The organism is Acidovorax sp. SRI_002, assembly GCF_057586455.1.
Map to the genome: position 1 here is coordinate 567,856 of NZ_JBYCZW010000004.1, position 44,368 is coordinate 612,223.

Consider the following 44,368-nt stretch of genomic DNA (forward strand, 5'->3'; position numbering starts at 1 on the left):
AGCATGGCCTGCATATGCCTATCCACGCCGCGCTCCACCACGTCACGCACTACCAATACGACCGGCTGGTCGGCCTCGGGCCACAGACTATCCGATTGCGGCCCGCGCCCCACTGCCGCAGCAATGTGATTTCGTACTCGCTCAAGGTCGAGCCCGCGCAGCACTTTATCAACTGGCAGCAGGACCCGTTTGCCAACTACCAGGCGCGGCTGGTCTTCCCCGAGAAGACGCGCGAGTTCAAGGTCACGGTGGACCTGGTGGTGGAAATGGCGGTGTACAACCCCTTCGACTTCTTCCTGGAGCCCGAGGCCGAGAACATCCCGTTCAACTACAGCAGCGATGTGCAGCAGGAGCTGGCACCGTACCTGGCCACCGACCCGATGACACCGCTGGTGCAGGCCTATCTGGACAAGGTGGACCGCAGCAAGCAGCGCACCATCGATTTCCTTGTCAAGCTCAACCAGCAGGTCTCGCAAGACATCCGCTACCTGATCCGCATGGAACCCGGCGTGCAGACGCCCGAGGAGACGCTGCAAAAGGCCAGCGGCTCGTGCCGCGACTCGGGCTGGCTGCTGGTGCAGCTGCTGCGCCACCTGGGGCTGGCGGCGCGGTTTGTGTCGGGCTACCTGATCCAGCTCACGCCCGACGTGAAGGCGCTCGATGGCCCCAGCGGCACCGACCACGACTTCACCGACCTGCACGCCTGGTGCGAGGTCTACCTGCCCGGCGCGGGCTGGATCGGCCTGGATGCCACCAGCGGCCTGATGGCGGGCGAGGGCCATATCCCGCTGGCCTGCACACCCCAGCCCTCGGGGGCCGCGCCGATTGAAGGCGGCGTGGACAAGGCCGAGGTGGAGTTCAGCCACGAGATGCGCGTGACGCGCATCTTTGAATCGCCCCGCGTGACCAAGCCCTACACCGAAGCCCAGTGGCGGGCCGTGCTGGCGCTGGGCGAGCGGGTGGACGCCGACCTTGTGGCGGGCGATGTGCGCCTGACCATGGGCGGCGAGCCCACCTTTGTGGCCGTGGGCGACCGCGACGCGCCGGAGTGGAACACCGACGCCCTGGGCCCCACCAAGCGCGGTTTTGCCACCGAGCTGGTGCACAAGCTGCGCGCCGAATACGGCCAGGGCGGCTTCCTGCACTTTGGCCAGGGCAAGTGGTACCCGGGTGAGCAGTTGCCGCGCTGGGCACTGTCGATCTGCTGGCGCGCCGACGGCCAGCCCGCGTGGCAGAACCCCGCGCTGTTTGCTGACGAACGCAACCCCTCGCACTACACCAGCGCCGACGCCGAACGTTTTGTGCGCCACCTCACGCGCAAGCTGGGCATCACCGACCGCTACATCCAGCCCGGTTATGAAGACACCTTCTACTACCTGTGGCGCGAGCGGCGCCTGCCGGTCAACGTGGACCCGTTTGACGCGCGCCTGGACGATGAGCTGGAGCGCGCACGCCTTCGCCGCGTGTTCGAGCAAAAACTCGACAGCGTGGTGGGCTACGTGCTGCCGCTGCAGGCAGGCGAAGGCGCTGGCACGCTGGTGGGCAGCGTGTGGAGCACCGGGCCGTGGTTCTTCCGCGATGACCGCATGCTGCTCATCCCCGGCGATTCGCCCATGGGCTACCGCCTGCCGCTGGACGCCCTGCCCTGGGTGAAGGCGTCGGACACCGATCACCTGATCGCGCAAGACCCGACTGCACCCCAGGGCCCGCTGGCCGCTGCCGCCACGCTGCGTGCGCGGTATTCCGTTCCAGCGGGCCCTGTCACCGGCGACCGCGACCTGCCCTACCTGGCGGGCGCCACCGCACCGGGCGAGGCACGCCGCATGGCGCAAGGCACTGCGGGCGGCGACCACGCGCGCCAGGCAGGGCAGCCCGACCCCCATGCGGGCGTGCAGCCCCCGGGCAAGTTCCAGTCGGCCGCAGGCCTGTCACGCACCGCCCTGTGCGTGGAGGTGCGCGACCCGCGCCGCGCCAGCGGCCCCAAGGCGGAGAAGGTGGGCGAGAAGTACGGCGTTTTGTACGTGTTCATGCCGCCCCTGGCACGCCTGGACGACTACCTGGACCTGCTGGCCGCCATCGAAGCCACGGCCGAAGAGCTGGGCATGAAGATCGTGCTCGAAGGCTACCCGCCCCCGCGCGACGCACGCCTGAAGGTGCTGGCAGTCACGCCCGACCCGGGCGTGATCGAAGTGAACATCCACCCCTCCAGCCATTGGAAGGAGCTGGTGCAGCACACCGAGTTTCTGTACCAGGCCGCGTGGGAGACGCGCCTGTCGGCCGAGAAGTTCATGACCGATGGCCGTCACACCGGCACCGGCGGCGGCAACCATTTTGTGATGGGCGGCGCCACACCGGCCGACTCGCCGTTCTTGCGCAAGCCCGAGCTGCTGGCCAGCCTGCTGCTGTACTGGCACAACCACCCCAGCCTGAGCTACCTGTTCAGCGGCCTGTTCATCGGCCCCACCAGCCAGTCGCCGCGCGTGGACGAGGCGCGCAACGACCAGCTGTATGAGCTGGAGATCGCACTGCGCGAGATCGAATCCAACCGCGCCCTGTACGGCCAGGACATGCCGCCCTGGCTGGTGGACCGCACGCTGCGCAACATCCTGGTGGACGTGACGGGCAATACCCACCGCAGCGAGTTTTCCATCGACAAGATGTTCTCGCCCGACAGCAGCACCGGTCGCCTGGGCCTGCTGGAGCTGCGCGCGTTCGAGATGCCGCCCCACGCCCACATGAGCGTGGTGCAGCAGCTGCTGCTGCGCGCCCTGATCGCCCGCTTCTGGAAGGCGCCCTACCGCGCGCCCGCCGCCCGCTGGGGCACCGAGCTGCACGACCGCTGGATGCTGCCCACCTTCATCCAGCAGGACATGCACGACGTGATGGCCGAGATGAACACTGCAGGCTACGCGTTCGACCCCGCCTGGTTTGCGCCACAGTTCGAATTCCGCTTCCCCATGGTCGGCACCGTCCAATCGATGGGCGTGGAGCTGACCCTGCGCAACGCGCTGGAGCCCTGGCATGTGATGGGCGAGGAAGGCTCTGCGGGCGGCACCGTGCGCTATGTGGACTCGTCGCTGGAGCGCATCGAGGTGCGCGTGACGGGCATGAACGAAAGCCGCCATGTGGTCACCGTCAACGGCCAGCCGCTGCCGCTGCAAAGCACGGGCACGACCGGCGAATTTGTGGCCGGTGTGCGCTACAAGGCCTGGAACCCGCCCTCGGCCTTGCACCCGACCATTGGCGCCCATGCGCCGCTCACGTTCGACATCGTGGACACCTGGATGAACCGCTCGCTCGGCGGCTGCCAGTACCACGTGGCGCACCCGGGCGGGCGCAACTACGACACCTTCCCGGTCAACGCGTATGAGGCCGAAAGCCGCCGCCTGGCGCGCTTCTCGCGCATGGGCCACACGCCGGGCAGGCTGGCGGTGCCGCCCGCGACCATTGAACTGCCGGGCAGCCGGGAGTTTCCGTTCACGCTGGATCTGCGGCGAAAGATGCGGAGGTAGAGAAGCCCCCCTGAGTCGCTGCGCGCCTTCCCCCCAGGGGGACGACGCCCTTGCTGCGGGGCGGCCCTTGCTTGGCGTCTCTGGCATCGGCCCCGCCAGTTTCGACGGTGCGGGTTACCCGCAGAGTGTTGTCGACCAAATGCCCGAAAATCGAGCGCAGTGAACCACCTCAACGACAGCCTCCCCACCCCCGACCCTTCTGACAGCGCAGCCCAGTTGGCGGCTGCACTGGCGCCCGCTGCGGCGGCCGGGCATTTTGACGAGCTGCGGGGTGCCAGCGTGGCGGACGCCCCCGGCGCTGTCACTGCATCGGCCACTCCCAAATCAATAGCAAACAAGCCAGATATCACTGGCGCCTGGGCCCAATTCTTTGATCAATTGGGGCCCGAGGGCTTCCAGGACCTGGACCGGCGCATGCAAAGCCTGCAGCGCCAGGTGCGCGACAACGGCATCACCTACAACGTCTATGCCGACGCCGACGGCCCGCAGCGGCCCTGGTCGGTGGATCTGTTCCCGCTGATCCTCTCGCAGGGCGACTGGGCACACATCGAGCGCGGTGTGCTGCAACGCGCGCGCCTGCTCAACCGCGTGATGGCCGACGTGTATGGCCCGCAGGAGCTGCTGCGCAAAGGCCTGCTGCCCAGCGCGCTGGTGCAGGGCCACCCGGGCTACCTGCGCGCCATGCATGGCGTGCAGCCCGTGGGCGGCACCCATTTGCACATCGCGGCGTTCGACATGGCGCGCGACGCGCAGGGCGACTGGTGGGTGGTGACGCAGCGCACGCAGGCGCCCTCAGGCCTGGGATATTTGCTGGAGAACCGGCTGCTCATCTCGCGCCTGTTCCCCGAGGCGTTCAGCCAGATGCATGTGCAGCGCCTGGCCGCCACCTACCGCGCACTGCTCGACGGACTGCGGCAGATGAGCCCGGCGGGGGCGGATGCGCGCATCGTGCTGCTCACGCCCGGCCCGTACAACGAGACCTACTTTGAGCACGCGTACCTGGCGCGCTACCTGGGTCTGACGCTGGTCGAGGGCAACGACCTCACCGTGCGCGACGCGCGCCTGTACCTCAAGACGCTGCATGGCCTGCAGCCGGTGCACGGCATCCTCAAGCGCCTGGACGACGAGTTTCTGGACCCGCTGGAGCTGCGCAGCGACTCGCGCCTGGGCGTGCCCGGCCTGCTGCAGGCCATCCGTGCGGGCAACGTGCTGGTGGCCAATGCGCCGGGCTCGGCGTTCCTCGAATCGTCGGCGCTGCTGGGCTTCATGCCTGCGCTGTCGCGCCACCTGCTGGGCGAAGAGCTGGCCCTGCCGTCGCTGCCCACCTGGTGGTGTGGCGAGCGCTCGGCCATGCAGGCGGTGCTGCCGCAGCTCGCGCACAGCGTGATCCGCCCCACCTGGCCCATGGCGCAGCGCGTGCCCGTGCTGGGCGGTGCGCTGTCGGCGCAAGACCTGGCGCAGTGGTCCGCACGCATCGAAGCCCAGGGCGACGAATACACCGTGCAGGCCCACCTGCCGCTGTCGCAAATGCCCACCTGGCGCAGTGAAGCCGCAGAAGGTGCGGGCCAGGGCGGCAGCCCCATCGCCCCCCGCTCGGTGATGCTGCGCGTGTTTGCGGTGTGCGACGGCCCCGGCTCGTGGCGCGTGTTGCCGGGCGGGCTGGCCCGCCTGGCCCAGGGCGACAGCGGCATTACATCCATGCAGCGCGGCGGCAGCAGCGCCGATGTATGGGTGCAGACAGATGGCCCCGTGGACACCACCACGCTGCTGGCCCACAACCAGGCCGCGCCCGCCGTGGTGCACCGCAGCCGCCAGGTGACCAGCCGCGCGGCCGAAAACCTGTTCTGGCTGGGTCGCTACACCGAACGCACCGAGAACGTCACGCGCCTGGCGCGCATCACGCTGCAATGCCTCAATGGGGAGGACCAGACCTCGCAGCCGCTGCTGACCTGGCTGAGCGCCATGGGCGTGAGCCAGGGGCTGGTGCTACCGACCGTGCCTGCGGCCGGGCAGGCACGGCGCGTGTTCGAGCGCTCGCTGATCGCCGGGCTGACGCAGCCCGCGCAGGTGACCAGCGTGGGCTACAACCTGCGCGGCATCCTGGGTGCGGCCTCGGCCGTGCGCGACCGTTTGTCGCAGGAACACTGGAACCTCATCGTGCGCGCCGAGGCGGAGTTTTTTGCGCCCCGCACAGGAGCCGAAGACGACGGCGACTATTCGCCGCTGGACGCGCTGCGCCAGCTGGAAGGCCTGAGCGGCCACACCGCAGCCATGACGGGCCAGCAGACCGACCGCATGACCCGCGACGACGGCTGGCGCCTGCTGTCCATCGGGCGCCACCTGGAGCGCCTGGGCTTTCTGGCCTCGGCGCTGGAAAGTGGCCTGCAGACCGGCGCCGTGCACGATGAGGGCGGCTTCGAGGCCATGGTGGCGCTGTTTGACAGCACCATCACCTTCCACGCGCAGTACCAGCAGCGGCGCGACATGCCCGCCCTGCTGGACCTGCTGGTGATCGACCGCGACAACCCCCGCTCGCTGGCCTGGGTCGCACAGACGCTGCGCGGGCGCATTGCCAAGATCGAAGCGACCGCCGGTACGCCCTGCGAATCCGCCGCCACGGGCATCCCCGAAGCGTCCGACCTGTCGCTGGTGGCCCTGTGCGCACAGGACGCCGAAGGCCGCCATGCCACTCTGGAGGAATATCTGGGCCGGTGTGTGCGGGGTGTGATGGGCTTGTCGGATGTGCTGGCCACGCGCTACTTCACGCATTCGGCGGATGCACTTCGGCACAGCGTAGGAGCTTGACCATGAAGCTGCGCGTCATCCACGAAACGGTGTACCACTACAGCCCGGCGGTGCAGAACGCCCAGCACATGGCCCATCTGCGTCCGCGCACCGGTGTGGTGCAGCGTGTGCTGACCCACAGCCTGCAGGTGGACCCCGCCCCAACACAGTGCAACATGGTGCAGGACGTGTTTGGCAACACCCGCGCGTTCTTCAGCCTGCCGTTCACCCACGAGCAACTGCGGGTGCGCGCCGAAAGCCTGCTGGAGACCCTGCCCGTGCCCGCCGCACCGCCCGGCGAGCCCTGGGAGGCCGTGCGCGAGCGCCTGGGTTATCGGCGCGGCCAGCCCTACCACGCGGCCACCGAGTTCAGCTTTGCGTCGCCCTATATTCCCCGGCATGCCGACTTCGTGGCCTATGCCGCCGAGAGCTTTGCACCCGGCCGCCCGCTGATGCAGGCCGCCCGCCACCTGATGTCGCGCATCCATGCCGACTTTGCCTACACCGCCAACGCCACCGACGCGGGCACGCCCGCGCTCGAATCGTTGCGGCTGCGCCGGGGCGTGTGCCAGGACTTTGCCCACGTGATGATCGGCTGCCTGCGCAGCCTGGGCCTGGCGGCGCGGTATGTGAGCGGCTACCTGCTGACCGAGCCCCCGCCCGGACAACCCCGGCTGGTGGGGGCCGATGCCTCGCACGCCTGGGTGTCGGTGTGGTCACCGGCAGCCGACGAAAGTAATGGCGCATCAGGCGACAACACCTGGTTTGACCTGGACCCCACCAACGACCGCGCGGCGGGCGAGGACTACGTGACCCTGGCCATCGGCCGCGATTTTTCGGATGTGTCGCCGCTGCGCGGCGTGATCCACGGCGGCGACCACCATGTGCTGCAGGTGGGCGTGACGGTGGAGCCGGTGCCGGCCGCTATGGCCGCTGCGCCAGACGCACCAGATACACCCCTCACACCGCCGCAGGCACCAGAAAGTCCCGGCTGATCCTGGCACCCAGGTCGTTCACCCTCTCCAGGAACTGGGTGAGGTAAGCATGCAGTCCATGGGTCAGGATTTCATCGATGCGTGCGAACTTCAGGTGCGCCAGCAGCCGCCCCGCGTGCCGCTGGGTCTCGGCCGACTGGCCGCTGCCCAGCATGTCGAGGTTGCCCAGCACCTCTTTCATGCAAGCGTGCAGTGAGCGGGGCATGTCGGCCCGCAGGATCAGCAGTTCGGCCACACGTTCGGGCGTGATCACGTCGCGGTACACCTTGCGGTAGGTCTCGAAGCCCGACACGCTGAGCAAGATGGCGCTCCAGTGGTAGAAGTCGTAGTCTTGGTCCTGCGCCGTGGCCGCGCCCATGAAGTCGCTCTGCACCGCGTGAAACTTCACATCCAGCAGCCGCGCCGTGTTGTCGGCCCGCTCCAGAAAGGTGCCCAGGCGCATGAAGTGCAGCGCCTCGTCCTGCAGCATGGTGCCCACTGTCACACCCCGCGAGAGGTGCGAGCGGAACTTCACCCATTCGAAGAATCGCGCCGGGTCCTGCTCCAGTGCACCGCTGGCGATCAAGCGGTTCACTTCGAGCCAGGTCTGGTTCTGGATCTCCCAGGCCTCGGTGTTGAGCGCACCGCGTACGGCCCGCGCGTTCTCGCGCGCGGCCTGAAGACAGGCCAGAATGGACGAGGGGTTGGAAGGGTCCTTGACCATGAAGTCCAGCACCTTGGCAGGGGTCACTTCGCCATGCTGGGCGGTGTAGGCGGGCAGCAGCTCGCTGATGGACAGCAGCCCTTGCCAGCCCTGCTTGGCGACCTCGGTCGATTGCGGCAGCAGCGCGCTCTGGTAATTCACATCCAGCATGCGCGCCGTATTTTCGGCGCGCTCGGTATAGCGTGCCATCCAGAAAAGATGGTCAGCGGTGCGGCTCAGCATGGTCGCGCCCTCCCTTGGCGTCGTGTGTGGCTCGGTACTGGCTGCTCAAGGGGTTTCAATAACCCCATGGCAGACACCTAGCAAGTTCCAGGCCGCCACCCTTGTCGCTCTTTGATGCAGGCAAAAAACCAAGGAAAAAATGGCGCTATCGCACGTCCTTGCTGGTTGTTTTGCTACTTTTTTTGACATTTTGTTTGGGAGCCGGTGCGGGCTGCGGAGCCGGAGCAGCGACTGGGGCGGGCCGCCGGGCGGCTTCGCGCACCACGTCATGCACAAACCGCAGTTTGGCCAGCACCTCGCCTGCCAGCGCAAACGGATAGGCATCTGGCTGCCCCAAGCTGCGGGTGAGGCTGTTGAGTAGCAGTGTCAGCGGCACCAGGTGCTGCACCATCGACTGGAAATCAGGCGCCGGGCTGGCAAACGGGTCGATGGCGCTGCTGCGCTGCGCCCCATAAATGCCCGGGATCGTGACCTCGGTCGCGTAGCTGGCCGACGTCTCCAGCAGATCGATCATGTGCAGGTAATGGGCCCATGTTTCGGCCCAGTCTTCCCAGGGGTGGGCAGCGGCATAGGCGCTGACATGGTGGTCGGCCCAGTCGCCCAGGTCGTTGCCCTTGGCGTAGTGAGCCTCCAGCGCGGCAGCGTAGTCCTGGCGCTCATCGCCAAACATCTGGCGAAAATCTTCCAGGCGGCCACCGTCGCGCACCAGCTGGTCCCAATAAAAATGGCCGGACTCATGCCGCAGGTGGCCAATCAGCGTGCGGTAGGGCTCACCCAGCGCGATGCGGCGGCGTGCGCGCTCATCGTCATCGGCCTCGGCCACATTCAGCGTAATCGTTCCGCTGTGGTGGCCCGTCAACACCGGCGGACCACCGGGCACCTCGGCCAGAAATTCAAAAACGGGTCCGGTGCGCCCGGGGGCGGGCTCCAGGCCCAGGCGGGCCAGGCTGTAGAACAGGCGCCGCTTGGCGGCCTCGATCTGCATCCAGCGGCCCATGTTCGCGGGCTCCGACAGATCGGGCAACACCCGGGTCTGGCGGCACGATACACACAGTTCCGCATAGTCGTTGGCAGGCACGGCAAAGTTGCAGGCCTGGTGTTCGGTATGGTTGCGGCACATACGGTACAAGCGACCGCTGTAATCCGAGCCACCGCGCCCGCCCCGGCGGCGCCACAGGTCGGCGCCATCCTGCGGCGCAGGCGCCAGGGCCGCGATGGTCAACACATCGGGCAAAAATGCCAGCGCGCTGCCACAGTGCAGACACTGCACGCTGTCGAAAAAAACCAGATGACCGCAATGGTCGCAATTGAATACCCGCATGGTGTGGAGCTTATACCCGGTGGGGTGTGGCAAACGAGCAAGACCCAGGGGTATGCCTGCTGGCGCCCCATGAAAAAAGCAGGCTCCAGGAGGTACCCGGAGCCTGCTCAGCGGTCAGTGCCTATGCGCTACCGGCAGGAAGCCCGCAGCGCAATGTTCAGGCATCCGGTCAGGGACGAACCACGATGCTGTTGCGCACTTCACGCACATTCTTGGTGTTGCGTGCGATGGCTTCAGCCTGGTTCTTTTCAGCTTGCGACTTGGCAAAGCCCGAGAGCTGCACCGTGCCGTTGAGCGTTTCCACGCTGATCGACGTGGCGGAGACGGATTTGTCTTCAGCCATTTTTGCCTTGACGGCGGTGGTGATGCCGGCGTCATCTACATAGGCGCCAACGGTCTGTTGTTCACGGGCCACCGAGCAGCCCGTGGCCGTGATGATGGTGATGCCAGCGACAGCGGCAAAGGCGAGTGCACGTGCGTATTTCATGGTGTTGTCCTTGTTTGAAAATGGTTGGGAACGCGGGTGCTGGAAGATTGCAATCTGCCGGTCTGTTGCACCCTCCGCGACCGGCGGACTGTAGGGATAGAGACAGGCTTCAGTAGGCGTGCTTGCGGCGCGACATCCAGAGCACCAGGGTTGCGAGCACGGCACCCGATGCTGCGGCGATCACCATCGATTTGCCGGGTTGCTCCGCCACATACTTGGTGGTGGCGTCTGCTGCATGCTGCATCTGGCGACGGGCACGGGCACTGGTTTCTGCGCAATAGCCGATGCTGCGGGCTGCCAGATCCTGGGCACGCGCTGCCAAGTCGTCAATGACGGGGTCGGTCTGGCTGCGGAGGGCACGTACGCCTTCTTCGGCTTTTTCCAGCGAGGTGTTGGCGGCCGTGCGGGTGGACTGCACGGCGTCTTGGGCGCTTTGCAGCACATCATCTGCGAGATGGCGTGCGCCGTTGGCAACTTTGTCGGTAGCGGTCTGGATACTCATGCGGAAACTCCTTGAAGGGGTGGATGCGGAATGCTTGGTTTCACGGCCGGGGCGTCAGCCCTTTTTGAGCAGACCCAGTACAAAGGTCACAACCGCCATGATGACGAACACGAAGAACAGAATCTTGGCGATGCCCACGGCACCGGCAGCAATACCGCCAAAGCCGAACAGGGCTGCGATCAGCGCGATCACCAGAAAAACAACTGCGTAGTGCAACATTTCTTTCTCCTTCTCCTCTTGAGGGGGCCGGTTGCCGGCGGGTGGGTTGGCACATGAATTTCAGCGCCTGGAATCCACTGTAAGGAGCATGGAGAGTCAAAGATGCCGGTGCCCGGCGCGCAAGCCTGTCGGCGGTGCAGCGGGCCGCCTGTAGGACGGCGCGCTGCGGCTCGCTATCCCTGGCCCAAGGCCGCCAGGTCAAGCGGCCAGAGAGGGCGGCTGCGACGACGCCTCGGCGCCATGGCGCTGCAGCGGGAGCACGGCAGAGACCAGGGTGCCGTTGCCCGGGCGCGAGGTGATGGACAGCCTGCCGCCCGCAGACTCCACGCGGTGGCGCATTCCCGACAGCCCGTGCGAGGTAGGACGCACCGTGGCGGGATCGAACCCCTCGCCATCGTCGCGCACCTGAACTGCCACATGCGTGGGGTAACCGTGTACCGACACCAGCACCTTGCTGGCTTTGGCGTATTTGCCGATGTTGGTCAACGCCTCCTGCACCATGCGGTACACCGTGAGTTGCGAGGCATCAGGCAACTGCACGGATTCCAGGCTCGTTTCCACTTCGATACCTGCGCGTTCGGCATATTCGCGGGTGAGGATCTCGATCGCGGCCGTCAGTCCGAGGTTGGAGAGCGATGAGGGCCGCAGGTCTTCAATGATGCGGCGCTTGAGCGCAATACCGCTGTTGAGCGTTTCGGTCAGGTGCTTGAGCCGCTCTGCCACCTCGGGGGCGTTGGCGTCGATCCTGGACTTGAGCCGCGCAACATCCAGCTTGGCCGCAGTGAGCAGTGCACCCAGCTCATCGTGCAGCTCGCGCGCAAGGTGCCCACGCTCATCTTCACGTACTTGCTGCAGATGGTTTGCCAGCTCGGAAAGAGTTGCGGTACGGGCCTTTACAAGGCCTTCCAGGCGGTCCCGTTCGCGCTCCAGCAGGGCCTGTTCGCGCTGGTTGACGACCTGCAGCGCCTGCGCCTGGCGCAGATACATGTAGAACGCCAGCAAGCCAATGACCGTCACCGTGGCAATGCCAATGCGCGACAGCATGAGCGACTGCTCGATCTGGTCCTGGCCTTGTTTCACGTGCATGTCGCTGCGGGCAATCAACTCCAGCGCGTGCTTGCGGATGGCCTCCATATGCTCCTTGCCCACATCGGTATGCAGGATGAACTTCCAGGCATCTTCATTGCCCTGCCGGCGCAAACGCAGGCTCAGTTCCATCTCCGCGAGCTTGCGGGATATCTGCCGCGACAGCAGCGCAAATTCCTGCATGTCTTCGGGGGCATCCATGAACAGCCCGCGCAAGCCGTCCAGGTTGGTCTGCACGGTAGCCACCGCCTTGTCGTATGGCTCCAGATAAGTCTCGTTGCCGGTGAGCAGATAGCCACGCTGCCCGGTTTCTGCGTCCAGCATGCTCTGCAGCAACAGGTTGACGGCCTTGCGCGTGTTCTGACCGTGGCTCATCTGCTCCACCGCATCTTGTGAGCGCATGTGACCCGTTTCGTTGATACCCACCAGCACCATGGCCGCCAGCAACGCCATGGGCAGGCTCAAGGCCATCTTGCGGACCTTGGGCAGCCAGATGCGGGTGTTTTCTTTAAGACTCATACGCGGTATTCTGGATAATGTGTGAAGACCCGGGTACCACCCTGCCAACAGGGATGACGTGCCGGATAAGCTTTCCAACCAACAAACATCAGGAGCGGCATCACCGCCCTGCGAAAGAAAGATCGATGATCAAGATTGGCATTGTGGATGACCACGCGATAGTTCGTTCCGGGCTGCGGCAGTTCCTGTCCGAGCATGTGGATCTGCGGGTGGAGGGTGAGGCCTCCAACGGCCGTGAAGCCATCGACCTGGTGCGCAACAAGGAAATTGATGTCCTGCTCATGGACCTGTCGATGCCCGGACAGAGCGGGCTGGATGCGCTGGCCATGCTGCGGGCCAAGGCCCCGGACATGGGCATCCTGATTCTGAGCGGCTACCCCGAAGAGCACTATGCGATCAACCTGATCCGCCAGGGCGCGAGCGGCTACCTGAACAAGGAGTGCGAACCCTCTGAAATCGTGGAGGCGATCCGTACCATTGCGCTGGGCCGCCGCTACCTGACGCCTGCCGTGGCCGAACTGCTGGCCCAGCAACTCAATCGCAAGGACGACGCACCGCCCCACGAGCAGTTGTCGGAACGCGAGTTCCAGGTGTTCCTCAAGCTGGCCAAGGGAGAGACGGCAGGCGATATCGCCAAGGCCTTGTCGCTCAGCGTCAAGACGGTGAGCACCTACCGCACGCGATTGATGGAGAAGATGAGCCTGTCGTCCAACAGCGATCTGACCTACTACGCGCTCAAGAATCGCTTGATTGACTGACATGGAGCAGTGGCCTCAGTCCGGGGTCATTGGGCCTGACTCAGCCCGCTGGCGAGAAGAGTAGAAAATAAAAAACCCCGCCGCGCGCACCCGCGCTGCAGGGCGCAGCATCACAGCGAATGGCCAGGCGACGACAGGGACTGGCCAGCTTCCATCCCCGCAGGACTGCTGCTGTGCTGGATGCAGTAGTCCACCAGCGCATCAATTTCGTTGGATTTGTCGAAGACCGCATCCACCCCAAGCTGTGCACAACGCATGCGCACATCGGGTGTCGCGTAGTTGCTCAGCACCACCATCTTCTGGCCAGGGCGGCGCGAGCGGCATGCTGCCAGGACCCCCAGCCCACTGCCTTGGCGCAGAAAAAGATCCACTATTGCCAGATCCCACTGCTCACCATGGGTGGCGAGCCAGTTCTTGCCCTCGTCCTCGGTCTCAGCGACCCCTACCGCCTCTACGGACGCCAACTCTTCGAGCGTCCCGATCAGGTTCTCTCGAATGGTGGCGTTGTCTTCAACGATATAGGTGCGGAGTTTCACAGAAGGGTCCCGTTTCACTACCAACGCACATTTACGCTGGTCGAGCCTCAAATTTAGTGGCTCAGCTGAGCGGATTCTGCCAGCCGCTGCACGCGGACGCTGTAGGAGTAATCCTACCGAGCAACACACACCGTGCAGTGCGGCGCACGCGCCACGTTCATCATGCTCCATTCCATGGACCGTCCATCCAGCATCAACAGACGCCCAGCCAGTGACGTCCCGATGCCTGCAAGCAGCTTGAGCGCCTCGGCCGCCTGCAGGGCACCCACCACGCCCACCAGCGGGGCAAACACGCCCATGGTGGAGCAACGCACCTCTTCAAAATCCGCCTCAGGCGGAAAAATACAGGCGTAACAGGGCGACGCAGCCTGGCGCGGGTCCACCACCGTGATCTGGGCATCAAAGCGGATGACGGCCCCCGCAACAAGGGGCTTGCGATGGCGCACACAGGCCGCATTGACGGCGTGGCGTGTTGCGTAGTTGTCGCTGCAATCGAGCACCACGCAGGCGTCTTGCACCAGGGTATCGAGCACAGCGGCATCTGCGCGCGCCTGGAGCACGGTTACCTGCACTTCGGGGTTGATAGCTGCCATGGCGCTGGCTGCAGACGCCACCTTGGGCTGGCCGACGCGCGCGGTGGTGTGTGCGATTTGGCGTTGCAGGTTGGTCAGGTCCACCACATCGTCGTCCACCAGGGTGATGTGCCCCACACCGGCAGACGCCAGGTACAGCGCGGCAGGCGAGCCCAGGCCACCCGCACCGATGATGAGGGCATGGGACGCCAGCACCTGCTCCTGCCCCTCGATGCCCATCTCATCGAGCAGGATGTGGCGGGAGTACCGCAGGAGCTGGTCATCGGTCATGGCGATAGTCTCAAGAAAAGAAGAGCAAGAAGGACAAGAAAAAAGGCCGGACTTCGCTGGAAATCCGGCCTTCAGCACAGGGAGCGAAAGCTCAATTTTCTTTCTTTTCGTCCTTGCGTTCCGTCAGTGTCTTGCTGACCAGCACGGGGCGGCCCTTGAGCTGGTTGAGCGCCTGCACGAGCTGGAAGTCCTTGTCCGAACCGAACTCTGGAGCCTTGCGTTCTGCTGCAGGCTTTTTGGCTTCTTCTTCCATGCGCTTGAGGGCGCTTTCGCGGGCCTTTTCACGGGCCTCATCCTTCTTTTCCTCGCCTTGGCCGCTACCCAGGTGCTTGTCCAGATCGGCCTCGCGCATGCGCAAAGCAGCGAAGATGTTGCCTTCTTCCGATTCGTCGATCATCACGTCGGGCACGATGCCCTTGGCCTGGATCGACTTGCCGCTGGGGGTGTAATAGCGCGCGGTGGTCAGCTTGATGCCGGTATCAGGCCCCAGCGGACGTACGGTCTGCACCGAGCCCTTGCCAAAGGTCTGGCTGCCCATGATGGTGGCGCGCTTGTGGTCCTGCAGAGCGCCCGCCACGATCTCGCTGGCCGACGCAGAGCCTTCATTCACCAACACCACGAGTGGCACGGACTTGAGGGCTGCGGGCAGGCGGCGCAGCGGGTCACCCCCGCCACGGCGCTGATAGAAGTCGGGCGAGGCCTTGTAAGTGGCCTTGCTGTCCGCCAGTTGCCCGTTGGTCGTGACCACCGTGACGTTTTCTGGCAGGAACGCGGCCGACACGGCCACAGCCGCATCCAGCAGGCCGCCGGGATCGTTGCGCAGGTCGAGCACCAGGCCCTTGAGGTTGGGTTCCTGCTTGTAGACCTCTTCCACCTTGCGCACAAAATCATCGACCGTGCGCTCCTGGAACTGCGACAGGCGGATCCAGGCGTAGCCGGGCTCCACCACCTTGCCCTTGACGGACTGGGTCTTGATCTCTTCGCGCGTAATGGTGACCGGGAAGGTGCGGCTCTCGTCCTTGCGGAAGATGGTGAGCGTGACCTTGGTGTTGGGCTCGCCACGCATGCGCTTGACGGCATCGTTCAGGGACAGGCCCTTGACCGCCGTTTCGTCGATCTTGGTGATCAGGTCATTGGTCTTGAGGCCAGCGCGGAAGGCGGGAGACCCTTCGATGGGCGACACCACCTTGATCAAGCCGTCTTCCTGGGTGATTTCGATACCAACCCCCACAAAACGGCCGGAAGTGCCTTCGCGAAATTCCTTGAAGGACTTCTTGTCGAAATACTGGGAGTGTGGGTCCAGGCTGGCGACCATGCCGGAGATGGCGTCGGTGATGAGCTTTTTGTCATCCACCGGTTCGACATAGTCGGTCTTTACGAGGCCAAACACCGCCGATAGCTGCTGGATTTCCTCCAGCGGCAGCGGAGTCATCGCACCACGCGCGACCGTCTGCAACGAAACCGTCGTCAGAGCCCCAGCCACGACACCAACCGATACCCATCCCGCAATTTTGAGTTTGTGGCCCATACAACACCTTTACCGCTTCAAAACCAATATACACCTTGGAAGGACCAAACCCGCTGCAGTTCCGCGCAGGCACTCACTTTAGACAGGGTATCGGCGGGTTTTCCCCGTCTTTACCCAGGCTTTACGCCTTGCCTTGCGATGCCACTGCCTCAGCTGCCTTGGCAGCCGCTTCTGCATCGCCCAGATAGTAGTGGCGGATGGGCTTGAGGTCGGCGTCCAGTTCATATACCAACGGGATTCCGTTGGGAATGTTCAGGCCCACGATGTCCGACTCGGAGATGTTGTCCAAGTACTTCACCAGGGCGCGGATGGAATTGCCGTGCGCGGCGACCACCACGCGCTTGCCTGAGCGGATGGCCGGTGCCATGGCATCGTTCCAGAACGGCAGCACGCGGGCCACGGTGTCCTTCAGGCATTCCGTGAGCGGCACGCTGCCTTCGGCCAGAGCGGCGTAGCGGCGGTCGCTGCGCTCGCTGCGGGGGTCGGTGGCTTCCAGCGCTGGCGGCGGGGTGTCATAGCTGCGGCGCCACACCAGCACCTGCTCGTCGCCGTACTGCTTGGCCATGTCGGCCTTGTTCAGGCCCTGCAGGGCACCGTAGTGGCGCTCGTTCAGGCGCCAGTCCTTGACCACGGGCAGCCAGGTGCAATCCATTTCGTCCAGCGTGTACCACAGGGTGTGGATGGCGCGCTTGAGCACGCTGGTGAACGCCAGGTCGAACTCGTAGCCCTCGGCCTTGAGCAGCTTGCCGGCCGACATGGCCTGGGAAACACCGGTGGGCGTGAGATCCACGTCGGTCCAGCCGGTAAAGCGGTTTTCAAGGTTCCAGGTGGATTCGCCGTGGCGAATCAGAACGAGCTTGTACATGGTTTCCCCAGGAAAGGCAGGTCAAAAAAATGCGGGCCAAAACCCAGCATTCTAGAATTACGCTGTTCGCCAACCCAAGGAAGCTTCGTGAAATTCATTATTGATAACTGGTATCTGTTCCTCGTTGCACTGGCTTCGGGCAGCATGTTGCTGTGGCCGGTCCTCAAGAACGCCAGTGGCGGCTCGCTGACGCCAGCGCGCGCCGTGCAGCTCATCAACCGCGAAAAAGCGGTGGTCATCGACGTCTGCGAAACCGAGGAATTCGCCGCCGGCCACGTGAACGGAGCCAAGAACGTGCCCCTGGGCCAGCTCGAAGAGCGCCTGCCCACCGTGGTCAAGAACAAGGCCCTGCCCGTGGTGCTGGTGTGTGCCAGTGGCGCCCGCTCCAACCGCGCCGTCGCCATTGCCAAAAAACTGGGCTACGAAAACGCCCAGTCGCTCGCTGGTGGCCTGAAGGCCTGGCGAGAAGCCAGCCTGCCTGTGGAAAAAGCCTGATCCGCCCCCAGTTATTGGGTCCGCGATAGTCTTGCCACTGATTTTTAGCCCCACAGGAAGAAAGAGGAAGGTCCGCCATGCAACCCGTGAAGATGTACACCACCGCCGTCTGCCCCTACTGCATCCGGGCCAAGCAGATCCTCAAGTCCAAGGGTGTGGAGCAGATCGAGGAGATCCGCATCGACACCGACCCCGCCGCGCGCAGCCACATGATGGAGATCACCGGCCGCCGCACGGTGCCGCAGATCTACATCGGTGACACCCATGTGGGCGGCCACGACGATCTGGTGGCGCTGGACAGCCGTGGCGAGCTCATGCCCTTGTTGGGCGCCTGACCCCCTCCCCGGGCGCTGCATAATGCAGCCCCATGTGCCCGCTGCGGGAGCTGCTCCCCGGCGGGTTTTGTTTTGCTAGCAATTTTGTAAGCTCAAAGAGACTTCACCATGGCCGATCAAGAAAACCCCGTGTTCCAGATCCAACGCGTCTACCTCAAGGACCTGTCGCTGGAGCAACCCAATTCCCCCGGCATCCTGCTCGAACAAGAGCAACCCAGCGTGGACATCCAGCTGGGTGTGGAAGCCACTCCCGTGGCCGAAGGCATTTTTGAAGTGGCCGTGACGGCTACCGTGCAGACCAAGATCAAGGACAAGACCGTGTTCCTGGTCGAAGCCAAGCAGGCCGGCATCTTTGAAATCCGCAACGTGCCCGAAGACCAGATGGGCCCCATCATGGGCATCGCCTGCCCACAGATCGTGTACCCCTACCTGCGCGGCAACGTGGCCGACGTGATCAACCGAGCTGGCTTCCCGCCCGTCCACCTGGCCGAAATCAACTTCCAGGCCATGTACGAGCAGCAGCAAGCGCAGGCCGCCGGTCAAGCCTCGCCCATCATCACGCAGTGATGTAAAACGCCCCCTGAGTCGCTTCGCGCCTTCCCCTCTCTCTACGCGCTGCGCGCTACGGGAGGGGGACGCAGCCAGCGGCCTGGCAAAGCCAGTTCCGCGGCTACCGCGCTTGGGCCACGCCGATTCCACGGACGGCCGACGAAGCACAGCGCAGTGGGCCCTTGAAATCAATGCTATTTTTGGCCTCTACCGCCCGATAGATAAGCGCAAGCAGCTATGAAAATCATAGTATTGGGCGCTGGTGCCTGGGGCTCTGCGGTCGCCATGAGCGCAGCCCAGCACCCTGCCGGGCACGCGGTCACCCTGTGGGCCCGCGATGCAGCCCAGGCGCAAAGCATGCGCGCCCAGGCACAAAACGCCCGCTACCTGCCGAGCATTGCCCTCCCCCCGTCCCTCTCAGTGGTCGATGGCGACTTCCGCGCGCTGTTGCCCGGTGCCGACCTGGTCATCGTGGCCACGCCCATGGCGGCCCTGCGCGGCATGCTGCTGGCGCTGCGCGGGTGCACGGCACCTGTGGCCTGGCTGTGCAAGGGCTTCGAGGCGGTGCCTGCCGGTGCCAATTCAGCATCTTTTGGGCTGCTGGCGCACGAAGTACAAGCCCAAGTAGCTCCTGATTTAATAGCAGGTGTGTTCAGCGGCCCGAGCTTTGCGCAGGAAGTCGCCCTGGGGCAGCCCACAGCCCTGGTGGCCGCCAGCGCCCATGCGGCCGTGCGCGATGCGCTGGTCAAAGCCTTTCACAGCCCGAGCGTGCGCGTGTATGCCAACGAAGACATCGTGGGCGTGGAAGTGGGCGGCGCGGTGAAGAACGTGCTGGCCATTGCCACCGGCCTGTGTGACGGGCTGGCGCTGGGTCTCAACGCCCGCGCCGCACTCATCACGCGCGGCTTGGCTGAGATGACGCGGCTGGGCCTGGCGCTGGGCGCGCGGCCCGACACCTTCATGGGCCTGTCCGGCCTGGGCGACCTGGTGCTGACCGCCACCGGCGACCTGTCGCGCAACCGGCGCGTGGGCATTCTGCTGGCACAGGGCCAGACCCTGGCGCAGGCGGTGGAATCCCTGGGCCATGTGGCGGAAGGCGTCTACAGCGCCCGCACCGTGGTGCAGCGTGCGCAGACACTGGGTGTGGACATGCCCATCGCCGAGGCCGCCGTGGCGCTGCTTGACGGCCGCCTGCAACCTGCCGAGGCCGTGGCGCAGCTCATGGGCCGCGGCCCCCGGGGCGAGCTCTGACGGTAGAGGCCCCGCGCAAGACCTGACGGCTACCCCACCGACAGGCGCCGCAGCAGCCCCTCTTCATCGTCGGGGTGGAAGAAATAGGGGTAGAAGCTGCGCTCCACGCTGGCCAGCTTGGGCTGGCCGCCAAATTGGTCGATGAGGCGGCGCCCCTTGTCAGCGCCGATGTGCAGCAGCACGGCGGGCGCACCCACACGCTCGCACATGCGTTCGGGGCCGATCTGGTCAAAACACAGCATGCGCCGGTAGAACGGGGCGTGGCGCGGGTTCACCTCGATGACGATGTCGGTGGCGCGCCGGGCGCGGAAGGCCACGATCCACGCAATGTGGAAGATGGCACCCAGCACATGCTTGGAACGCACCCCGGGGTCCATTGCAAGCTTGCCCATCTCGCAGATGCGCGCGCCGCGCTGGCGCAGTTCGGCGATGAACTCGGGGTACTGCTCCTCGGCCGCCAGTTGCCCGTCGTCCATGCGGACCGAAATCGTCCCCTGCGACTGCCCATCAATCTGCACCACCAGGCTGCTCAGGTCGCAGTCGTGCGACAAGGTGGCCTGCATGCTGTAGCCCTTGCGGGCGTACATGCGGGCCAGCAGCCCCTGGCCCTTGCGGGACAGGCGGATCTTGCAGGTCTTGGTTTCGGCACAGCCCAGGCGGCTCAGGTACTCGCCGGGGTAGGCCAGCTCGACAATGGTCTGTTCTTCGGCGTCCATGGCGGCTCCAGGGGTGGGCAAAGTGGCCTCTACCCGCCCGCGCGCCGTGCGTGGCGCGAGGCAGCCGGGGCCTCGTCGCTCCGTTGAAACAGGGCGAAAGGTCAGCTTAGCGGCTTCTCTCGTTCCCTGGAGCCCGGGTTGGCATGGCAAGCGGACGAACGGACGCACGACCTTGGCGAAAGGCATGCCCAGCAAAAAAGCCGCAGGGCACCATGGATAGGCGCCCTGCGGCTTTTTTGGCAATCCCCTTGCGGGGCAGGATCAGAACACGCCGAACAGCATGAGCAACAGAACAACGGACAGTGGGACGCCGAGCAGCCAGGCAATGATGGGCATAGTGATCTCCTGAAAAGGGTTGAAGGGGATAAGTGATTTCACTGTATGGCCCTCCTTTTCCCGCCCGTGTGCGCCAGCACGGCGCGTGGCCGTAGGCGCGCGCCTACCGGCTGTGGGAGCGGCACCCGCCCCACAGCACGATCAAAGCCCCTGTTCCAGCTCCAGCAGTTCGTCCACCGTCTGACGGCGGCGGATCAGGCGCGCCTGGCCACCGTCAACGAGCACCTCGGCAATCAGCGGACGCGTGTTGTAGTTGGAGGACATCGATGCGCCATACGCCCCGGTGTCGTGGATCACCAGCAGGTCGCCCACCTGGGCGGCGGGCAGGTCCCGTGGCAGCACCACGCCGCCGTCGCCCTGGGTAAATACGTCGCCCGATTCGCACAACGGGCCTGCCACCACCGTGGGCTGCTCTGCCGCCGTGGAGCCATCGCGGCGCAGCACGCTCATGGCGTGGTAGCTGCCGTACATCGATGGGCGCATGAGTTCGTTGAAGCCGGTATCGACCAGCACGAAGTGGTTGTTGCCCGCGTTCTTGGTGGCGCGCACCTGGCCCAGCAGCACGCCGGATTCAGCCACCAGATAGCGGCCGGGCTCAATCTCCAGCCCGAGCTTGTGGCCCACGATGGCTTCGGCCTGCTGGCGCGCGGCGTCCCACAGGCCGTGGTAGTGCTGGGTGTCGACCACCGGGTCGCCACCGCGGTAGGGGATGGACAGGCCACCACCGGCCGAGATGGCGTGCAGGTCATGCCCGGCCGCATGCGCCGTGCGCACCAGGTTGACCATCGCACCACACACCTCCTGCAGGTGGCTGTAGTCCACGCCCGAGCCGATGTGCATGTGCAGGCCCACCAGCTTCAGGCCGTGCTGCTTGATCGCATCCAGTGCGACAGGCAGGTCGGTGTGCCAGATGCCGTGCTTGCTGTGCTCGCCGCCGGTGTTGGTCTTGTTGCTGTGGCCATGGCCAAAGCCGGGGTTGATGCGCAGCCACACCGCATGGCCCGGCGAGCTCGCGCCCAGCTGGTGCAGCATGTCGATCGAGCCAGCGTTGACCGGCACGCCGTGTTCCACCACGCAGTCGAGCGTGGCGGCGTCGAACAGGTCGGCGGTAAAGACGATCTCCGACGGCCCTTCCCCGCCTTTGCCGGCCGTGTAGCCGGCCGCCAGCGCACGCAGGATCTCGCCGCGCGAGACCGCATCCACCTTCACGCCCTGCTCGCGCATGAGCTTCAGGATGTGGATGTTGGAGCAGGCCTTCTGCGCGAACCGGATGGTCTCGAAATTGGACACCTGCGCAATGCGCTGGCGGATGGTGGCCGCGTCATACACCCACAAGGGGGTGCCGAACTGGTCGGCCAGGGACCACAGCTGGGCGGGCGAGAAAGGGTTGGACATGGGGACTCCGAAGGCACAAAGACTGATAGGACTTACGCAAATCGGGATGCAACAACCGCCTCGCCCTGGGGTGAACCGCTTGCCTGAACCCTGTTTTGCGTAAGTCATGACTGAATGGAAGCGCGGATGATGCCCCTTCCAAGGTATTTGGTCGAATGCTTTGATTTACATCCTCTATTCAATATGGATATGCTTTGCCCATGACCGACCCCGCACTGGCCCACCGCATCACCCACCGGCACATCGAGGTGTTCCGCGCCGTGATGACTGCTGGCAGCGCCACCGGCGCCGCCGACCTGCTGCACAGCTCGCAGCCCACGGTGAGCCGCGAGCTGGCCCGGCTTGAATCGTTATTGGGCTATGCGCTGTTCGAGCGCATACAGGGCCGCCTGCGCGCCAATGCGCGGGCACTGGCCCTGTGGGACGAGGTACAGCGCTCGTGGCAGGGGCTGGAGCGCGTGGTGGACCGCGCCGTGGCGCTGGGCCGGCCCGACGCCGTGCAACTGGCAGTACTGTGCCTGCCCGCGCTGGCGCACGCGCTGCTGCCCGGCGCGGCGGCGCGGCTGATGCAGGGGCAGCCCCACGCGCGCCTGTCGGTCACGCCGCAGGATTCGCCGCTGCTCGAAGAATGGATGAGTGCCCAGCGTTTTGACCTGGGCCTGTGCGAGCAGACCGCCGCCCCGCCCGGCACCCGCGCCGAGGTGCTGCTCACCCTGGACGAAGTGGCCGTGCTGCCCGCAAGCCACGCCCTGGCCCGCCAACCCGTGCTGCAGCTGGCGGACTTTGCCGACCAGCCCTTTGTGAGCCTGTCGGCCGACGACCCCTATCGCCGCATCATCGACGCGCGCTTTGCCGAAGCCGCCGTGCCACGCACGCTGCGCATGGAAACCCACAGCGCGGCTGCCGTGTGCGCGATGGTGGAGCATGGCCTGGGGCTGGCCATCGTCAACCCGCTGACGGCCCTGACCGCCGCAGCCAATGGCCGGCTGGTGGTGCGTCGGCTCGCGTTGTCGATCCCGTTCAGCGTGGCGGCCGTACTGCCGCTGTACCGCCCACCGCTGCCCGAGGTGGCGCCCATGCTGGAGGCCCTGCGGGCCGAGGCGGCGGAGGTGGCGCGCCGCCTGGAGGCCGTGGCGTGACCACTGCCGCTGCAGAGAATTTGCTACTATTTATATAGCATATTGCGCTTACCAGATAAGCGCCAGAGGCTGTTTTTGCCAAAAATCAGGGCGGCGTGAGCGTGCGCACCTTCTCGGCCAGCCGCTGCTCCACCGAGGGCGACACAAACTTGGTCACCTCGCCGCCGAGCACGGCGATCTCGCGCACAAAGGTGCTGCTGATGAACTGGTACTTGTCGCTGGGGGTGAGGAACACGGTTTCCACCTGCGGCATCAGGCTGCGGTTCATGCCCGCCAGCTGGAATTCGTAGTCAAAGTCGGTCACGGCGCGCAGGCCACGCACCATGGCCTTGCCGCCACGCTCCACGACAAAGTCGCGCAGCAGGCCCGAGAAGGCTTCGACCTGCACTTGTGGGTAGTTCTTGACCGCCTCGCGGACCATGTCGATGCGTTCTTCCAGGGTGAACAGCGTCTTCTTGTGGTGGCCCGCAGCCACGGCCACGATCACGCGTTCGAACAACTGGGTGGCCCTGCGCACCACGTCTTCATGGCCCAGCGTGATGGGGTCAAAGGTTCCGGGGTACACGGCGAGCACGTTCTGGGCCATGGCTGGTTGCCTCCTGTCTGGCTGTATAGACGTTGGCCCGGGCCCTGGGAGCGGATGAACCACCCGTGCCGCAGGGCCTGCGGGCCGCGTGCGCGCATTATGCAGTGCACTGCAACATGAACCGGCGGGCCGCCCTCTCCCCACGAGATCACACCACCGCAATCCCCTGCAGTGCCACGTTGCCCGGTGCCAGCAGCATCAGCCGGGCCACCAGCGCCACCAGATCCTGCTGGCGCTGGGTGCGCGTCTTGGCCAGCAGCGCGCTCATCTGCGTGCGCACGGTCGAGATGCGCGAGCCGCGCGCGTCCGCAAAATCCTGCGGGGTCTGGCCGCGCATCAGCGCCAGCAGCAGGTCGGCCTCGGACGGGCTCAGGCGGTAGGCCTGGCGGGCCAGGGCGACGGCGGCCTCGCCGCACAGGCTGCGCTCCAGCACCACCCAGGCGATGCCTGGCGCGCGGTGGCACAGGCCCAGCGCGGCCAGGTCGCTCAGGGGCAGCGTCACCAGCAGCAAGCCGCCCTCGGTGCCGGGCAGCTCCACACAGCCGCTGCGGCCCTGCAGCGATTGCTGGAACAGCGCGCGCAGCGCGGCATCGGCCGTGCTGGCCAGCACCGGGCGGCGCAGCAGCGTGCGCAGGGCCACGCTTTCGGGCCGGGCGCTCAGCAGCCGGGCGCGTGCATTGGCGTGCAGCAGGCGGCCGGCAGTGTCAAAAAACAGCAGGCCCATGGGCATCTGCTCCATCAGCGACTCCAGGCCCTGGGTGCGCGCGCGCAGCGCCACCATCTCGCGGTGCAGAAAGGCCGCGCGCTGCACGCCGCCAAACTCTGCGCGAAAACGCGCGACTTCCTCCGGTGTGAAGCCCTCGTCGTCCCCCTGGCGGTACACCGACATGAACAAATTGCCCACCGGGTGCGACGCGCCCTGGCTGCCGCCAAACATGCGGGTGCCGATGCCGTACTCGCGCAGGAAGTCGCTGTAGATCTCGCTGCGGCGAAAGCCGCGCGTGGCGTGCACGGGCGCGTCCGTGGCCACCCAGGTGCCCGACGGGCCCGTGCGCGCACGCTGCGCCATGGCGTCGTCCCACAGCGGGTCTTGCAGGCGAAAGTGCGTGGCGTAGCGCTGCGCCGCCTCGGGCGTCACGCCCATCGCCAGCAGCGCGGGCGCGCCGTCGCTCGATGGCGACTGCAGCCAGTATTCCACCTCGGGGTGCGCGGCAAACTCCGCGCCCCACTGCGCCAGCTGGTCCAGATCGCTGGCCAGGAAGGCTCCGCCGAGCAGGTCCGCGCGAAAGCTGGCGGCGTAGCGGGCCAGCGTGTCGCCAAACCGGGTGCCGTCCGACACCGATGCCAGCAGATCGCAAAAAGCAGGATGCAAACCCATTCCCTTTATGCAGAGCCTGCGCCCGCCGGAATGCTGCCCCAGCGTTTGCCCCCTGCCCGTTACCTTTTGCAAAAGGCAGGCAGGCGGGCCGGACGCAGGCACCCGGCTTCGCACAGGCCATGTGTTTCATAGAAAGCGGCGGATCGTAGGAGCCGCCCCTGGCTGCCGTCATCATCTACCCGAATGAGAACATAGCGAGCGAGGCTCCTCCAGGTAGCGGATGGGCAAGGGCGCCGGGGCTTTCTACAGTCCCTGCGTGTCGCCGCTCGCGCCAGCGGGCGGCATGGTCCATTTTTTTCCAAGCCTCGCACCCATGAAACTCCGCCGCCGCATTTTCCGCGTTGCCCTGTTCCGCTCCGTGTCTGTCAGCGCCTGCCTAGCCGCAGGAAGCGCCCAGGCCCAGTGGGCCACCATCAACACCATCAGCAACCCGCCCGGCGCGTTCACCATTACCTGCACCGATTTCCCGGTGCCCGGCCCCCAACAGGTCTGCGCCGTTTCGCCGCCACTCCCCGTGGGCAGCACGGTCCGCGGCAACTGCGGCGGCAACGTCCGCATGGTCGATGACCCGGCCCGCCCCAACACCTGGCTGTACCAAGTGGGCCCCCGGCCCGCCAACCCACCCACGGCCACCTGCGACTTCACGGTGAACGCGCCCAACGTTCCCCCCGTCGGCGCCACCGCCGTGCCCACCCTGGGTGAATGGGCGCTGATCCTGCTGTCGCTCGCGGCGGCCACGCTGGGCATGGGGGCACTGCGTCGCAAGAGGTTTTAGGAATTTTTGGGCGCCAGCGCTTATCCATCAAGCGCCAATAGCTACATAAAACATAGCAAACCCACGCAGCGCCGTCGCTCATCGTCGTTCATGTGAACGATGGCGGCTGCCGGGCCACAGCCTACGATCCGCAGCCCTCCCCAGCCCGGCCTGCGCCGTTTCTTCCTTGTGATTCCCCGTCCGCCCCAGCCCACTCCCACCACCGTCAGCGACGCGCTGTTCGACACCCAGGCCTGCCTGAACTGCGGCGCGACGCTCTCTGGCCCGTTTTGCGCGCAGTGCGGGCAGAAGAAGGCCGCGCGCATGGGCAGCAGCACCGTGCGCAAGGAAGCGTGGGAGCGTTTTCGCTGGTTTGAATGGAACACCCTCCGCAACGCACTGCGCGTGCTGCCCCAGCCCGGCACCACCGCACGCGAATACGTGCTGGGCCAGCGCAAGGACCACCCCCACCCGCTGACCCTGCTGTGCCTGGCCATCGGCTTCCTGCTGATCGTGCTGGGCCACACCGACTACTTGCGGCCCGAGCTACCCAGCGAAGAGGCGCAGCGCATGTACGCCCTGGTCGCCGGGTATTCCAAGTGGTCGTTCTCGCTGGGCGCGGTAGCGGCGTTTGCCAGCATGTGGCTGGTGTTCCGCCGGTGGGGCTACAACGTGGCCGAGCTGCTGACCCTGGCACTGTATTGCCAGGCGGTGTTCATTGCGCTGCAGATGGTCAACCAGCTGCCGCTGGTGCTGGCGTCGTCGCCCGAGCTGTTCAGGTGGCACAAGGCCTGGTCTCCCTGGTACATGACGGCGCTGCAGACGCTGATGCTCATGGTGGCGCTGCGGCAGTTTTTGGTGCTGGATTGGCGGCGCGATGGCTGGCGGCTGCTGTTGGCCGGTGCACTGTTCGCGGCGCTCAAGTGGCAGGCCACCCAGCTCTATGCCCGCGCAGTGGTCGAACTCGTGCTGTGGCAAATGGGCGCGTGAAAAGCGTGAACAAGTTCATGAAAACCTGTCGGGCCGCAGCCACATCCTTCACCTGAATGATGTTGCGGCGCAGGCATCAACCCTACCATCCGGCGCAGTTCATTCAACCTGATGAGGAGGCACCCATTGAGCGGTGAAGAGCAGGACCCGCAGCCTGTGGGAATACCGGGTTTCGAGACCCTGATGGCCGAAAGCCTGGAGGCCCTGGGCGAGCCCGGCATGGTGGAGCGCCTGCTGCACCGCGTGGGCGAATCGCTGGGCAGCCACAAGGTGGTGCTGTTTTGCCCCCTGCCCGGCTCGGACGACCCGCTGGCCGCCTACCAATGGGGCATGCCCGATGATTTCCTGGCGCGCTATGCGAACCTGATCCAGGGCAGCGATGCGTGGAGCGAGGCGCTCGTGCGCCAGCAGGGTGAGGCGCTGGCACGCGGCGGTTCGCTAAGCCAGCAGCTCGTCAGCACCCCAGCCCTGCGCCGTGGCGCGTTCTATGCCGACTACCTCAAGCCCCTGGGCATCGATGCCATGGTCAACAGCATCGTGGAGGCCTCGCCCGAGGTGGGCATGCACGTGCTGGCGATGTACAACGACCTGGGCCAGAACGAGTTCACGCCCGAGCAATTTGCCCGGCTGCGCGCCGTGACGCCCTGGGTGCGCAGCCTCATGCGCGCCCAGCGCCGCCTGCAGCAGGCCCGCCGCCACAGCAGTGCGCTGGAGCGCACGCTGGACCAGCTGCCGCTGGGGCTGATGCATGTGAACCAGCGTGGCGAGGTGCGCTACCTGAACGAACACGCCCGCGCCTGGCTGGGGGTGGAGGACGAATGCCGCATCCTGCTGCGCAACGCCACGGGCTGGCAGGCGCGCCAGCCCCTGCAGCTGGCGCAGATCCACCCCGGGCTGGCGCCACTGCTCACCGCCAGCCTGAGCACACGCTCGCCCGTCTCGGCCCGGCTGCAGACCCAGCACGACACCGCGCCGGGGACACTGGTGGCCCTGGCCGCGCCGCTGCGCAATGGCCCGGGGCCCGCCGCCGAGCCGCTGGCCCAGTTCATCCTGGTGCCCGAGGCGCCACCCCACGCGGGCGCCACGGTGTCGGTGTGCAGCGCGCTCTATGGCCTGACGCCTGCCGAAGCCGCCCTGCTGCCCCTGCTGCTGCAGGGCATGACCCCGCGCGAAATGGCCGACAACCGGCACGTGAAGATGCCCACCGTGCGCTCCCAGCTGGCCAGCCTGTACGCCAAGACCAGCACACGCGGCCAGGCCGAACTGGCCCAGCGCGTGCTGCGCGTGGCGGCACTGGTGACGGTATGAGACACCCCCCTGAGTCGCCTTCGGCGCCTTCCCCCCGCTCTCGCATGGCTGCGCCATGCGGGCAGGGGGACGCGGCCCTCACTGCGGGGCGGCCCTTGCTCGGCCGCCCTGGCTTGGGGCGCGACAGTATCGACGGCTGCGCGCAACACGCAGCGCAACCGGCCACCGCATTCACTGATCCCAACCCAAGGAACCCATCCCCATGAAACACCGCATTGTTCGCCCTGTCGCCTTCGCCTGCGCCACCATGCTGGGCCTGGCCGTGGGCGGCCTGGCCATGGCCCAAAAGACGGCTGCCGTGGCCAAGCCCAGCAAGGCCCAGCTGGCGGCCGAGCTGGCCGCCACGCTGCAGGCCTGCTCGTACGACGGCAGCCCGCTGGCCTTCTCGCCACCCGACCTGTCCAAGGGCGGCGGCACCGGCAAACAGGTGGTGGCCGAGATCATGAAATACACCGGCCTGCCCGCCAACTTTGTGGTGGTGGAGGGCAAGGTGCCCAATGCGGCGGCGGTGATCATGCAGGGGCCTGACAAGGTGCCGCGCCGCGTGATTGCCTACAACCCGGCCTTCATGGGCGAAGTCATTCAGGCCACCAAATCCAACAACTGGGCGCCCGTGAGCATCATGGCCCACGAGATCGGGCACCACCTCTCGGGCCACACCATCGTGCCCGGCGGCAGCCAGCCACCCATCGAGCTGGAGTCGGACAAGTTCAGCGGCTTTGTGCTCTACAAGATGGGCGCGCCGCTGGCCGATGCCCAGCGCGCCATTGCCACGCTGATCCCCGAGAAGGACGGCGAAACCCACCCGGGCCGCAAGAAGCGCCTGGCCGCCATTGCCAACGGCTGGACAGAAGCCTGCGAGCTGCAAGGCGGTGGGCCGCAGTGCTCTGGCGGATTGCCGGTGCGCACCGCAGCGGGTGCCCCCGCTGCACCGGCACCCGCTGCCGCATCACCCGCCCCGGCACCCGCCACCACGGTCGCCAAGGCGCCAGCGCCCACGGCAGCACCGGCGGTCCCCTCGGCCAAGACGCCCGCCCCAGCCCTGGCCGCCGCGGCCGAAACCCTGCCCAAGGTGGACGCGGCCGCCATCCCGTCCAAGGGCACACAGTTCATCTACGACGAGTTCGGCATCCTGGACCCGGCCATCCGTGCTCAGTTTGAAAAGCAGATGTACGAGCATGCGCAGAAAACGGGCGTGGAGATCGTCACCCTGCTGGTGAAAGACCTGGGCGGCAAGAGCGCCAATGAATATGCCCACGCCATGATGCGCCAGCTGCGCGTAGGCAAGCTCGATGTGGGCAACGGCGCCGTGCTGGTGGTGGCCCCCGAGCAGAACCAGGCCGCCGCCGTGCTGGGCGCGGGCGTGGCGCTGGAGATGGACGGCCACCAGGACAAGGCCGAGCAGCTCAAGCGCTGGATCAGCACAGCCTGGCCGCTGTGCAAGAAGAAGAACGCCTGCGGGGGCTGGACGGAAACCCTGATGCTCGCCGCCGACCACCTGCGCCGCGATACCAGCCACGCGGACTGGACCATCGCCTACCAGTCGCTGGGCGACATTCAGAAGGCCGATGCCGCAGAAAGCGGCAAGGTCACCAACCCGAAGGACAGCAAGGTCTGGCGCAAGATCGTGCGCCTGTCGGGTACCGTGGAGAGCCTGAACCCGCCCACCGGCAACAAGGCGGCCTGGGTGAACGATATCAAGGTGAAAAACGGCAAGCAGGCCGTGCTGCTTCGCAGCGCCGAAGGGTTCACGGCCATGCTCTACGTAGACCCGCGCACCGCCGCCCTGCAACCTGGCGGCAAGCTGGAACAGGGCAGGGTGTACACGGTGATCGCCCGTGCGGACTGGATCTCGGGCAACCCCCAGCACACGCAGTCGCTGGATGTGCTGAGCTACGCCGTCACGGAGTAAGCCGCAGGCCCACCGCATGTCAGCCACGACCCTCACCATGCTCCTGGCGGGCGCTGCCAATCTGCTGCCCGCGCTGTTTTTCATGTTTACGGCACTGCTCGGCAGCAACGGGATGAACTCCACCCAGGGCGGAAAGCTGCTGGGCGCCTTGGCCGTGCTGCTGGTGCTGGGCTGGCTCGCCGCGCTGGGGCTGGCCCGCCACCTTGCCCACTGGGGCCAGGCGCGTGGCTGGTCCACCGTGGTCAGCGTGGCAGCGGCCAGCGGTGGCGCGGTAGTCGCTTTCACCGTGCTGGCGCTGCTGTCCACCCTGGCAGCGCTCCTGTGGGTGGGAGCATGAGCTCCGTGCACTCCCCCTGAAAAGAGAAGAACGCCAGAAAGAAGGCCCCCCCATGCACCACTCCCTGCACCAGCCCTTGTACAACACCACCCTTGCGCTGCTGGCCGCACTCACCCTGCTGGCCGCCGGGACACACACAGCCCACGCCGCCGAACACTTCTGCGGCCAGACCTCTGCCCACCCCATCGACAAGACCCTGGCTGCAGCCGCCGAACGCAGCGGTGGCGTGACGGTGGACCTGCGTGACGCGCAGTCGGCCGCCTACGCCGCGTGGGACAAGGAGCTCAACCGCGTCTACGCCCAGGCCCTCAAGGCCGCTGGCCCCGCACGGCGTGACGCCCTGCGTGCGGCGCAGCGCGCATGGCTGGCGTTCGACACCGCGCAGGGCCAGTGGGACGCCATGCTGCATGCCGACCAGGGCACATCCGCCGCGCTCAACATCGCCGGTGCCGCGCTGGAACGCCGACGCGCGCGGGTGTGCGACCTGAGCAGGGACCTGCAAAGCCTGAAGGATTCGGAATGATGCGTCGCACACTCCTGCGGCTGCTGCCTGTGCTGGCACCCGGACTGGCCCACGCGCAGGACCACCCCACGGTGTGGCTGCGCGTGCGCAACAACAGCCAGGAGGTGTTCGAGCATGTCTGGCAAGGCCTGCCGCGCACCCGCAGCCATGTGGACCTGGGCCCCTTGCGGCCCGGCCAGACCAGCCGGTGGCACGCCGTTCCGGCCACGCTGGCGCACTACCGCAAGACGCGTATCCAGCTGGCCCAGCGCCAGCTCACCGACGTGACCGACACCTCCTTCCCACAAGGCCGCGCCACCCTGAATCCGGGCCGCTACACCTTCGCCTACACGCTGGAGGGAGATGCACTGCGGTTGACGGTGATACCGGAAGCCGAGACCACCGCGCCGGACAGATCACATCAAAAACAATAGCTACTAGCGCTTATCAGATAAGCGCTAGAGCCCAATTTCATTCAAAAAATGGCGTCCATGAACACCCTCAGCACCTTGCACCCCGTCCGCATGGCGCGGCTCACGGCCCTGGCGGCCGCCCTGTTTGCGGCGGCCTGTGGCGGCGGGGACGCCAACGAGGCACCCACTCCCACGCCAGCCCCAGGCACGGCGCCCGCACCAGGGCCCACGCCGGAACCCCCACCACCGCCCCCGCCGGCCCCCACAGCACCGCCGGTGCAGCCCCCGTCTGCACCACCCCCATCGCCGCCGCCGTCGCAGCCACCCTCGGTACCACCGCCGCCGCCACCTCCTGCGCCCCCGCCGCCCAGCGCGGGATGGAGCGTGGTTTCAGTGAACTCCCTGCTCGCGCCCCTGGCCATCGCCAGCGACCTGACCCCCAACCCCGGCCGGGGCTACTACCAGTGGCGCTCGGACCCGGGTGACGTGCCGCTCGCACAATCGGCACCACCCCAGGCCGCCTACCAGCGCTACCTCTGGAAAGACCTGGAACGCAACACACCCGGCCAATACACCCTCGGCAACCTGGTGGCCGCGCGCGATGCCGCCCGGGCCGCTGGGCGGCAATTTGCGTTTCGCATCCAGGCCATGCGCGGCTACGGCACCAACACGCTGGACGTGCCCACCTACCTGCACGGTGCGGGCACGGCGCAGCCGCAATGCTCGGCACCCAACCCCGCCTGTGTGTGGGCGGCCCCGATGCCCGCCCCCACCCCGCCCGCGCCCGCATTGCCTCCCACGCTGGTGCCCAACTGGAACCACCCCTATGTGCTGGAGCGCATGCAGGCCCTGCTGCAGGCCGTGGCCGCCGCGCTGGGCGACACGTCGGACCTGGCCTGGATCGACGTGGGCCTGTACGGGCAGTACGGCGAGTGGGCCATGAACACCACCAACGTGGTCTACACGCCGGCCCTGGAAACCCAAGGCATCACCCCGGCCTCCAACCCCACCAAGCGCAGCATTGCGCAGATGCATTTCGACAGGTTCCCGAATGCGCAGCATGCAATGTTCATCCCGCATGCCAACCTGGACACGCTGCAGTACGCGTTCTTCCAGCAGACCACCACCACGCTACCGGTGGGCCTGCGCTGGGACTGCCTGGCGCAGGACGGCTTCATGAAGCAGTGGACCGACCGCCCGAGCGACTGGGCACAGATCTCGGACCGCTGGAAGACCGCCCCCTGGATCGCGGAGTTCTGCCCCTTCGGCCCCGGCGAGTCCAAGACCAACGCCGCCACCGCGCTGCAGCAGGTGCGCGACTTCCATGTCTCCACCGTGGGCAATGGCAACCTGAACGCGCCGTGGTCCAGCTTTACGGGCACCGAACAGGCCCACCTGGCGGCCGTGGGGCGCGAGGCGGGCTACCGCTTTGCGCTGGGGCCCATCACTGTCACGGCCCCCACGCCCAGCACGGTGCAGGTGCAGGTGCGCGTGGACAACACGGGTAACGCACCGCTCTACACCCCTTGGCAACTGCAGGCTCAGCTGCGCGATGGCACCGGCCAGGTGGTGGCCAGCCGGGAGCTGCTGAGCACCGCCCAGGCGCGTGCCATTCTTCCGGGTGCGCCCGCGCAGATCAACACTGCCTGGACCTTGCCGAGCCCACCTGCGGGCAGCTACACGGTGCACCTGGCCTGGGTGCGCCAGCCCACGCTGGCGGGGCTGCCGCAGATGCTGCGCTGGAACATGGCGGGCATCGAAGCCGACGGCAGCGCCCGGCTGGCGACGTTGAAACGGTAGGCCCCTGCGGGCCTGCTGCGGCCCGCAGATCCGGCTCAGGCGCTGAATTACTTCAGGTGCTGCGCTGAAGCAGGTGCGCGTGCACGGCGCCGGCCTTGAGGTGGCGGTACAGCACCAGGCCACTCGCAGCCAGCTCGTCGTCCGTCCAGGCGCGGGGCGCTTCGAGGTAGACAAAGCCCTGGGCGGCCACAGCCTTGGACGCGGCCTGCAGGGCAGCGACGAACAGGTCGCTGTCAAACGGCGGGTCCAGCAGCACCAGGTCGATGCTGGCGGGCGCCGCCTGTTTGAGGGCGGCAATCCCGTCGCCACGCTGCACGCGCACGGCCGTGGCCGAAAGACGCTGCTGCAGGGTATGCAGCTGGGCCACCAGGGCGGCATCGCTTTCCACCAGCTGCACGGCGGCCGCTCCACGCGACGCGGCTTCAAGCCCCAACGCGCCCGTGCCCGCAAAGGCATCCAGGCAGCGCCAGCCGGTCAGGTCCTGGCCCAACCAGTTGAACAGCGTTTCGCGCACGCGGTCGGGCGTGGGGCGCAGGCCGGGGCGCTGGGCCACGGGCAGGCGGGTGCGTTTCCATTGCCCACCAATGATGCGGATTTCGCCCGCGCCCTTGGGCGCTGCTGCGGCAACGGCCTTGTCCTTGGGCGCGCCCTTTTTGCCAGCGGCAACCGGGGGGGTGGCCGCTGCAGCCTGGGCTTTGCGGATCTCGGCGTTGATGGCGGTGGTCTTCAGGGTTGAGCGGCTCATGGCTTGCCCCCCACCACCACGGTCACCATGCGTTCGGGTTGCAGCTTCTTGGCCATGGCCGTGCGCACATCGGCCACGGTAAGGGCTTCGACCTTCTTCGTCCACTGGTCCAGGTAGTCCAACGGCAGCTCGTTCCAGGCGATGTTGGCCACGTTGCCCAGGAGCTTCTTGTTGCTGTCGATGCGCAGCGCAAAGCCGCCGATGAGGTTGTCCTTGGCGGCACGCAGCTCGGCCTCGGTGGGGCCTTCGGCCACAAAACGTGCGATCACGTCGCGCGAAACCTTCACGGCCTGGGCCGCCTGGTCGGGGCGCGTCTGCAGGCCCACGGTGAAGGCGCCGGCGTGCATGCCAGCGGCAAAGTAGCTGTACACGCTGTAGCTGAGGCCGCGCTTTTCACGCACCTCGTTGGTCAGGCGCGAGACAAATCCGCCTCCGCCCAGGATGTGGTTGCCCACCAGCAGCGCCACAAAGTCCGGGTCGCGCCGCTGGAAGCCCGGCTGGCCAATCAGCACATGGGCCTGCGCCGAGGTGAAGGGGATGTTCTGCTCGGCGGGGGCGGTGAGCGCTGCGATCTCGCCCACGGGCGGCAGCGGCGCGCACCCGGTGCTGGCGGGCAGGCGCGACAGCAGCGTGGCCACCAGCGCCTGGGCCTGTGTGCGCGAAACGGCGCCCACAATGCTGACCTTGGCGCGGCAGGCGCCGATGTGCTGGGTGTGAAACGCCTGCATGTCGGCCACGCTGATGCGCGCCAGCGTCTCTGCGGTGGTCTGCACGCCATAGGGGTGGCTGCCGTACACGGCGGCTTCAAACGCGTGGTTGGCCACGGTGGCCGGGCGTGTCAGCGACTCTTTGATGCTGGCACTCCAGCGGGCGCGGTCGCGTGGCCACACGTCGGCCGGAAAACTGGGCTCGCCGATCTGGCGCGCGGCCAGGCGGGCGGCCTTGTCGAGCAGCGGCGGGTCGGTGAGCGAGCGCAGTGAATACTGCAGCCTGTCGTTGTCGGCGGCCACCTCGAAACTGGCGCCCAGGTCGGCCCAGGCCTCGCCCAGGCCGTTTTCGTCCAGCGCGGGTTCGGTGCTGGTGTCGCGCCCGGCCTTCACGCCCTTGCTGGCCATGGCGGCCACAGCGCTGGCCAGGCCAGACTGGCCCGCCGGGTCGCGGCGGCTGCCAGCATCAAAGTCGATCTGCACGTCCACCATGGGGATGACCGGGCTTTCAACCAGGTAGACCTTGGCGCCGTTCCCCTCCGTCCAGTGCTGGATGGGCAGCAGCGCCCAGGCAGAATTTGAATAAAAAACGGCTCCAGCGCTTATCAGTAAAGCGCGAGCAGCTATGTTTTTAATAGTAATCATGAAATAGGGCGCAAAGCGGGTTCAGTGGCGGGACGCACCGGGTGCGGGCTGTGCGCGGGGGCGGGGGGAATCCAGCGGCTGAGGCAGCAAGGTGGCCACCGTGAGCTGGTCGTCGCCAAAATATTTGGCGGCCACGGCCTGCACCTGGGCGGGCGTCACGGTGCGCAGCAGCTCCAGAAGGCGTTCGTTGGCGTCGAGCGGAAAGCCCTGAATCCAGTTGCCCCCCAGCTCCTGCGCCTGGTTCATCACCGAGTCGCGTTCGTACACGGTCGAGGCGATCCACTGCGTCTTCACGCGGGTCAGCTCAGCCTCGCTGACCCCATCGCGGGCGACGCGGGTGACCTCGGCGCGCAGCGCGTCTTCCACCTGCTGGGCCGTCTTGCCTGCAGCGGGCACACCGCTGAGCATGAACAGGCTGGGGCCACGGCCCGTGACCATGGCGCCGCTGCTGGCGCTGTCGGCCACGCGGTTTTCGCCCTGGGTCAGCGCACGGTCGAGCCGCGCGCCGTCGTAGCCGTTGAACACCGCCGACAGCACCATGAGCGCCAGAGCGTCGCGGTCGGTTTCGGTCAGGTTCTCCACACGGTTCAGGCTGGGCGCACGAAACGCCAGCGCCACGTAGGCCTGCTCGGCCGGGGCCTTGACGGCGATGCGGCGCAGGCCCTGCTGCGCGGGCTCGGTGCGGGGCTTGCGCTCGGGCAGCGCGTGGGCGGGCAGGCTGCCGTAATACTTCTCGGCCAGTGCGCGGACCTGGGCCACGTCCACATCGCCTGCCACCACCACGGCGGCGTTGGTGGGCGTGTACCACTGGCGGTAGAAGGCGCGCGCATCATTCGGTGTCATGGCATCCAGGTCGCTCATCCAGCCCACGATCGGGCGGCGGTAGGGCGATGCGGTGAAGGTGGCGGCAAACAGCTGCTCGGCCAGCATGGCGCGGGGCTGGTCTTCGGTGCGCAGGCGGCGCTCTTCCTTGACGACCTCCAACTCCTTCTTGAACTCGTCATCCGGCCAGTGGTTGTTGGCAAACCGGTCGGATTCGAGTTTCATCACATCTTCGAGCCGGTTGGACGGGATCTGCTGGTAGTAACCCGTGTAGTCGCGGCTGGTGAAAGCGTTTTCGCGCCCGCCCAAAGCCGCCACACGCCGCGAGAACTCGCCCGGCGGCAACGTCTTGGTGCCTTTGAACATCATGTGCTCCAGCACATGGGCCACACCCGTGGTGCCGTCCACCTCGTCCATGGAGCCCACGCGCACCCACACCATGTGCACCGCAGTGGGGGCACGCCGGTCGGGCTGCACGATGAGCTGCATGCCGTTCTTGAGCGTGAACTGCTGCGCGCCAGAGGCCGTGGCGGACGGCGTGGTGGAAGGCGCAGCGGGGGGTTGAGAGCCGGGAGGCGTTGCCGCAAAGGCAGCCCCGGACGAGAGGCAGGCCAGCAGGCCCAGTAGGGTGAAAGCACGTTTCATAGAATGGATGATTCTAAGAACCCTCCAATGTTCAGTTTTTTCAAGAAAAAGCCCGCCGCTCCGCCATCGACGCCTGCACCGTCCGATGCGCCCTCCCCGGCCGTTTCGCACGGCGCTCCGGCGCATGCCGCCCCCCACACCCCGGTCGTGCCAGCGGCGACAGCTGCGGCGGCGCAGCCGCCGTCTCCGGCCCCTTCACCCGCTCCAGCGCCCGTGCCCGCGCCACCGCCGGTCGAAGCCCCGGCTGCAGCACCGGCAGCGTTTGGCTGGCTGCGCAACCCGTTTGCCCCCAAGGCACCCGAGGCAGCTCCGGCGCCCACGCCCGTAACAGCGCCAGCCCCACCGCCTGCGCCAGTGCCCGCCGCAGCTCCCCCGGCCACACCCGTTCCCACACCCGTGCCGGTGGCAGCCCCGGTTCAGGCAACTCCTGCGGCACCCGTGCCGGTGGCAGCCCCCGCCATCGCTGCCCTAGCACCCGCTTCCGCACCGGCAGCCGCCCCCACGGAACGCAAGGGCTGGCTGGATCGCCTCAAGGCCGGCCTGCGCAAAACCGGCAGCAGCATCACCACGGTGTTCACCGGCACGCAGATCGACGATGCGCTGTATGAAGAGCTGGAAGAGGCCCTGCTGATGGCCGACACCGGTGTCAAGGCCACCACCCACCTGCTGGCCGACCTGAAACGCCGCGTGAAGGAGGCCAAGGCCACCGACCCCGCCGCTGTCAAGGGTTTGCTGGCCGACGCACTGACCGACCTGCTGCGCCCGCTCGAAAAAGCCCTGATCATCGGTGAACACACCCCCACGGTGATCATGGTGGCGGGCGTCAACGGCGCGGGCAAGACCACCTCGATTGGCAAACTCACCAAACACCTGGCAGGCGAAGGGGCGGCCGTGCTGCTGGCGGCGGCCGACACCTTCCGCGCGGCAGCGCGCGAGCAGCTCGGCGTCTGGGCCGACCGCAACACGGTCGAGATCGTGAGCCAGGAAGGCGGCGACCCGGCCGCCGTGAGCTTTGACGCCGTCACGGCCGGCAAGGCGCGCGGCAAGGATGTGGTGCTGGTGGACACCGCCGGCCGTCTGCCCACGCAGCTGCACCTGATGGAAGAGCTCAAGAAGATCCGCCGCGTGGTGACCAAGGCCGACGCCACGGCCCCGCACGAGGTGCTGCTGGTGATCGACGGCAACACTGGCCAGAACGCCCTGGCCCAGGTGCGGGCGTTTGACGACGCGCTGCAGCTCACAGGCCTCATCGTGACCAAGCTCGATGGCACGGCCAAGGGCGGTGTGCTGGCCGCCATCGCGCAGGAGCGCCCGATTCCGGTGTATTTCATCGGCGTGGGCGAAAAGCTCGAAGACCTGGAAACCTTTAATGCGCGCGAGTTCGCGCAGGCGCTGCTCACCTGATGCAGCCCGGCTGTCCGGGCCGCCCCCTCCCCCCGCCAGCGTGATCCATGGCCCCTTCGGGGGCCATTTTCACGTTTACGAACTGCGGCAATTCCCCCATGATGGGCTTCCCCCTGGAAAGGCACGGAGGCCCATGTTCATTGAGCTGGTCAAAGGTGTTGCCCTGCTGCTGGCGCTGTGCTTTCTGCATGGGTTCAACATCCGCGTCTGGCGCCAGCATCCGCGCACCGGGCAGGTGTTCTCGGGCATTCTTTTTGGCACCATCTGCGTGGTGGGCATGCTCACGCCGGTGGTGCTGATGCCCGGGGTGATCTTTGACGCCCGCTCGGTGGTGCTGAGCATGGCAGGCCTGTTTGGCGGCCCGCTGGTGGCCTGCATCGCCGCCGCCATGGCCGCCACCGGCCGCCTGTGGCTGGGCGGCGCGGGGGCGGAGGTGGGCTTGATGGTGATCGCACTGTGCACCGCACTGGGCCTGGTCTACCGCGAGGGCCGGGCGCGTGGGCGCCTGGGGGTCGAGCCCGTGACGCTGGCGCTGTTCGGGCTGCTGGTGCACACCGCCGTGCTGGCGGTGTTCCAGCTGCTGCCGAACGAAGTGGTTCAGCGCGTCAACCAGACCCTGGCCCTGCCCTTTCTGCTGACCTTCACACCCGCCACGGTGGCCCTGGGCCTGCTGCTGCACGACGTGGAAGAACGCCTGGCCACCGAACGCGCACTGCACGGCACGGCCGCACGGCTGCGGGCCATTGCGCAGGCCATTCCCGACGTGCTGCTGGTGCTGGATGCCCAGGGGCGCTATGTGGAAGTGCTCTCGCCCGACGACGCCCCGCTGGCCGCCAGCCCCGCCCAACTCGTGGGCAAGCGGATGCATGACGTGCTGCCCGCAGAGCAGGCCGACAGATTTGTGGAACTGATCCGCAGCACCTTGCTGTCGGGCCAGACGCAGAGCGTGGAATACGAGATGCAGACACTCTCGGGAACGCGGCAATTTGAAGGGCGGGCGCAGCCCCTGGGTGTGAAAGTGGGGGGCCAGGCGGCCGTGGTCTTCCTGGCGCGGGACATCACCCAACGCAAGCGCGCCGAAAGTGCGCTGCGCGAGTCAGAGCTTCGCTTTCGCTCGCTGCTGCGCAATATCCCGTCCATCTCGGTGCAAGGCTATCTGGAAGATGGCACCACGAGTTACTGGAACCAGGCCTCCGAGGAGCTGTATGGCTACACGGCCGAGGAGGCACTGGGCAGCAACCTGCTCGACCTCATCATTCCGCCCCCCATGCGCGACGCCGTGCGTGAACACGTACGCCACATGTTCGCCACGGCCGAGGTGATTCCCGCCGGCGAGCTGCAGCTGCAGCGCAAGGACGGTACGCCCGTGCATGTCTTCTCCAGCCATGCCTACATCCGGGTGCCGGGCCACCCACCGGAGATGTTCTGTATCGACATCGACATCTCGGGCCGCAAGGCGGCCGAGGACGAGGCCCGCTACCTGGCCTTCTACGACGCCCTCACCCAGCTGCCCAACCGGCGCCTGCTGGTAGACCGCCTGCAGCAGGTGCTGGCCAGCGGCGCACGCTCGGGCTTGACCACAGCCGTGCTGTTTGTGGACCTGGACAACTTCAAGACCCTGAACGACACCCGCGGCCACGAGGTGGGCGACCTGCTGCTCAAGGAAGTGGCCCTGCGCCTGCGCGGCTGCGTGCGGGAGCAGGACACGGTAGCCCGGCTGGGGGGCGACGAGTTTGTGGTGGTGCTGCAGAACCTGAGCAGTGACCCGCCGGAAGCCGCCGCCCAGGCGCGCACGCTGGGCGAACTGATCCTGGCCCAGCTGCGCCAGCCCTACGATCTGGCCGGGCATGAACACCACTTCACAGCCAGCATCGGGGTGACGCTGCTGCGCGAGCACCGTGACTCGGTGGACGAGGTGCTCAAACAGGCCGACATGGCCATGTACCGCGCCAAGGACGCGGGCCGCAACACCCTGCGCTTTTTTGACCCTGACATGCAGCAGGCCGTGAACCGCCGCGCGCTGCTGGAAACGGAGCTGCACAACGGCCTGCGCCAGTCGCAGTTCCTGCTGCTGTACCAGCCCCAGGTGAACGCGCAGGGGCGGGTTACCGGCGCAGAGGCGTTGGTGCGCTGGCAACACCCCGCGCACGGCATGGTGCCGCCATCGGAGTTCATCCCGCTGGCAGAGGAATCCGGCCTCATCCTGCCCTTGGGTTATTGGGTGATGGAAACCGCCCTGCGCCAACAAGCCCGGTGGCGGCTGGACCCGGCAATGGCCCACCTGAGCCTGGCCATCAACGTCAGCGCGCGGCAGTTTCTGCAGGAAGACTTTGTGACACAGGTGCTGGCCTTGCTGCAGCGCACTGGCGCCGACCCGGCGCACATCAAGCTGGAGCTGACCGAAAGCCTGCTGCTGGACAACGTGGACAGCGTGATCGCCACCATGCGCGCACTCAAAGCCCAGGGCCTGGGCTTTTCGCTGGATGACTTTGGCACCGGCTATTCGTCCTTGAGCTACCTCAAGCGCCTGCCGCTGGACCAGATCAAGATCGACCAGGGTTTTGTACGCGACGTGCTGCTGGACCCCAGCGACGCGGCCATCGCACGCTCCATCATCGCGCTGGCCGGCAGCCTGGGTCTGGACGTGATCGCCGAGGGGGTCGAAACGGCGGCGCACCACCAATTTCTGCTGGCGCACGGCTGCAAGGCGTTTCAGGGCTATCTGTTTGGCAGGCCGATGGCGCTGGAAGACTTTGAACGGGTCGCGCGGGAGGTGCTGGGCCCGGAAGGCACCTCCGGCTGACCTTGGGCCGGTATCGGGATTGCATTCAAGGTACCGCGCAGAAGTGCCGATAACCAGGGGCCACGCCAGCCCGCACCGCGCCGGACCTCCGTGGAAACCATGGAGGTGCCCCATGAGAATCGAGTCGTCCACCCTGCAGATGCAGTCCCAGCATGTCGCCACGCGCATGCACGGCCAGACAAGCCGCCTGGAAATGTGGGTGGGCGACCGCCCCGCCAGCACGCCCCTCGCCCGCCAGGCACCGCCGCTGCAAATCTCCACAGCTGCCCGCCTGGCCCAGGCCGCCCATGCACGCCATGGGGTCACCACCTCGGTCGAGCCTCTGCCGGAGCGCGCCCGCCACGAGGGCCTGACGCCCCAGCTCGCCATGATCCGCGATCTGATCGAACGCATGACCGGGGTGCTCGTCCGCGTCTATGCCGGGCCGCAGTCCACTGACGCGCCCGCAGCTCCCCCGCCCCCCTTGGCCCCAACGAACAGCACGGCCGCAGCCCCGCGCCAGCGCGCGGGCTTTGGCCTGATCTATGAGCAGCGCGAAGTGCTGGAAGAAACCGAGCGCACCCAGTTCGCTGCAGCGGGCACGGTGCGCACCACCGATGGCCGGGAGATCCGGTTCACGCTGCAGCTGGATATGCAACGCAGCTACCGCGAGGAATCCTCCGTGAGCCTGCGGCTGGGCGACGCCGTGGCGGTGGACCCGCTGGTCATCAACTTCGACGGCACCGCCGCCCAATTGCAGGACCTGCGCTTTGCCTTCGACCTGGACGGCGACGGGCAGACCGAACAAGTGCCGCTGCTTGCCGGCAACCGGGGTTATCTGGCGCTGGACACCAACCAGAACGCGCGCATCGACAGCGGCCTGGAACTCTTCGGCCCGGACACGGGCAACGGCTTTACAGAACTGGCCCGGCATGACAGCGACGGCAACGGCTGGATCGATGAGGCCGACCCGGTCTTCCATCAGCTGCGCGTGTGGACCCCGAATGCAGATGGCAGCGGTAGCCTGCAGACCCTGGAGGAACTGGGCGTGGGCGCGGTGCAACTCACCGCCCAGGCAACGCCCTTCGCCCTGCGCACGGCGGACAACCACAGCCTGGGCGCCGTGCGCTCCACCAGCATCTACCTGCGAGAAAACGGCAGCGCGGGCACGGTGCAGCAGATCGACCTGAACGTGTGATCGCGATCCGAGAGTTTGAGCGACCCGTACCAGCGGCCGAGACTTCGGCAAACTGGGGAATGCCCAAGCTTCATGCCAGCACCGTAGCGTGGGCCACCTGCGCATCCACCCAGTCAGCATATTCCGCGGACCCCTGCAGCGCGTGCGTAACCAGCTGCGGCAGCGCATAGGGATGCTGCGCCCGCAGCAGCGCCAGCAAAGGGTGCAGCGCACGGGGCACGGTCTTGCACACCAGCCGGAGCTCGCGGTCCTCCTGCAACGCGCCCTGCCAACGAAAGTAGGCCGTGATGGGCTCCACCTGCACACAGGCCGCCAGCCGCGCCTGCAACACCAGTTGCGCCAGCCGCCGCGCTTCCGCTTCGGTGGCCACCGTGGTAGTGACAACGAGAATGTCGCAAAGTGCGGTCGGCTCAGTCATGCGCGTCTCCCGAAGGCGTTGGGCGGTGCAGTCTGCCATAGCGGGGGATGCAATGCCAGCGGCGCGAAAACCGCTGGATCATGAAAAGACTGCTCTATTTTTCGCAACAATCGCAAAAAACTTGGCTACAAAGGGCTGGAACCCCGTACCGGGAACACGCTCTGACAACGAGATATTGGATTCGCCGCGACCTCTGCAGCCATCAAATTCCCCTTTGAATCAATGGCTTAGCACAACCATCCTGCCATAGCGCCTTCTGATTCCTGGGCCGATGGCCCAGGCGACTGTCGATGTGCACTGAGCGTTGTACTGCCGAATTTGAGAAATCAACCGCTTAGGACGACGCGAGGTGCATATACCTTTGTACTTTTTATTCCCTCAGGGTTGTACTTTTCCGATCGGTCTTCACTGAGTCTTGAATCGCCCCGGTTTTTGAGGAGGCTCAACACTCTGAGAGGATTGAGCCATGAAGAAGACGAACAAGTTCTCGCCCGAGGTGCGTGAGCGCGCAGTGAGAATGGTTCAGGAGCAGCGCGGGGAGTACCCATCCCTGTGGGCTGCCATCGAATCCATTGCCCCCAAGATTGGCTGCGTGCCGCAGACCCTGAACGAGTGGGTCAAGCGTGCCGAAGTTGATGCAGGCACGCGAGAAGGCGTCACCACAGCCGAAGCCCAGCGGGTCAAGGAGCTGGAGCGCGAGGTCAAAGAATTGCGCGAGCCAACGAGATATTGAAGCTGGCCAGCGCGTTTTTCGCCCAGGCGGAGCTCGACCGCCGGCTCAAGTCTTGAGGGCCTTTATCGACCAGCAGCGCAATGCTTTCGGGGTCGAGCCGCTCTGCAAGGTCTTGCAGGTTGCCCCGTCAGCGTATCGGCGCCACGCCGCGCTGGTGCGCGAGCCTCACAAACGCTGCGCCAGAGCGAAACGAGACGAATTGCTGATGCCGCAGATTCAACGAGTCTGGCAGGCCAAGATGCAGGTTTATGGCGCTGACAAGGTATGGCGGCAACTAGCGCGCGAAGGCGTGACCGTGGCCCGCTGCACGGTAGAGCGTCTGATGCGCAGCATGGGACTGCGTGGTGTGATGCGCGGCAAGGCCGTACGAACCACCGTCAGTGATGGCAAAGCACCATGTCCATTGGACCGGGTCAACCGGCAGTTCCGGGCCGAGAGGCCGAACCAGTTGTGGGTGAGCGACTTCACTTACGTTTCGACTTGGCAAGGCTGGCTGTACGTAGCCTTCGTCATCGACGTGTTTGCCAGGCGCATCGTTGGGTGGCGGGTGAGCAGTTCAATGCGCACGGACTTTGTTCTCGACGCCCTGGAGCAAGCCCTCTATGCCCGTCAGCCTGAGCGCGATGGCAGTTTGGTTTGTCACTCCGATAGAGGCTCGCAATACGTCAGCATTCGCTACACCGAGCGACTGGCGGAAGCTGGCATCGAGCCTTCGGTGGGCAGCAAGGGCGACAGCTACGACAACGCCCTGGCCGAGACCATCAACGGCCTGTACAAGGCCGAACTGATTCACCGCCGGGCTCCCTGGAAAACCAAGGAAGCAGTCGAGTTCGCCACGCTCGAATGGGTATCGTGGTTCAACCACCATCGCCTGCTCGAACCCATCGGGTACATCCCGCCTGCTGAGGCTGAGGCAAGCTACTACCGGCAACTCGCCAGTCAGGTCACTGTGGAAGTGGGCTGACTTAAACCAAACAGCCTCCGCAGAAACCGGGGCGATTCAATTTGCGATCCTCTACGAGGACCGGTTCACGAAATCGAGCACGTAAGATATTCATTCACCTTCGCCAAATCGGTGAAGGCTCAGTGAGCCTCACACACGGAAACTCGGACAGTCCCCTGAGCCCAGGCGGACACTGTGAGTGTCACAGCTCCAAAGAATCTCGTACTCCC

The 44,368-nt window shown here is 66.3% G+C and carries 38 protein-coding genes, 1 pseudogene and 1 other annotated feature; of the genes and pseudogenes, 21 read left to right on the forward strand and 18 right to left on the reverse strand.

All coding sequences use genetic code 11. From position 1 onward, the window contains the following. Nucleotides 1–14: 14 nt before the first annotated feature. The 3 genes from AC2YJX_RS13845 to AC2YJX_RS13855 all read left to right on the forward strand — a co-directional run bounded on the left by AC2YJX_RS13845 (nucleotide 15) and on the right by AC2YJX_RS13855 (nucleotide 7,291). Nucleotides 15–3,512, forward strand: a complete 3,498-nt coding sequence (locus tag AC2YJX_RS13845; protein WP_487256333.1) for a transglutaminase family protein — start codon at nucleotides 15–17, stop codon at nucleotides 3,510–3,512. A gap of 159 nt (nucleotides 3,513–3,671) precedes the next feature. Further along, nucleotides 3,672–6,317, forward strand: a complete 2,646-nt coding sequence (locus tag AC2YJX_RS13850) for a circularly permuted type 2 ATP-grasp protein (protein ID WP_487256334.1) — start codon at nucleotides 3,672–3,674, stop codon at nucleotides 6,315–6,317. Nucleotides 6,318–6,319: 2 nt separating this feature from the next. Continuing rightward, a complete protein-coding gene (locus tag AC2YJX_RS13855; protein WP_121505593.1) occupies nucleotides 6,320–7,291 on the forward strand; it encodes a transglutaminase family protein in 972 nt (323 codons plus the stop codon). Here the strand turns inward: AC2YJX_RS13855 and AC2YJX_RS13860 are convergent. From AC2YJX_RS13860 to AC2YJX_RS13885, 6 genes are all read right to left on the reverse strand, one after another. Beyond that, a complete protein-coding gene (locus AC2YJX_RS13860) occupies nucleotides 7,257–8,216 on the reverse strand; it encodes an alpha-E domain-containing protein (RefSeq protein ID WP_055395479.1) in 960 nt (319 codons plus the stop codon). The genes AC2YJX_RS13855 and AC2YJX_RS13860 overlap by 35 nt on opposite strands. 145 nt (nucleotides 8,217–8,361) lie before the next feature. Continuing rightward, nucleotides 8,362–9,537 carry a zinc-binding metallopeptidase family protein gene (locus tag AC2YJX_RS13865; protein ID WP_487256335.1) on the reverse strand — a complete coding sequence of 392 codons (1,176 nt, stop codon included), beginning with the start codon at nucleotides 9,535–9,537 and terminating at the stop codon, nucleotides 8,362–8,364. Nucleotides 9,538–9,706: 169 nt separating this feature from the next. Continuing rightward, nucleotides 9,707–10,024: a BON domain-containing protein gene (locus AC2YJX_RS13870; RefSeq protein ID WP_055395483.1), complete on the reverse strand. Its 318-nt coding sequence runs from the start codon at nucleotides 10,022–10,024 to the stop codon at nucleotides 9,707–9,709. A 109-nt stretch (nucleotides 10,025–10,133) separates the two neighbouring features. After that, complete coding sequence (locus AC2YJX_RS13875) at nucleotides 10,134–10,526, reverse strand: hypothetical protein (RefSeq protein WP_055395485.1); 393 nt, start codon at nucleotides 10,524–10,526, stop codon at nucleotides 10,134–10,136. Nucleotides 10,527–10,580: 54 nt separating this feature from the next. Next, nucleotides 10,581–10,745 (reverse strand): DUF1328 domain-containing protein, encoded by a 165-nt coding sequence (locus tag AC2YJX_RS13880; protein WP_010463174.1) that lies wholly within the window; start codon nucleotides 10,743–10,745, stop codon nucleotides 10,581–10,583. Nucleotides 10,746–10,943: 198 nt separating this feature from the next. Beyond that, nucleotides 10,944–12,350: a sensor histidine kinase gene (locus tag AC2YJX_RS13885; protein ID WP_121420923.1), complete on the reverse strand. Its 1,407-nt coding sequence runs from the start codon at nucleotides 12,348–12,350 to the stop codon at nucleotides 10,944–10,946. Between the two features lie 125 nt (nucleotides 12,351–12,475). Between AC2YJX_RS13885 and AC2YJX_RS13890 the strand changes: the two genes are divergently transcribed. Beyond that, a complete protein-coding gene (locus AC2YJX_RS13890; RefSeq protein ID WP_010463169.1) occupies nucleotides 12,476–13,108 on the forward strand; it encodes a response regulator in 633 nt (210 codons plus the stop codon). A 110-nt stretch (nucleotides 13,109–13,218) separates the two neighbouring features. On the opposite strand, the gene AC2YJX_RS13895 is transcribed toward AC2YJX_RS13890, so the two are convergent. From AC2YJX_RS13895 to gpmA, 4 genes are all read right to left on the reverse strand, one after another. Further along, nucleotides 13,219–13,644 carry a response regulator gene (locus AC2YJX_RS13895; RefSeq protein WP_055395489.1) on the reverse strand — a complete coding sequence of 142 codons (426 nt, stop codon included), beginning with the start codon at nucleotides 13,642–13,644 and terminating at the stop codon, nucleotides 13,219–13,221. Nucleotides 13,645–13,757: 113 nt separating this feature from the next. Beyond that, nucleotides 13,758–14,507 (reverse strand): HesA/MoeB/ThiF family protein, encoded by a 750-nt coding sequence (locus AC2YJX_RS13900; RefSeq protein WP_121420924.1) that lies wholly within the window; start codon nucleotides 14,505–14,507, stop codon nucleotides 13,758–13,760. Between the two features lie 91 nt (nucleotides 14,508–14,598). Further along, nucleotides 14,599–16,035 carry a S41 family peptidase gene (locus tag AC2YJX_RS13905; RefSeq protein WP_055395496.1) on the reverse strand — a complete coding sequence of 479 codons (1,437 nt, stop codon included), beginning with the start codon at nucleotides 16,033–16,035 and terminating at the stop codon, nucleotides 14,599–14,601. Between the two features lie 121 nt (nucleotides 16,036–16,156). Next, entirely contained in the window at nucleotides 16,157–16,900 is a 744-nt protein-coding gene (gene gpmA / locus AC2YJX_RS13910; protein WP_487256336.1) for a 2,3-diphosphoglycerate-dependent phosphoglycerate mutase, read from the reverse strand. A gap of 87 nt (nucleotides 16,901–16,987) precedes the next feature. On the opposite strand from gpmA, the gene AC2YJX_RS13915 reads away from it, so the two are divergent. The 4 genes from AC2YJX_RS13915 to AC2YJX_RS13930 all read left to right on the forward strand — a co-directional run bounded on the left by AC2YJX_RS13915 (nucleotide 16,988) and on the right by AC2YJX_RS13930 (nucleotide 19,530). Continuing rightward, nucleotides 16,988–17,395, forward strand: coding sequence for a rhodanese-like domain-containing protein (locus AC2YJX_RS13915; protein WP_121420926.1), 408 nt, complete (start codon nucleotides 16,988–16,990; stop codon nucleotides 17,393–17,395). A 77-nt stretch (nucleotides 17,396–17,472) separates the two neighbouring features. Next, on the forward strand, nucleotides 17,473–17,730 hold the full coding sequence (gene grxC, locus AC2YJX_RS13920) for a glutaredoxin 3 (protein ID WP_015015481.1): 258 nt from the start codon (nucleotides 17,473–17,475) through the stop codon (nucleotides 17,728–17,730). Nucleotides 17,731–17,838: 108 nt separating this feature from the next. Beyond that, nucleotides 17,839–18,297: a protein-export chaperone SecB gene (secB, locus tag AC2YJX_RS13925; protein WP_055395502.1), complete on the forward strand. Its 459-nt coding sequence runs from the start codon at nucleotides 17,839–17,841 to the stop codon at nucleotides 18,295–18,297. A gap of 219 nt (nucleotides 18,298–18,516) precedes the next feature. Next, complete coding sequence (locus tag AC2YJX_RS13930) at nucleotides 18,517–19,530, forward strand: NAD(P)H-dependent glycerol-3-phosphate dehydrogenase (RefSeq protein ID WP_487256337.1); 1,014 nt, start codon at nucleotides 18,517–18,519, stop codon at nucleotides 19,528–19,530. 29 nt (nucleotides 19,531–19,559) lie between these two features. Here AC2YJX_RS13930 and AC2YJX_RS13935 read toward each other — a convergent pair whose 3' ends face one another. Both AC2YJX_RS13935 and lysA read right to left on the reverse strand, forming a co-directional pair. Beyond that, nucleotides 19,560–20,246, reverse strand: coding sequence for an N-acyl amino acid synthase FeeM domain-containing protein (locus tag AC2YJX_RS13935; protein WP_487256338.1), 687 nt, complete (start codon nucleotides 20,244–20,246; stop codon nucleotides 19,560–19,562). Nucleotides 20,247–20,723: 477 nt separating this feature from the next. Further along, nucleotides 20,724–21,977, reverse strand: a complete 1,254-nt coding sequence (lysA, locus tag AC2YJX_RS13940) for a diaminopimelate decarboxylase (protein WP_487256339.1) — start codon at nucleotides 21,975–21,977, stop codon at nucleotides 20,724–20,726. Between the two features lie 200 nt (nucleotides 21,978–22,177). Between lysA and AC2YJX_RS13945 the strand changes: the two genes are divergently transcribed. Then, the gene (locus AC2YJX_RS13945; RefSeq protein WP_487256340.1) at nucleotides 22,178–23,116 is read left to right on the forward strand and encodes a LysR family transcriptional regulator; all 939 of its coding nucleotides are present in this window, start codon (nucleotides 22,178–22,180) and stop codon (nucleotides 23,114–23,116) included. An 85-nt stretch (nucleotides 23,117–23,201) separates the two neighbouring features. Here AC2YJX_RS13945 and coaD read toward each other — a convergent pair whose 3' ends face one another. After that, on the reverse strand, nucleotides 23,202–23,702 hold the full coding sequence (coaD, locus tag AC2YJX_RS13950) for a pantetheine-phosphate adenylyltransferase (protein WP_055395514.1): 501 nt from the start codon (nucleotides 23,700–23,702) through the stop codon (nucleotides 23,202–23,204). A 148-nt stretch (nucleotides 23,703–23,850) separates the two neighbouring features. Then, a complete protein-coding gene (locus AC2YJX_RS13955) occupies nucleotides 23,851–25,080 on the reverse strand; it encodes a helix-turn-helix transcriptional regulator (protein WP_487256341.1) in 1,230 nt (409 codons plus the stop codon). A 313-nt stretch (nucleotides 25,081–25,393) separates the two neighbouring features. Here AC2YJX_RS13955 and AC2YJX_RS13960 point away from each other — a divergent pair, with 313 nt between their 5' ends. The 8 genes from AC2YJX_RS13960 to AC2YJX_RS13995 all read left to right on the forward strand — a co-directional run bounded on the left by AC2YJX_RS13960 (nucleotide 25,394) and on the right by AC2YJX_RS13995 (nucleotide 33,096). Then, nucleotides 25,394–25,855 (forward strand): IPTL-CTERM sorting domain-containing protein, encoded by a 462-nt coding sequence (locus AC2YJX_RS13960; RefSeq protein WP_487256342.1) that lies wholly within the window; start codon nucleotides 25,394–25,396, stop codon nucleotides 25,853–25,855. A gap of 168 nt (nucleotides 25,856–26,023) precedes the next feature. Continuing rightward, nucleotides 26,024–26,824, forward strand: a complete 801-nt coding sequence (locus AC2YJX_RS13965) for a hypothetical protein (RefSeq protein WP_487256343.1) — start codon at nucleotides 26,024–26,026, stop codon at nucleotides 26,822–26,824. A gap of 126 nt (nucleotides 26,825–26,950) precedes the next feature. Further along, entirely contained in the window at nucleotides 26,951–28,132 is a 1,182-nt protein-coding gene (locus AC2YJX_RS13970) for a helix-turn-helix transcriptional regulator (protein WP_487256344.1), read from the forward strand. 202 nt (nucleotides 28,133–28,334) lie between these two features. Continuing rightward, entirely contained in the window at nucleotides 28,335–30,044 is a 1,710-nt protein-coding gene (locus tag AC2YJX_RS13975) for a TPM domain-containing protein (protein WP_487256345.1), read from the forward strand. 16 nt (nucleotides 30,045–30,060) lie between these two features. Beyond that, the gene (locus AC2YJX_RS13980) at nucleotides 30,061–30,381 is read left to right on the forward strand and encodes a hypothetical protein (protein WP_306554689.1); all 321 of its coding nucleotides are present in this window, start codon (nucleotides 30,061–30,063) and stop codon (nucleotides 30,379–30,381) included. A 52-nt stretch (nucleotides 30,382–30,433) separates the two neighbouring features. Next, the gene (locus AC2YJX_RS13985) at nucleotides 30,434–30,904 is read left to right on the forward strand and encodes a lysozyme inhibitor LprI family protein (RefSeq protein ID WP_487256346.1); all 471 of its coding nucleotides are present in this window, start codon (nucleotides 30,434–30,436) and stop codon (nucleotides 30,902–30,904) included. Next, nucleotides 30,904–31,317, forward strand: coding sequence for a hypothetical protein (locus AC2YJX_RS13990; protein ID WP_487256347.1), 414 nt, complete (start codon nucleotides 30,904–30,906; stop codon nucleotides 31,315–31,317). The genes AC2YJX_RS13985 and AC2YJX_RS13990 overlap by 1 nt, the downstream gene beginning before the upstream one ends. 57 nt (nucleotides 31,318–31,374) lie before the next feature. Beyond that, complete coding sequence (locus AC2YJX_RS13995; protein ID WP_487256348.1) at nucleotides 31,375–33,096, forward strand: DUF4832 domain-containing protein; 1,722 nt, start codon at nucleotides 31,375–31,377, stop codon at nucleotides 33,094–33,096. A 52-nt stretch (nucleotides 33,097–33,148) separates the two neighbouring features. Here AC2YJX_RS13995 and rsmD read toward each other — a convergent pair whose 3' ends face one another. Genes rsmD through AC2YJX_RS14010 form a run of 3 tightly spaced genes read right to left on the reverse strand, consistent with a single transcriptional unit; the run spans nucleotide 33,149 to nucleotide 36,660 of the window. Continuing rightward, a complete protein-coding gene (gene rsmD, locus AC2YJX_RS14000; RefSeq protein ID WP_487256349.1) occupies nucleotides 33,149–33,841 on the reverse strand; it encodes a 16S rRNA (guanine(966)-N(2))-methyltransferase RsmD in 693 nt (230 codons plus the stop codon). Continuing rightward, entirely contained in the window at nucleotides 33,838–35,193 is a 1,356-nt protein-coding gene (locus AC2YJX_RS14005) for a M16 family metallopeptidase (protein ID WP_487256350.1), read from the reverse strand. The genes rsmD and AC2YJX_RS14005 overlap by 4 nt, the downstream gene beginning before the upstream one ends. 21 nt (nucleotides 35,194–35,214) lie before the next feature. Beyond that, on the reverse strand, nucleotides 35,215–36,660 hold the full coding sequence (locus tag AC2YJX_RS14010) for a M16 family metallopeptidase (RefSeq protein WP_431150398.1): 1,446 nt from the start codon (nucleotides 36,658–36,660) through the stop codon (nucleotides 35,215–35,217). Nucleotides 36,661–36,687: 27 nt separating this feature from the next. On the opposite strand from AC2YJX_RS14010, the gene ftsY reads away from it, so the two are divergent. The 3 genes from ftsY (at nucleotide 36,688) to AC2YJX_RS14025 (ending at nucleotide 42,044) form a co-directional block, all read left to right on the forward strand. After that, nucleotides 36,688–38,064, forward strand: a complete 1,377-nt coding sequence (gene ftsY / locus AC2YJX_RS14015) for a signal recognition particle-docking protein FtsY (protein ID WP_487256351.1) — start codon at nucleotides 36,688–36,690, stop codon at nucleotides 38,062–38,064. Nucleotides 38,065–38,197: 133 nt separating this feature from the next. After that, a complete protein-coding gene (locus AC2YJX_RS14020) occupies nucleotides 38,198–40,867 on the forward strand; it encodes an EAL domain-containing protein (RefSeq protein ID WP_487256352.1) in 2,670 nt (889 codons plus the stop codon). A 112-nt stretch (nucleotides 40,868–40,979) separates the two neighbouring features. Beyond that, nucleotides 40,980–42,044: a hypothetical protein gene (locus AC2YJX_RS14025; protein ID WP_487256353.1), complete on the forward strand. Its 1,065-nt coding sequence runs from the start codon at nucleotides 40,980–40,982 to the stop codon at nucleotides 42,042–42,044. Between the two features lie 70 nt (nucleotides 42,045–42,114). Here the strand turns inward: AC2YJX_RS14025 and cutA are convergent, their stop codons facing one another. Next, nucleotides 42,115–42,462 carry a divalent-cation tolerance protein CutA gene (cutA, locus tag AC2YJX_RS14030; protein WP_121508607.1) on the reverse strand — a complete coding sequence of 116 codons (348 nt, stop codon included), beginning with the start codon at nucleotides 42,460–42,462 and terminating at the stop codon, nucleotides 42,115–42,117. 466 nt (nucleotides 42,463–42,928) lie between these two features. Between cutA and AC2YJX_RS14035 the strand changes: the two are divergent. After that, a pseudogene (locus AC2YJX_RS14035) lies at nucleotides 42,929–44,159 on the forward strand (IS3 family transposase). Next, nucleotides 43,206–43,322, forward strand: a sequence feature (AL1L pseudoknot). It overlaps the preceding pseudogene by 117 nt. Nucleotides 44,160–44,368 lie beyond the last annotated feature (209 nt).

Excerpts from the sequence above, each read along its gene's own strand:
- AC2YJX_RS13870 (WP_055395483.1), bottom strand. The coding sequence starts at position 10,024 with ATGAAATACGCACGTGCACTCGCCTTTGCCGCTGTCGCTGGCATCACC.
- AC2YJX_RS14025 (WP_487256353.1), top strand. The coding sequence starts at position 40,980 with ATGAGAATCGAGTCGTCCACCCTGCAGATGCAGTCCCAGCATGTCGCC.
- AC2YJX_RS13865 (WP_487256335.1), bottom strand. The coding sequence starts at position 9,537 with ATGCGGGTATTCAATTGCGACCATTGCGGTCATCTGGTTTTTTTCGAC.
- ftsY (WP_487256351.1), top strand. The coding sequence starts at position 36,688 with ATGTTCAGTTTTTTCAAGAAAAAGCCCGCCGCTCCGCCATCGACGCCT.
- AC2YJX_RS13980 (WP_306554689.1), top strand. The coding sequence starts at position 30,061 with ATGTCAGCCACGACCCTCACCATGCTCCTGGCGGGCGCTGCCAATCTG.
- cutA (WP_121508607.1), bottom strand. The coding sequence starts at position 42,462 with ATGACTGAGCCGACCGCACTTTGCGACATTCTCGTTGTCACTACCACG.
- AC2YJX_RS13930 (WP_487256337.1), top strand. The coding sequence starts at position 18,517 with ATGAAAATCATAGTATTGGGCGCTGGTGCCTGGGGCTCTGCGGTCGCC.
- grxC (WP_015015481.1), top strand. The coding sequence starts at position 17,473 with ATGCAACCCGTGAAGATGTACACCACCGCCGTCTGCCCCTACTGCATC.
- AC2YJX_RS13990 (WP_487256347.1), top strand. The coding sequence starts at position 30,904 with ATGCGTCGCACACTCCTGCGGCTGCTGCCTGTGCTGGCACCCGGACTG.
- AC2YJX_RS13975 (WP_487256345.1), top strand. The coding sequence starts at position 28,335 with ATGAAACACCGCATTGTTCGCCCTGTCGCCTTCGCCTGCGCCACCATG.
- AC2YJX_RS13885 (WP_121420923.1), bottom strand. The coding sequence starts at position 12,350 with ATGAGTCTTAAAGAAAACACCCGCATCTGGCTGCCCAAGGTCCGCAAG.
- AC2YJX_RS13995 (WP_487256348.1), top strand. The coding sequence starts at position 31,375 with ATGAACACCCTCAGCACCTTGCACCCCGTCCGCATGGCGCGGCTCACG.
- AC2YJX_RS14010 (WP_431150398.1), bottom strand. The coding sequence starts at position 36,660 with ATGAAACGTGCTTTCACCCTACTGGGCCTGCTGGCCTGCCTCTCGTCC.
- AC2YJX_RS13890 (WP_010463169.1), top strand. The coding sequence starts at position 12,476 with ATGATCAAGATTGGCATTGTGGATGACCACGCGATAGTTCGTTCCGGG.
- AC2YJX_RS13875 (WP_055395485.1), bottom strand. The coding sequence starts at position 10,526 with ATGAGTATCCAGACCGCTACCGACAAAGTTGCCAACGGCGCACGCCAT.
- AC2YJX_RS13880 (WP_010463174.1), bottom strand. The coding sequence starts at position 10,745 with ATGTTGCACTACGCAGTTGTTTTTCTGGTGATCGCGCTGATCGCAGCC.
- secB (WP_055395502.1), top strand. The coding sequence starts at position 17,839 with ATGGCCGATCAAGAAAACCCCGTGTTCCAGATCCAACGCGTCTACCTC.
- AC2YJX_RS13860 (WP_055395479.1), bottom strand. The coding sequence starts at position 8,216 with ATGCTGAGCCGCACCGCTGACCATCTTTTCTGGATGGCACGCTATACC.
- AC2YJX_RS13905 (WP_055395496.1), bottom strand. The coding sequence starts at position 16,035 with ATGGGCCACAAACTCAAAATTGCGGGATGGGTATCGGTTGGTGTCGTG.
- AC2YJX_RS13935 (WP_487256338.1), bottom strand. The coding sequence starts at position 20,246 with ATGGACGCCGAAGAACAGACCATTGTCGAGCTGGCCTACCCCGGCGAG.
- AC2YJX_RS13945 (WP_487256340.1), top strand. The coding sequence starts at position 22,178 with ATGACCGACCCCGCACTGGCCCACCGCATCACCCACCGGCACATCGAG.
- coaD (WP_055395514.1), bottom strand. The coding sequence starts at position 23,702 with ATGGCCCAGAACGTGCTCGCCGTGTACCCCGGAACCTTTGACCCCATC.
- AC2YJX_RS13960 (WP_487256342.1), top strand. The coding sequence starts at position 25,394 with ATGAAACTCCGCCGCCGCATTTTCCGCGTTGCCCTGTTCCGCTCCGTG.
- lysA (WP_487256339.1), bottom strand. The coding sequence starts at position 21,977 with ATGTCCAACCCTTTCTCGCCCGCCCAGCTGTGGTCCCTGGCCGACCAG.
- gpmA (WP_487256336.1), bottom strand. The coding sequence starts at position 16,900 with ATGTACAAGCTCGTTCTGATTCGCCACGGCGAATCCACCTGGAACCTT.
- AC2YJX_RS14005 (WP_487256350.1), bottom strand. The coding sequence starts at position 35,193 with ATGATTACTATTAAAAACATAGCTGCTCGCGCTTTACTGATAAGCGCT.
- AC2YJX_RS13900 (WP_121420924.1), bottom strand. The coding sequence starts at position 14,507 with ATGACCGATGACCAGCTCCTGCGGTACTCCCGCCACATCCTGCTCGAT.
- AC2YJX_RS13955 (WP_487256341.1), bottom strand. The coding sequence starts at position 25,080 with ATGGGTTTGCATCCTGCTTTTTGCGATCTGCTGGCATCGGTGTCGGAC.
- AC2YJX_RS13845 (WP_487256333.1), top strand. The coding sequence starts at position 15 with ATGCCTATCCACGCCGCGCTCCACCACGTCACGCACTACCAATACGAC.
- AC2YJX_RS13855 (WP_121505593.1), top strand. The coding sequence starts at position 6,320 with ATGAAGCTGCGCGTCATCCACGAAACGGTGTACCACTACAGCCCGGCG.
- AC2YJX_RS13985 (WP_487256346.1), top strand. The coding sequence starts at position 30,434 with ATGCACCACTCCCTGCACCAGCCCTTGTACAACACCACCCTTGCGCTG.
- rsmD (WP_487256349.1), bottom strand. The coding sequence starts at position 33,841 with ATGAGCCGCTCAACCCTGAAGACCACCGCCATCAACGCCGAGATCCGC.
- AC2YJX_RS14020 (WP_487256352.1), top strand. The coding sequence starts at position 38,198 with ATGTTCATTGAGCTGGTCAAAGGTGTTGCCCTGCTGCTGGCGCTGTGC.